The following is a 56,114-nucleotide window of genomic DNA, read 5'->3' on the forward strand; positions in this document are numbered from 1 at the left end:
GGATACTAATCGATCGAGGACTTAACTAAACACATAAGAAAAGCGAAGGCGACTGTTCAGCCACGAAGAAGGCGAAAGGCCTGCGAGGAGGCTGTTGCCGCCACAGCAGGACTGAAGCCATTCGAGGGGCTAGGAGCCGAAGCTAGACATCGCGAAAAGCGGAGAACGGTTCTTGACGTAGTCAAGAAAACATCCGACGGAGCCGAAAGCTTTTGACGAAGACGTGCGTGCACGTCGAACGGAAAAAGCGAGGGCGTAGGAGGATGTTCGTTCGGAGCTAGACATCGCGAAAAGCGAAGGCGACTGTCCAGCCTGTTATCTAGTTTTGAAGGAATCATCCTTCGATATATTGCTCGGTGACGATGGCGGAGAGGTCACACCCGTTCCCATCCCGAACACGGAAGTTAAGCTCTCCAGCGCCGATGGTAGTTGGCGGGACACCGCCTGCGAGAGTAGGACGTTGCCGAGCAAACAAAAAGACCAAGACGAAAAATTGTCTTGGTCTTTTTGTTTTATTGAATAAATGCAATGGGTAAAATATATGAGAAAAAGAAGGGAATCCTTGCATTTTTGCAGAATTCCGTATATATTAAAATTAAAGTCAAATATAGTCAAAGTCAACTGACAGAGGAGGGATTATGTGAGGAATATCTCTGATGTCATTGAGCAATATTTAAAGCAAGTATTAAATATGAGCGGAAAAGATATCGTTGAGATTAAACGAAGCGAAATTGCAGACAAGTTTCAGTGTGTTCCTTCTCAAATTAACTATGTCATTAATACACGCTTTACATTAGAAAGAGGGTACATTGTTGAGAGTAAGCGAGGTGGCGGTGGCTATATCCGCATCATGAAAGTAAAAACCCAAAGTGCCTCTCAGCTTATTGATCATTTATTGTCGCTTGTTCAAGACCGAATTAGCCAAACAAATGGAGAACATATTATTCAACGCTTATTAGATGAAAAGGTAATTTCAAAACGAGAAGCGAATATGATGTTAAACATTATTGATCGCACGGTTCTATCTCTTGACCTTCCTCATCGTGATGAGCTACGTGCGCGCATATTAAAAGCGATGCTGACATCGTTAAAGTATATGTAGAGAGGGTGAATGTTTTGATATGTCAAGAGTGTAATCAACGACCGGCAACGCTTCATTTCACTAAAATTGTTAATGGAGAAAAAACAGAAATTCATCTTTGTGAGCAATGCGCCCACGAAAAAGGTGAAATGTTTATGTTCCCACACCAAGGTGCTTTTTCAATCAATAATTTAATTGCAGGACTATTAAATATGGATGCATCACTAAAAGAACCAAAAGCTCGCCCTTTTCACGATGAACATATATTACAATGCGAGCGTTGCAAAATGACATATGCCCAATTTGTAAAAGTTGGTCGCTTTGGTTGTGCAAGTTGCTATGAAACATTTCGCAACTATTTACCACCTATTTTTCGGAAGTTACATGGAGGACATGTAGCACATGAAGGAAAAATTCCCAAGCGAGTGGGGGGGACATTGTACGTCCGTAAGCAAATCGGTCATTTAAAACAAATGTTACAGGAGCTTATTGCTAAAGAACAATTTGAGAAAGCTGCTGAAGTGCGTGATCAAATTCGAGAACTCGAAGCAAAATTAAATACGGAAGGGGGCGCTTCATTACATGAATGAACATTTGTTTTTCCAACGCGCTCTCAGTCCATGGATGAACGAAGAGGGATCGGATTCTGATATTGTGTTAAGTAGCCGTATCCGTTTAGCGAGAAATATGAAACAATACTCATTTCCGACCGTATTTACAAATGAAGAGGCCATACAAATTGTTCAATTGTTTGAACAGTTGTTTTCACAAAGACGTCTCGGTCATATCGGTCCCTTTTTCTTATTAAAAATGAATGAATTACAATCGATTGAAAAGCGTGTGTTAGTCGAAAAACATTTAATTAGTCCTCATTTAGCTGAAGATTGTACATTTGGTGCATGTTTATTATCGGAACAAGAAGAAGCAAGCATTATGATCAATGAGGAAGATCATATTCGCATTCAATGTTTGTTTGCAGGTTTTCAATTAAAAGAAGCGTTAAAAATGGCTAACACTTTAGATGACTGGATTGAACAACATGTCGACTATGCTTTTGATGAAAAATACGGATATTTAACTAGTTGCCCTACAAATGTCGGAACAGGACTGCGCGCATCTGTTATGATGCATTTGCCGGGTCTTGTGTTAACGCAACAAATGAATCAAATTATTCCTGCAATCAATCAGCTCGGTTTAGTTGTTCGTGGCACGTATGGAGAAGGTAGCGAAGCGTTAGGAAACATTTTTCAAATTTCGAATCAAGTTACATTAGGAAAAAGTGAAGAGGATATTGTTGAAGACTTAACAGGTGTTGTTCGTCAATTAATTGAACAAGAACGAATGGCACGTGAGGCATTAGTCAAAACTTCTAACATACAATTAGAAGATAGGGTATATCGTTCTTACGGTGTGTTAACGAACAGTCGAATCATCGGTTCAAAAGAAGCTGCCCAATGCTTATCTGATGTACGATTAGGCATTGATCTCGGATATATTACGAACGTGCCGAAAACAATTTTAACAGAGTTAATGATTTTGACGCAGCCCGGCTTTTTACAAAAATATGCTGGTGGCGCATTACGCCCGCAAGAACGGGATGTTCGCCGTGCATCGCTCATTCGTGAACGATTATACCAATGGAAGTGAATAAAAGGAGGTTGATGAAAATGATGTTCGGACGTTTTACAGAACGAGCACAAAAGGTGTTAGCATTAGCACAAGAAGAAGCTGTTCGATTAGGACATAACAATATTGGGACAGAGCACATTTTGCTTGGACTTATTCGAGAAGGGGAAGGAATTGCAGCAAAAGCGCTTATGGCGCTCGGATTAGGACCAGATAAAATTCAAAAAGAAGTGGAATCACTCATTGGACGTGGAAACGAAGTAGGACAAACGATTCACTATACGCCACGTGCTAAAAAAGTGATTGAATTGTCAATGGATGAAGCTAGAAAGCTTGGACATTCGTACGTTGGAACAGAGCATATTTTACTTGGACTTATTCGAGAAGGAGAAGGTGTAGCCGCCCGCGTTTTAAATAATTTAGGAGTAAGCTTAAATAAAGCTCGCCAACAAGTACTTCAGTTGCTAGGAAGCAATGAGTCTGCCTCAGGACATCATGGGGGAACAACGCATGCGAACACGCCGACATTAGACAGTTTAGCACGTGATTTAACAGCGATCGCACGTGAAGGGGGTTTAGACCCTGTCATCGGAAGAAGTAAAGAAATCCAACGTGTGATCGAAGTATTAAGCCGTAGAACGAAAAATAACCCTGTTTTAATCGGGGAGCCAGGAGTAGGGAAAACGGCCATTGCCGAGGGACTAGCTCAACAAATTGTTAATAACGAAGTGCCAGAGACGCTTCGCGATAAGCGTGTCATGACGCTTGATATGGGAACAGTCGTTGCAGGTACGAAATATCGTGGCGAATTTGAAGATCGTTTGAAAAAAGTGATGGATGAAATTCGCCAAGCAGGCAACATCATTTTGTTTATTGACGAATTGCACACCCTCATCGGAGCTGGCGGTGCCGAAGGAGCTATTGATGCATCAAATATTTTAAAACCGTCTCTTGCTCGTGGCGAACTACAATGTATTGGGGCAACAACGTTAGATGAATACCGAAAATATATTGAAAAAGATGCTGCGTTAGAAAGACGTTTCCAACCAATTCATGTTGGCGAACCAACGGTTGAGGAATCGATCCAAATTTTAAAAGGACTACGCGATCGTTACGAAGCTCATCATCGCGTTTCTATTTCAGATGAGGCAATTGAGCAAGCTGTGAAGCTTTCAGATCGTTACATCTCGGATCGATTTTTACCAGATAAAGCGATTGATTTAATTGACGAAGCTTGTTCGAAAGTACGTTTACGTTCGTTTACGACACCACCAAATTTAAAAGAGCTCGAACAAAAACTCGAGGAAATTCGAAAAGAAAAAGATGCTGCTGTGCAAAGCCAAGAGTTTGAAAAAGCTGCATCATTACGAGATGCGGAACAAAAATTGCGCGAACAACTTGAAGAAACGAAACGGGCTTGGAAAGAAAAACAAGGTCAAGAAAACTCAGAAGTGACTGTTGAGGATATTGCAGCCGTCGTATCAAGTTGGACGGGGATCCCAGTTTCTAAATTAGCTCAAACTGAAACAGAACGATTATTAAAGTTAGAGGAAATTTTACATTCTCGTGTTATCGGACAAGAAGAAGCGGTGAAGGCGGTCGCAAAAGCAGTTCGTCGCGCCCGTGCAGGATTAAAAGATCCAAAACGCCCAATCGGCTCGTTTATTTTCCTTGGACCAACGGGTGTAGGAAAAACAGAGTTAGCACGAGCGCTTGCTGAAGCGATGTTTGGTGATGAAGATGCGATGATTCGAATCGACATGTCTGAATATATGGAGAAACATTCGACATCACGTCTTGTCGGTTCACCTCCAGGGTACGTCGGCTATGAAGAAGGTGGACAATTAACCGAAAAAGTTCGTCGCAAACCGTATTCTGTCATCTTATTAGATGAGATTGAAAAAGCGCATCCAGATGTGTTTAACATTTTATTGCAAGTGTTAGAGGATGGACGTTTAACGGATTCGAAAGGACGGACAGTTGATTTCCGAAATACGATCATTATTATGACATCAAACGTTGGTGCTGACGCCTTGAAGAGAAATAAATATGTTGGTTTTAATGTGCAAGATGAGAGTCAACAGTATAAAGATATGAAAGGGAAAGTGATGGACGAGTTGAAAAAGGCGTTCCGTCCGGAGTTTTTAAACCGAATTGATGAAATTATTGTTTTCCATTCACTTGAAAAGAAACATTTGAACGAAATTGTTTCATTAATGGTTGAACAATTGAAAAAACGTCTACAAGAACAACAAATCAATTTAGAATTAACGGATGCTGCAATTGAAAAATTAGCAGAAGAAGGTTACGATTTAGAGTACGGGGCGCGTCCATTGCGTCGAGCGATTCAAAAACATGTTGAAGACCGTTTATCTGAAGAACTGTTAAAAGGAACGATTGGAAGCGGACAAAAAGTTGTTATGGACGTAAAAGACGGCCAGTTTGTTGTGTTAACAAAAGAGACAGTAAAATAACGAAAACAAGGTATGCTTACACGCATACCTTGTTTTTCATCATGAAAGGAATGGAGTAATGGTTAAGCGAAAAACGAAATTCGTTTGTCAACATTGTGGATATGAAACTGCGAAATGGATGGGGAAATGTCCAGGTTGTCATTCATGGAACGCAATGGTCGAAGAAACGGAAATAGTAAAACCACATAACCGTGCGCTATTTGTGCATACAGAGGGGATAGCAGCTAAACCTGTACCGATTACGACGGTAGAAACAACACAAGAACCGAGAATCGATACGAAGTTTACAGAGTTTAATCGCGTGTTAGGAGGCGGAATTGTTCGTGGTTCCCTCGTTTTGATCGGTGGTGATCCGGGGATTGGAAAATCGACATTGTTGTTACAAATTTGTGCTCAGCTCGCAAACGATGCTCACCCTGTATTATATATTTCCGGGGAAGAATCAGTAAAACAAACGAAGTTGCGTGCTGAACGGTTACATGTGACAGCTGAACATTTATATGTTTTATCCGAGACAAATTTAGAACATATTATCCAAACGATAGACGAAATGAAGCCCGCTTTTGTTGTCATTGACTCGATTCAGACGATATATCGATCAGAAATTACATCAGCTCCAGGAAGCGTTTCACAAGTCCGTGAATGTACAGCAGAGCTGATGCGAGTAGCTAAAACGAAAGGTATTGCGATTTTTATTGTTGGGCATGTTACGAAGGAAGGGGCGCTTGCTGGACCACGCATTTTAGAACATATGGTTGACACCGTATTATATTTTGAAGGAGAGCGTCATCATACGTATCGCATTTTACGGGCAGTGAAAAATCGATTTGGTTCCACAAATGAAATCGGTATTTTCGAAATGAAAGAAATGGGACTCACAGAAGTCAAAAACCCATCAGAAATTTTTTTAGAAGAGCGTTCGAAAGGTGCCTCAGGGTCAACGGTTGTCGCTTCCGTGGAAGGGACGAGACCTGTGTTAGTGGAAATTCAAGCGTTAGTATCACCGACAAGTTTTGGAACACCCCGTCGAATGGCAACAGGAATAGATCATAATCGTGTGTCTTTACTAATGGCGGTGCTTGAAAAAAGGGTCGGCCTACTTCTTCAAAACCAAGATGCTTATTTAAAAGTGGCCGGTGGGATTAAGTTAGATGAACCTGCGATTGACTTAGCAATTGTGGTAAGCATCGCTTCGAGTTTTCGTGATCAACCAACAAACCATACGGACGTTGTGATCGGAGAAGTCGGATTGACAGGTGAAGTGCGTCGTGTATCCCGCATTGAACAGCGTGTGCAAGAAGCTGCTAAACTCGGCTTTCAGCGCATCATTATTCCGAAAAGCAACATCGGCGGTTGGAACATTCCAAAAGGTGTTGAAGTGATTGGAGTAGCTAATGTAGAAGAAGCGCTATATTGCGCATTAGGGGAAGGGAAAAATCGCCCAATATTTTAACAAAACCATTAAAAAATGATTAAAAATAATGTTCAGATTGGTTTCAAACATTGGAAACTGTTTATAATGTAATAGAGGAGGTGAAAAACGTGTTAAAACGAATTGTGCAAGCATCTTTTTTAATTACTGGGGGAATGTTAGGAATTATTTTCTTTCCTACTTTGTTAAAACTATTGCATCTAAACGATCTTCCTTATGTCGATAGCCCATATGTGGCCGCCCCAGTTGGTGCGATCATCGTATTCCTTCTCACGTTTTGGTTAGTCGATCATGTGGTTGGACTTATTCATTGGATGGAAGAAACGTTAGTCAAAGCACCTGTAACAGATTTGTTATTTGGGAGTCTCGGTTTAATTTTTGGGCTTATTGTTGCCTTTTTAGTCGTCATTCCGTTAAAGTCGATTCAATTTCCGTTTGTTAACACAATGTTACCGATTTTTCTTACACTATTGTTAGGCTACTTAGGATTTCAAGTCGGATTTAAAAAACGCGATGAGCTAATGAATCTATTTTCTTTACCGAATCGAAGTGGAAAGAAAAAAGGTAGCGAGGAAGAAGAAAAAAAAGGGAAATCGCTAAAAATTTTAGATACGAGTGTCATCATTGACGGTCGTATTGCAGATATTTGTCAAACGGGCTTCTTGGAAGGGACGATTGTCATTCCGCGGTTTGTTCTCGAAGAATTGCAACATATCGCTGACTCTTCTGATGCTTTAAAGAGAAATCGCGGACGGAGAGGACTAGATATTTTAAACCGCATTCAAAAAGAACTGGCGATTAACGTTGAAATATATGAGGGCGATTTTGAAGGAATCCAAGAAGTCGACAGCAAGCTTGTAAAATTGGCTCAATTGACATCAGGCGTTGTTGTGACAAATGACTTTAATTTAAATAAAGTGTGTGAATTACAAAATGTTCCGGTACTAAATATTAACGACTTAGCGAACGCAGTGAAACCGATTGTTCTTCCAGGGGAAGAATTGAATGTTCACGTCATTAAAGACGGAAAAGAACAAAATCAAGGTGTTGCTTATTTGGATGATGGGACGATGATCGTTGTAGAGGACGGAAAAGACTACATCGGGAAACGAGTCGATGTACTTGTGACGAGCGTCTTACAAACTTCGGCTGGAAGAATGATTTTTGCCAAATTAAAACTACTTGAAAAAGCATTATGAGCTGTTAGGAGATAGGGAAATGAATTACCATGTCGTTATACCGGCAGCGGGCCAAGGAAAACGAATGAATGCAGGAATAAACAAACAGTTTATTGAGCTTGAAGGAGTACCCGTTATTATTCATACGTTACGTGTATTTGAAAGAGATAATTTATGTCAAGGTATTGTGTTAGTCATTAATGATCAAGAACGTGAACAATTTGTCCATATGCTTCATCGCTTTGAAATAAAAAAAGTAAATGCCCTCGTTTCAGGAGGGGAAGAAAGACAACAGAGCGTCTACAACGGATTAAAAACGGTGAATGATAGTCATATTGTGCTCATCCATGATGGTGCTCGTCCATTTGTAACAATCAACAAAATTCACGAACTTGTTCAGGTAACAAAAGAGACAGGAGCAGCTGTACTTGCTGTTCCTGTCAAGGATACGATGAAACAGGTGATCGATGGCCATATTCAAAAAACGGTCGATCGATCGAGCTTGTGGGCTGTACAAACGCCACAAGCTTTTTCCATGCCATTAATTCTTGATGCTCATGAGCGTGCGAAGAAAGAACAGTTTATTGGAACAGATGATGCAAGTCTTGTTGAGCGGATGGGTCAACGTGTCGTCATTGTAGAAGGCGAATATACGAATATTAAACTAACAACACCAGAAGATTTACTATTTGCAGAGGCTATTTTACGTGCGAGAGGGGATCGATGATGTATCGAATTGGACAAGGGTTTGATGTCCATCAGTTTGTTGAAGGGCGTCCGCTTATTATTGGTGGAATCAATATCCCGTATGAGAAAGGACTGCTTGGACATTCTGATGCGGATGTGCTGTTACATGCGATTGCTGATGCTTGTTTAGGAGCCATTGGCGAAGGAGATATTGGAAAGCATTTCCCTGATACAGATGAAGCATACAAGGATGCTGATTCTGCGCTCCTTCTACAACGCGTATGGAACCTTGTGCAGCAACATGGATATACACTTGTTAATGTTGACTGCACAATTATTGCTCAAAAACCAAAAATGGCTCCATATATCTCAAACATGCAAAAACGAATTGCTGAATTATTAAAAGGAGACGTTTCACAAGTCAACGTAAAGGCGACGACGACAGAAAAGCTCGGCTTTACAGGGAGGGAAGAAGGCATTGCGGCACAAGCTGTTGTTTTGTTACAAAAAAATAATGAATGATGGATTTTGTATGGCGTTTACGGTACAATGAGGTACAGAAATTAGGTAGATGGAGGTCATGACATGTCACAGGAAGTAAGGGTGCGTTATGCGCCGAGTCCGACGGGTCATTTACATATTGGCGGTGCGCGCACAGCGTTATTTAACTACTTGTTTGCTCGTCATCATCATGGAAAATTTATCGTTCGTATTGAAGATACAGATATTGAGCGGAATGTAGAAGGTGGCGAACAGTCACAACTTGAAAATTTAAAATGGCTCGGTATTGAATATGATGAATCTGTCGATAAAGATGGGGGATACGGCCCTTACCGTCAAACGGAGCGTCTGCACATATATCGCCAATATACAAACGAATTGTTAGAAAAAGGCTATGCTTATAAATGTTTTTGCACACCTGAGGAACTAGAACAAGAGCGTGAGGCGCAAAAAGCGGCAGGTATTGCGGCGCCACAATACAGCGGAAAATGCCGTCATTTAACGCCAGAGCAAGTTCAACAGCTCGAAGTAGAAGGAAAGCCTTACACGATTCGTTTAAAAGTGCCTGAAGGAAAAGTATATGAATTTGAGGATATGGTGCGCGGTCATGTATCGTTTGAGTCGAAAGATATTGGTGATTGGGTGATCGTCAAAGCAAACGGCATCCCAACGTATAACTTTGCTGTCGTGATTGATGATCATTTAATGAAAATTACGCACGTGTTCCGCGGCGAAGAGCATTTATCAAACACCCCGAAACAGTTAATGGTGTATGAATATTTTGGTTGGGAGCCACCAAAATACGCGCATTTAACGCTGATTGTAAATGAAAATCGCAAAAAATTATCAAAACGCGATGAGTCCATTATTCAATTCGTTTCCCAATATAAAGAGCTTGGATATTTACCAGAAGCGATGTTTAACTTTTTTGCGCTATTAGGTTGGTCGCCAGAAGGGGAAGAAGAGATTTTTACAAAAGAAGAACTTATTCGCATTTTTGATGTTTCTCGTTTATCAAAATCTCCGTCCATGTTTGATAAACAAAAGTTAACATGGATGAACAACCAGTATATTAAAAAACTTGATTTAGATCGTCTAGTAGAGCTATCGCTTCCTCATTTAATTCGATCAGGGCGCTTGCCAGAACAGATGACCGATGAAGAAAAGCAGTGGGCTCGTGATTTGATTGCACTATATCAAGAGCAAATGAGCTACGGCGCTGAGATTGTTGAACTGTCAGAGTTGTTCTTTAAGCAAGAAATCGAGTATGATGAAGGGGCGAAGGTTGTTTTAGCTGGTGAACAAGTGCCACATGTATTAAAAACATTTTATGAGCAAATTGAACAGCTTGAAACGTTTGATAGTGAGCACATTAAAGCCGCGATTAAAGCAGTACAAAAAGAAACCGGCCAAAAAGGGAAAAACTTATTTATGCCAATTCGCGTAGCGGTTACAGGGCAAACGCATGGTCCAGAACTTCCCGAGGCGATTCGTTTGCTTGGAAAAGAAACGGTTATGTCCCGATTAGCGAAATTGATCGGTTAACATTTCTTTGTCTATATAATAAAATAGGTGTAAGTCATATCGGTGAAAGCGTCGATGAGGAGAAGTAAAAAGAATCAGCATGTCAGAGAGAATCACCTTGGCTGGAAGTGGTTTATGCTCGATTCTTTTGAAATGCACCTCGGAGCCTCCTTTCGAACCAGAGACGTTCTGCAGTAGAATGGAGCGGATTCCCTTCCGTTATAAGGGCAAGAGTGAGCCTTTTGGCTAAACAGAGTGGAACCGCGCTAATGAAGCGTCTCTGTGTCATTGTACACAGAGACGTTTTTTTATTTGAAAGATAACAAAGGGGGGACCAACATGTTTAAAACATTAAAAGAAGACATTGAAGTGATTTTCGAACAAGACCCAGCAGCAAGAAGTTATTTAGAAGTCATTTTAACGTATTCAGGACTGCACGCCATTTGGGCACATCGCATCGCCCATGCACTTTATAAGCGGAAATTTTATTTTTTAGCACGTCTTATTTCACAAATTAGTCGCTTTTTTACGGGCATTGAAATTCATCCAGGGGCAAAAATTGGTCGTCGCTTTTTCATCGATCATGGCATGGGAGTCGTCATCGGGGAAACATGCGAGATCGGTGACAATGTAACGGTATATCAAGGCGTTACACTCGGTGGAACTGGAAAAGAGAAGGGGAAGCGCCATCCGACAATTAAAGATAATTGTTTGATTGCTACCGGTGCAAAGGTGCTTGGTTCGATTACGGTTGGGGAAAATAGTAAAATTGGGGCAGGATCGGTCGTGTTAAAAGATGTGCCGCCTAACTCAACGGTTGTCGGAATTCCCGGTCGCGTCGTTGTGCAAAATGGCGTGCGTGTGAATAAAGATTTAAATCATTGTGATTTGCCGGATCCGATTGCAGATCGCTTTAAAGAGTTAGAAGCAGAAATTGAGCAACTAAAAGCACAATTAGAAGAACTAAAGAAAGGAACGGTGAACCATGAGCATTCAAGTGTATAATACGTTAACGCGAAAAAAGGAACCATTTGTCCCATTAGAACCAAATAAAGTGAAAATGTATGTATGCGGTCCGACAGTATACAACTACATTCACATTGGCAACGCTCGCCCTGCTATTGTGTTTGATACGATTCGACGCTATTTGCAATTTCGTGGATATGAAGTGCAATACGTTTCGAATTTCACAGATGTAGACGATAAACTCATTCGCGCAGCAAAAGAATTAGGAGAAGATGTGCCGACCATTGCAGAACGGTTCATCGAAGCATACTTTGAAGATATTACAGCGCTTGGTTGCAAAAAAGCAGACGTTCATCCACGAGTGACAGAAAACATGGATACGATCATCCAATTTATTGAACAACTCATTGAAAAAGGATATGCGTATGAAGTTGACGGTGATGTATATTATCGAACACGCCGCTTCTCTAATTATGGTAAATTGTCCCATCAATCGATTGATGAACTAAAATCAGGTGCTCGGATTGAAATTGGTGAAAAAAAAGAAGATCCCCTTGACTTTGCGCTATGGAAAGCGGCGAAAGAAGGAGAGATTTATTGGGATAGCCCATGGGGGAGAGGGCGTCCGGGCTGGCATATTGAATGTTCGGCGATGGCGCGCAAATATTTAGGTGATACGATTGACATTCATGCTGGGGGACAAGATTTAACGTTCCCGCATCACGAAAATGAAATTGCTCAGTCTGAAGCACTAACAGGAAAGCCTTTTGCGAAATATTGGTTGCATAACGGTTACATTAATATCGATAATGAAAAAATGTCGAAATCGCTCGGCAACTTTATTTTAGTGCACGACATTATTAAGCAAGTTGATCCGCAGGTGTTACGTTTCTTTATGCTTTCAGTTCATTATCGTCATCCAATTAACTATAGCCAACCATTACTTGAAAGTGCAAAAAGTGGGTTGGAACGCTTAAAGACGGCTTATGCGAACTTAAAACATCGTTTAGAAAGCAGCACGAATTTAACGACGAATGATGAACAATGGCTAGCGAAAATTGAAGGACTAAGAGACGAGTTTATTCGGGAAATGGATGACGATTTTAATACAGCAAACGGGATCGCCGTGCTGTTTGAACTAGCAAAACAAGCGAATGTATACTTAATGGAAAAGCATACATCGCAAATGGTCATTCAGAAGTTTTTACGACAATTCGAACAATTTTTTGATGTGCTAGGTCTTTCTTTACAGCAAGATGAATTACTTGATGAAGAAATTGAAGTGCTTATCCAACAGCGAATGGAAGCGCGGAAAAATCGCGATTTCGCTTTAGCTGACCGCATTCGTGATGAATTAAAGGCAAAAAACATTATTTTAGAAGATACACCACAAGGAACGAGATGGAGAAGAGGATAAGACGATGTTACATTTGTTTAACAAAATTAAGGATTTTGAACAGTTGAACGGTTTAGCGTTGGCTTATATTGGTGATGCCGTATACGAATTATTCGTACGGCATCACCTCCTTACCTTAGGGAAAGTAAAACCAAACGATTTACACAACTTAGCAAAAACATACGTTTGTGCTAAAGCGCAATCACAAGTGTTGCAATGGTTGCTCAATCATAACCAGCTTTCTGAACAGGAAGTAGCTATTGTTCGAAGAGGTCGTAATGCAAAATCGGGGAGTACACCGAAAAATACAGATGTACAAACGTATCGTCAAAGCACAGGATTTGAAGCGTTAGTTGGTTACCACTTTTTAAGCGGAAATGAAGAACGGCTCTATCAATTAATGCAGTGGGCATTGAATGTACATCGCAATGATGAAGAAAGGAGGATGGAATGATGGATCTCATTATTGGTAAAAATCCCGTGCTAGAAGCGTTAAAATCCGGGCGAGAAATGAATAAAATATGGATTGCTGAAGGCTCGCAACGTGGTCAAATGCAGTCGATCATTCAGCTCGCAAAAGAGATGGGTATTACAGTACAATATGTTCCTAAAAAAAAGATGGATCAATTAAGTGAAGGCAATCATCAGGGAGTCATTGCACAAGTTGCTGCATATCGATACTATGATATAGACGATTTATTTAAAAAGGCAGAAGAACAAGGGGAAGCACCATTTTTTATTATTCTAGATGAACTTGAAGATCCGCACAATTTAGGTTCGATTATGCGAACAGCTGATGCGGTAGGTGCTCATGGCATTATTATTCCGAAGCGGCGCTCGGTCGCTTTAACCGCAACGGTGGCGAAAGCGTCAACGGGTGCGATTGAATATGTGCCTGTTGCGCGTGTAACGAATTTAGCGCGAACGGTAGATGAATTAAAAGAGAGAGGAGTTTGGGTTTTTGGAACAGATGCAAAAGGAAACCAAGATTATCGTCAACTTGATGGGGTTATTCCGTTAGCCTTAGTTATTGGTAGTGAAGGGAAAGGAATAAGCCGTTTATTACGAGATAAATGCGATGTGCTCATTCGCTTGCCGATGATTGGGCATGTCACATCGTTAAATGCTTCTGTTGCGGCGAGCTTGTTAATGTATGAGGTGTACCGAAAGCGTCATCCATTAGGTGAGTAAAATGGACATTTTAATCGTTGATGGCTACAACATCATCGGTGCCTGGCCAGAACTGCGCGAGTTGCGCGATACAGATTTATCGTTAGCTCGTGACAGACTTGTCGAGAAAATGGCGGAATATCAAGCATTTACTGGTTGTAAAGTCATTATTGTTTTTGACGCACACCTTGTACAAGGAGCAACAAAAAAATATGTCGATCATCAAGTAGAGGTCATTTTCACGAAGGAAAACGAAACGGCTGATGAACATATCGAGAAATTGGCGAAATCGCTCCAGCAAGTTCGGACAAAAGTATATGTTGCTACGTCAGACTATACGGAACAGTGGGCGATTTTCGGTCAAGGAGCGCTACGTAAATCAGCTCGGGAGCTACTCATTGAAGTGGATGCGGTGCAACGAAATATTTTAACGAACGTTAAGCATATTCAACAAAAGAAGCCGATATCAAAAATTCCTCTGACAGATGAAGTCGCAAAAATTTTCGAAAAATGGCGAAGAGGGGAAAAATGAACGATTGACCCTGTAAAAAAATGTACTGTATAATACTTTTATCCATGTACAGGGCGGGGGGATCGGGCGTGAGCGCAAATACAAACGAAAAGCAACAAAGCCGTTACGAACAACTAGACGATGAAATGATTGTAGAACTCGTACATCAAGGTGATAGTGAGGCGCTTGATTACTTAATTCATAAGTATAAAAATTTTGTCCGAGCGAAAGCACGTTCGTATTTTTTAGTCGGTGCAGATCGCGAAGATATTGTGCAAGAAGGAATGATTGGGTTATATAAAGCAATCCGAGATTTCAAGGAAGATAAGCAGTCTTCATTTAAGGCTTTTGCGGAGTTATGTATCACTCGGCAAATGATTACAGCTATTAAAATGGCTACGCGACAAAAACACATTCCGCTCAATTGTTACGTTTCATTGGACAAGCCGATTTACGAAGATGATTCTGCCCGTACATTGATGGACGTTCTTTCGGGAACGAAAATAACAAATCCTGAAGAGCTAATTATTAATAGGGAAGAGTTCGATCATATTGAAGAGAAGATGACCGAACTACTTAGCGATTTAGAAAGGAAAGTGCTCCTTCTTTATTTAGAAGGTCGATCATATCAAGAAATTTCGGAAGAGCTCAATCGTCACGTGAAATCCATTGACAACGCATTGCAACGCGTGAAACGCAAATTAGAAAAGTATGTAGAAATTCAAGGAATTCGTTTATAATAATTGACATAGAAAAATATTGTATGATACAGTTTTTAAGACGTAGTATATCGGAGGAAAACGTATGCGCAAAAAAGTGGTTTTAGCGTGTAGCCAATGTTTAAGACGAAATTATTCAACGATGAAAAATGTTGCTCATCACGATGAGCGGCTGGAGATGAAAAAGTTTTGTAAAACATGCCATACGCATACGATTCACCGTGAAACGAAGTAGTTGATGATCCCGAGATGTTGGAGGGTTTCTTATGCAACGAGTAACGAAATTTTTTCGCGAAGTTGTTCGCGAGATGAAAAAAGTCAGCTGGCCAAAACGAAAAGAACTAGTAAACTATACAATCACCGTTTTAGCGACAGTAGCATTTTTTACTGTATTTTTTGCTGTTATTGATTTAGGAATTTCAGAGTTAGTTCGTTTTATACTTGAATAGTAATAGTATATCCATGGTATAATGAAAGATAACAAACAAGAAATAAAGCCCGGTAACGGGTTTTTATTTTGCCTAAAAAAGATTTGTTTAGGGAGGGAAGGACGATATCGTCCCAGCGAATGGAAAAGAATTGGTATGTTATTCATACGTACTCGGGTTATGAAAATAAAGTAAAAACGAACTTAGAAAAGCGCGTTGAGTCGATGGGGATGCAAGATAAGATTTTTCGCGTCGTTGTGCCTGAGGAGGAAGAAACAGACACAAAAGGTGGCAAAAAGAAAGTTGTCAAAAAGAAAGTATTCCCAGGTTACGTGCTCGTCGAAATGATTATGACAGATGACTCTTGGTATGTTGTTCGCAACACACCAGGAGTAACAGGGTTTGTCGGTTCAGCTGGTGCCGGATCCAAACCAACGCCACTTCTGGAAGAAGAAGTTTCCGTGATTTTAAAACGAATGGGCGTTGATTTGATCGAGTTAGACCTTGATTTCGAATTAAGTGAAGCCGTTCGGATTAAAGAAGGTCCATTTGCGAATTTTGTTGGAACGATCCAAGAAATTGAAATGGATAAGCGAAAAGTAACTGTGCTTGTTGACATGTTTGGACGTGAAACACCAGTAGAGCTTGACTTTTCGCAAATTGAAAAAATATAATGGCAAACAACTTGCAAATGGGTAAGAAAAGTGATAATATTTTAAGGTCAGTATGTCTCAATCATTGAGACGAATGCGATGATTGTTTTCATATATGGAGTGGGAGGGAGTATCCCTAATACCACATCACGGACTTAAGGAGGTGTGTCTCGTGGCTAAAAAAGTAATTAAAGTTGTCAAATTGCAAATTCCTGCAGGGAAAGCGAATCCAGCACCACCAGTCGGTCCAGCATTAGGTCAAGCTGGTGTTAACATTATGGGATTCTGTAAAGAATTCAACGCTCGTACAGCTGATCAAGCAGGTTTAATTATTCCTGTTGAAATTACGGTATACGAAGACCGTTCATTTACATTTATTACGAAAACTCCACCTGCTGCTGTATTACTTAAGAAAGCGGCTGGTATCGAGTCTGGTTCTGGTGAGCCAAACCGTAATAAAGTGGCAACAGTAAAGCGCGACAAAGTGCGCGAGATTGCTGAAACAAAAATGCCAGACTTAAACGCGGCGAGCATTGAAGCAGCTATGCGTATGATCGAAGGAACAGCGCGCAGCATGGGTATCGTCATCGAAGACTAATGAAGATCTGGCTGGAAAAGGTTGCGGAAGCGAACTATATGGTTTTCGCAACCTTTATTCGTGGGAGGTCTTTCCGTTAAAACCACAAAAGGAGGAAATAAAAATGCCGAAAAGAGGAAAACGTTACTTAGAGGCAGCGAAGTTAATTGATCGCTCTAAAGCATACGACGTAAAAGAAGCGATCGAATTAGTGAAAAAGACAAACGTCGCAAAATTTGATGCAACAGTAGAAGTTGCTTTCCGTTTAGGAGTTGATCCGAAGAAAGCAGATCAACAAATTCGCGGTGCGGTTGTATTGCCGCACGGAACAGGTAAAGTACGTCGTGTATTAGTGCTTGCAAAAGGTGAAAAAGCGAAAGAAGCAGAAGCGGCAGGTGCAGATTACGTAGGTGATACAGATTACATCAACAAAATTCAACAAGGTTGGTTTGAGTTTGATGTTATCGTTGCAACTCCTGATATGATGGGTGAAGTTGGTAAAATCGGTCGTATTTTAGGACCAAAAGGTTTAATGCCAAACCCTAAAACAGGAACAGTTACATTTGACGTTGCAAAAGCAGTCAATGAAATTAAAGCTGGTAAAGTAGAATACCGCGTTGACAAAGCAGGAAACATCCACGTACCAATCGGTAAAGTATCGTTTGATACTGAAAAATTAGTAGAAAACTTCGCGACAATTTATGAGACAATCTTAAAAGTGAAGCCAGCAGCGGCGAAGGGCACATACGTGAAAAACGTAACAGTTGCTTCAACAATGGGTCCTGGCGTAAAAGTAGATCCTTCTACTGTTGCTGTTGCTCGCTAATTATAGATATTGACTTTTTAGAAACGCTTTAGTATACTATCTATTGTTTGAAAAACGAATATCATTTGTACCGTAGACAGTAGGTGCCTCATATAGGCTTAATTTCCTACCGAGGTGTTGAGACTCATAAATAAGTGCATCTTGCACTTTTCGAGCGCCTCCATGTCTGCGTTGACATGGAGGTTTTTTATTGGACGGTATAAGTGGTGTCGAAACTCAACTTCTACAGGAGGTGTTGACATGAGCAGCGTACTTGAACAAAAGCAGCAGCTAGTAGCGGAGATTGCTGAAAAGCTTCGCGCGAGCAAATCAACGATCATCGTTGATTACCGTGGTTTAAATGTCGCTCAAGTTACAGAACTTCGTAAGCAACTTCGTGAAGCAGGCATCGAGTTCAAAGTGTATAAAAACACATTAACTCGTCGTGCTGTTGCTGAGTTAGGCTTAGAAGGTTTAGACGAAACGTTAACAGGTCCGAATGCGATTGCATTCAGCAATGAGGATGTCATTGCTCCTGCGAAAATTTTAAACGAATTCGCGAAAAAGAACGATGCGTTAAAAATTAAAGCAGGTATCATCGAAGGTAACGTAGCAACGTTCGAAGAGGTAAAGGCGCTTGCAGAGCTTCCATCTCGCGAAGGCTTGCTCTCTATGTTGCTTAGCGTTCTTCAAGCACCAATTCGCAACTTTGCTCTTGTTACAAAAGCAGTTGCTGAGAAAAAAGAAGAACAAGGTGCTTAATTTACAAATCGCCTAAAATTAAAACATTAAGGAGGAAGATCGATCATGACTAAAGAACAAATCATTGAAGCGGTTAAAAATATGACTGTTTTAGAATTAAACGACTTAGTAAAAGCAATTGAAGAAGAGTTTGGTGTAACTGCTGCTGCTCCTGTAGTAGTTGCTGGCGGTGCTGCTGCTGGTGCTGCTGCTGAAGAAAAAACTGAATTCGACGTTATCCTTGCAGATGGCGGCGCGCAAAAAATCAAAGTTATCAAAGTTGTACGTGAACTTACTGGTCTTGGCTTAAAGGAAGCAAAAGACTTAGTAGACAACACTCCAAAGCCAGTTAAAGAAGGCGTTTCTAAAGAAGAAGCTGAAGAAATTAAAGCGAAGCTTGAAGAAGCTGGCGCGAAAGTTGAAATTAAGTAATGATGCAAAGAAGCTCGCTCGAAGTGGCGAGCTTCTTTGTGTTTTTATGTGCGTTCGTTTACAATGAAGGAAAGAGAGGTGAGAATGATGGGCGATCACTACTATACGGAGAGACCTACGGTAGAAAGTAAGCCGTTTCAATGGACGTATACGTTGCGGGGTCATCAGTTTTTATTTACAGTCGATCAAGGTGTATTTTCGAAAAAAGAAATCGACTTTGGTTCGCGACTACTAATTGAAACATTTATGGAGCCAGATGTGTGTGGAAATATTCTCGATGTAGGTTGTGGATATGGACCGATCGGTTTAGCGTTAGCGAAAGATTTTCCGCATCGAACTGTGCATATGATCGATGTAAATGAGCGAGCAATTGAACTAGCGAAGAAAAACAAACAGCAAAACGGTATTGAAAATGCACGAATTTACATAAGTAATTTATTTCAGCGAGTAGAAGGAATGTTTGCTGCAATTGTGACAAACCCACCGATTCGTGCTGGAAAAGCAGTCGTCCATTCGATTTTTGAACAAAGTGCAAACTACTTGCTCTCTGGCGGACAGTTATGGGTTGTCATTCAAAAGAAGCAAGGGGCTCCATCTGCATTAGAAAAGTTAAAAACGATTTTTGATGAAGTTGATGTTGTGGAAAAGAAAAAAGGTTACTTTATTATTCGAGCACAAAAAGCTTGACGCTCAATTTTGTGTATGGTACCATTATAAAATGCTAAATGTGTATTTTTTTTAGTTTACGTATGCTGTGTATGTATGTATAATTTTAGTTTTAAAGGAAAAACTTATAAAATATATAATAGGTCAAACATGTGGTTTTCTTATAAGAAACCATTTCTTTTTTGTCTGATGACAAGTTATTAATGTTTGATTTGAGGGGTGAATCAGTTGACAGGTCAACTAGTTCAATACGGACGACACCGCCAACGAAGAAGTTATGCGCGCATTAGTGAAGTGTTGGAACTACCAAATTTAATTGAAATTCAAACTTCTTCTTATCAGTGGTTTCTCGATGAAGGATTGCGTGAAATGTTCCAAGATATTTCGCCGATCGAAGATTTTACAGGAAATTTGTCACTAGAATTTATTGATTACAGCTTAGGAGAACCGAAGTACTCTGTCGAAGAGTCAAAAGAACGCGATGTTACATACGCAGCGCCGCTTCGGGTCAAAGTGCGCCTAATCAATAAAGAAACAGGTGAAGTAAAAGAACAAGATGTATTCATGGGAGACTTCCCGTTAATGACAGAAACGGGCACATTCATTATTAATGGTGCTGAACGTGTTATCGTTTCTCAGCTTGTTCGTTCACCGAGCGTATATTATAGCGGAAAAGTAGATAAAAACGGGAAACGTGGCTTTACAGCTACCGTCATTCCAAACCGCGGTGCATGGCTCGAATACGAAACAGACGCAAAAGACGTTGTGTACGTTCGTATTGATCGTACGCGCAAGTTGCCTGTAACCGTGTTATTGCGGGCGTTAGGTTTTGGCTCAGACCAAGAGATTGTCGATTTACTTGGTGATAACGAGTATATTCGTAATACGTTAGAAAAAGACAATACAGAAAGTACAGAAAAAGCGTTGCTTGAAATTTATGAACGGTTACGTCCAGGGGAGCCGCCTACCGTTGAAAACGCAAAAAGCTTGCTCATCTCTCGTTTCTTTGATCCAAAACGATACGATTTAGCAAGTGTTGGTCGTTATAAAATTAACAAAAAGCTCCATATTAAAAACCGTTTATTTGGTCAACGTTTAGCAGAAACACTCGTTCATCCAGAAACGGGTGAAGTGATTGCTGAAAAAGGAACAGTTCTCGATCGTAGAACGCTCGACCGTATTTTACCTGAGCTTGAAAAAGGGATTGGTATACGTAAATACCAACCGCTTGGGGGCGTTGTTGAAGATGAGTTTGCTTTGCAGGCAATCAAAATTTATGCTCCAAACGATCCAGATGGCGAAAAAGTCATCACGGTCATTAGTAACGGGTATATTCCAGAAACGGTAAAACATATTACACCTGCAGATATTATTGCATCTATTAGCTACTTCTTTAACTTATTGCATGGAGTCGGTGATACAGACGATATCGACCATTTAGGAAATCGTCGACTTCGTTCTGTTGGAGAGTTGCTACAAAATCAGTTCCGAATTGGTCTTTCGCGCATGGAGCGCGTTGTTCGTGAACGGATGTCCATTCAAGATACAAACACAATTACACCACAGCAACTCATTAACATTCGTCCGGTCATTGCGGCTATTAAAGAGTTTTTCGGAAGCTCACAATTATCACAATTCATGGACCAAACAAACCCGCTCGCAGAATTGACACATAAACGCCGTCTTTCTGCGCTTGGTCCGGGCGGTTTAACGCGTGAACGTGCTGGCTTTGAAGTGCGTGACGTTCACTATTCACACTATGGTCGCATGTGTCCGATCGAAACGCCAGAAGGCCCGAACATCGGATTAATTAACTCGCTTTCGACATACGCGAAAGTAAATAAATTTGGGTTTATTGAAACCCCTTATCGTCGTGTTGATCCTGAGACAGGAAAAGTAACGAATCAAATTGACTATTTAACAGCGGATGAGGAAGATAACTACGTTGTTGCCCAAGCAAACGTTCCGATTGCGGAAGATGGAACGTTTTTAGAAGAAAACGTTGTTGCCCGTTTCCGTGGTGAAAACATTGTCGTTAAACGCGATCGTGTGGACTATGTAGACGTTTCACCAAAACAAGTCGTGTCCGTAGCGACAGCTTGCATCCCATTCTTAGAAAACGATGACTCAAACCGTGCACTTATGGGTGCGAACATGCAACGTCAAGCTGTTCCACTTATGCAACCAGAAGCTCCAATCGTTGGTACAGGAATGGAGTATGTGGCAGCGAAAGATTCTGGCGCTGCAGTCATTTGCAAGCATCGTGGAATTGTTGAGCGAGTCGAAGCGAAAGAAATTTGGGTGCGTCGTTTAATCGAAGTCGATGGAAAAGAAGTAAAAGGCGATTTAGATAAATATCGCTTACTAAAGTTTGTTCGTTCAAACCAAGGAACGTGCTACAATCAACGTCCAATTGTCAAAACTGGCGACATCGTTGAAAAGGGCGAAATTTTAGCTGACGGTCCATCAATGGAAAAAGGGGAGTTAGCTCTTGGTCGCAACGTGCTTGTTGCGTTTATGACATGGGATGGATATAACTACGAAGACGCGATTATTATGAGTGAGCGTCTCGTTAAAGACGATGTGTATACATCTATTCATATCGAGGAATATGAATCCGAAGCGCGTGACACGAAGCTCGGTCCAGAAGAAATTACGCGCGATATTCCAAACGTCGGTGAAGATGCGCTTCGCAACCTAGATGAACGTGGCATTGTGCGCATTGGTGCAGAAGTGAAAGATGGGGATCTGCTTGTCGGTAAAGTCACCCCAAAAGGTGTCACGGAGTTAACTGCAGAAGAGCGCTTATTGCACGCTATCTTTGGTGAGAAAGCGCGCGAAGTTCGAGACACTTCTTTACGTGTACCGCACGGCGGAGGTGGAATCGTTCTCGATGTGAAAGTGTTTACTCGTGAAGATGGCGATGAGTTGCCGCCAGGCGTGAACCAGCTCGTTCGTGTGTACATTGTACAAAAACGGAAAATTTCCGAAGGTGACAAGATGGCAGGTCGCCACGGAAATAAAGGGGTTATTTCGCGCATTTTACCTGAAGAAGATATGCCATTTTTACCAGATGGTACACCGGTTGACATTATGTTAAATCCATTAGGCGTACCTTCGCGTATGAACATCGGGCAAGTGCTCGAGTTGCATCTTGGAATGGCGGCGAGAAAGTTAGGTCTTCATGTTGCTTCGCCTGTATTTGACGGCGCTCGTGAAGAAGACGTATGGGCGACGTTGGAAGAAGCAGGAATGGCGCGCGATGCAAAAACGGTTCTATACGATGGGCGTACTGGAGAGCCATTTGATAATCGTGTTTCTGTCGGTATTATGTACATGATTAAGCTTGCGCACATGGTTGATGATAAGTTACATGCTCGCTCGACAGGTCCGTACTCGCTTGTTACGCAACAGCCACTTGGTGGAAAAGCCCAATTTGGTGGTCAGCGTTTCGGTGAGATGGAAGTATGGGCGCTTGAAGCATACGGCGCAGCTTATACGTTACAAGAAATTTTAACTGTTAAATCAGACGATGTGGTTGGTCGTGTGAAAACATATGAGGCGATCGTAAAAGGTGAAAATGTTCCAGAACCGGGCGTTCCTGAATCGTTCAAAGTATTAATTAAAGAGCTACAAAGCTTAGGTATGGACGTAACAGTTTTATCAAGTGATGAAAAAGAAATTAGCATGGAAAACTTCGGGGAAGATGATGATGTGCAACCAGTTGACATCATCCCACCTACAGATGAGTCAGCCAAAGAAGATGAAGGCGTTGTTGTAAAAGAATAGTGTGTTGACATAAGGGTAAAACCTGGATATTAAAAGGGAGGTAGGCCCCTTGTTAGATGTGAATAAGTTTGAATATATGAAGATCGGACTCGCTTCACCCGAGAAAATTCGTTCTTGGTCGTATGGTGAAGTTAAAAAACCAGAAACGATTAACTATCGAACATTAAAACCAGAAAAAGATGGTTTGTTTTGCGAACGCATTTTTGGTCCGACAAAAGACTGGGAATGTCATTGCGGAAAGTATAAGCGCGTTCGTTATAAAGGTGTCGTTTGTGACCGATGCGGTGTAGAAGTTACACGTGCAAAAGTGCGCCGAGAGCGCATGGGTCATATTGAACTAGCAGCCCCTGTTTCACATATTTGGTACTTTAAAGGAATTCCTAGCCGCATGGGACTTGTCTTAGACATGTCCCCCCGCGCGCTAGAGGAAGTCATTTACTTTGCATCTTATGTTGTGACGGATCCAGGCGATACGCCGTTAGAAAAGAAACAATTGCTTTCTGAAAAAGAATATCGCGCGTATCGTGAGAAGTACGGAAACTCGTTCCAAGCTTCAATGGGTGCGGAAGCGATTAAAAAGTTGTTACAAGACATCGACCTTGAAAAAGAAGTAGAAACGTTAAAAGAGGAATTGAAAACGGCACAAGGACAGCGTCGTGCCCGTACAATTAAGCGTCTTGAAGTGCTTGAAGCGTTCCGTAACTCTGGCAACGATCCATCTTGGATGATTTTGGATGTACTACCTGTTATTCCGCCGGAATTGCGTCCGATGGTACAGTTAGACGGTGGACGTTTTGCGACATCTGACTTAAACGATTTATATCGTCGCGTCATTAATCGGAACAACCGTTTAAAACGTTTATTAGACCTTGGTGCACCGAACATTATTGTGCAAAATGAAAAGCGGATGCTTCAAGAAGCTGTTGATGCGTTAATTGATAACGGTCGTCGAGGTCGTCCTGTCACAGGACCAGGAAATCGTCCGCTGAAGTCGCTTTCCCATATGTTAAAAGGAAAGCAAGGGCGTTTTCGTCAAAACTTGCTCGGTAAGCGCGTTGACTATTCTGGTCGTTCTGTTATCGTTGTCGGTCCGAATTTGAAAATGTATCAATGCGGCTTACCAAAAGAAATGGCGCTTGAATTGTTTAAGCCGTTTGTTATGAAAGAATTAGTAGAACGTGGCTTAGCACATAACATTAAAAGCGCGAAGCGGAAAATTGAGCGCGTTCACCCAGAAGTTTGGGATGTTTTAGAGTCTGTCATTAAAGAGCATCCTGTGCTATTAAACCGAGCGCCAACGCTTCACCGTCTTGGCATTCAAGCGTTTGAGCCGACGCTTGTAGAAGGTCGTGCGATCCGCTTGCATCCGCTTGTATGTACGGCATACAACGCGGACTTCGACGGTGACCAAATGGCTGTGCACGTACCGCTTTCAGCAGAAGCGCAAGCAGAAGCACGTCTACTTATGCTTGCAGCACAAAATATTTTGAACCCGAAAGACGGAAAGCCAGTCGTTACGCCTTCACAAGACATGGTTTTAGGAAACTACTATTTAACGATGGAACGTGAAGGTGCAGTCGGTGAAGGGATGGTATTTAAAGATACGGACGAGGCGTTGCTAGCTTACCATAACGGTTATGTTCATTTGCATACACGCATCGCTGTTTATGCTGGTTCGTTGAAAAACGAAACGTTTACAGAAGAACAAAATAATAAATTGCTTATCACAACAGTTGGAAAGTTAATCTTCAATGAGATCTTGCCGAAGTCATTCCCGTATATTAATGAACCGACGCAAGAAAACATTGAAGAACGAACACCAGATAAGTATTTCTTAAATAAAGGTGTGAACGTGAAAGAAGAAATCCGTAAGCGTCCACTCGTTCCACCGTTTAAGAAAAAAATTCTCGGTAACATCATTGCAGAAGTATTTAAACGTTTCAAAATTACCGAAACGTCTAAAATGCTTGACCGCATGAAAGATCTCGGCTTTAAGTACTCAACAAAAGCCGGTATTACAATTGGTGTAGCGGATATCGTTGTCTTGCCTGAAAAACAAGAAATTTTAGAAGAAGCACAAGCAAAAGTTGATACGGTATTAAAACAATTTAGACGCGGTTTAATTACTGATGAAGAACGTTATGAGCGCGTTATCTCGATTTGGAGTGCGGCGAAAGACAAAATTCAAGGTCGCTTAATGGAGTCGCTTGATAAGCGAAATCCAATTTTTATGATGAGTGACTCTGGAGCCCGCGGTAACGCATCGAACTTTACGCAACTTGCAGGTATGCGTGGATTAATGGCGAACCCAGCTGGACGTATTATCGAGCTCCCGATTAAATCTTCGTTCCGTGAAGGTTTAACAGTACTTGAGTACTTCATTTCAACGCACGGGGCACGTAAAGGTCTTGCGGATACAGCGTTAAAAACAGCGGACTCTGGTTATTTAACGCGTCGACTCGTTGATGTTGCACAAGACGTCATTATTCGTGAAGATGACTGTGGTACAGATCGCGGTACGTTAATTCGTGCGTTAAAAGATGGCACAGAAGTGATTGTGAAACTTGAAGAGCGTCTTGTTGGACGTTATGCGCGCAAAACGGTGAAACATCCGGAAACGGGTGAAGTGCTTGTACGTGAAAATGAAATGATTACAGAAGACATCGCGAACGCGATTGTTAAAGCAGGTATTGAAGAAGTATGGATTCGTTCTGCATTTACATGTAACACGCGTCATGGTGTATGTAAAAAATGTTACGGACGTAACTTGGCAACCGGTGCGGAAGTTGAAGTTGGTGAAGCGGTTGGTATTATCGCAGCTCAATCGATCGGTGAGCCGGGTACGCAGCTTACGATGCGTACGTTCCACACAGGTGGGGTAGCAGGGGATGATATCACACAAGGTTTACCACGCGTACAAGAGTTATTTGAAGCGCGTAATCCAAAAGGGCAAGCCGTCATTTCAGAAATTGATGGTGTTGTTGTGGCGATTAACGAAACGCGTGACCGTCAACGTGAAATTGTCATCCAAGGCGAAGTCGAGACACGTACGTATACAGCCCCTTATAGTGCGCGCCTGAAAGTGCAAGAAGGGCAGAAAGTTGAGCGTGGTCAAGAGCTAACAGAAGGCTCAATCGACCCGAAAGAGTTGTTGAGAGTTAAAGATATGAACGCTGTACAAGAATACTTGTTGCGCGAAGTACAAAAAGTATACCGCATGCAAGGGGTAGAAATTAGCGATAAACATATCGAAGTGATGGTTCGTCAAATGCTTCGTAAAGTGCGTGTCATTGATGCAGGCGATACAGACTTATTGCCTGGTACATTACTTGATATCCATCAATTTACGGATGCGAACGCGAAAGTGTTGATGGCAGGCAAGCGACCAGCGACGGCTCGTCCGGTATTACTTGGAATTACGAAAGCATCGCTTGAAACAGACTCATTCTTGTCTGCGGCTTCGTTCCAAGAAACGACGCGCGTCTTAACGGATGCAGCGATCAAAGGAAAACGCGATGAATTACTTGGATTAAAAGAAAACGTTATTATCGGTAAACTTGTTCCAGCAGGAACAGGAATGGCTCGCTATCGCAAAGTAAAGCCGGTAATTAAAACAACAAAAGACGAAGATGCAGTTACAACGAAATAATTCATGAACCTATTGCTAGCACCGCTCGCTAGCAATAGGTTAAAAAATAATAGTTGACACAGAACTCAGAAAGTGATAGCATAATAAAGGTGTTCCGAAAACCTGTCACTTTGGAGGATATGTTACATGTCTTATGAAAAAGTCGCACAGGCAAAACAAATTGTTGTAGGAACGAAACAAACAGTGCGAGCTCTGAAAGATGGGAAGGTACATGGGATCGTCATTGCTGAAGATGCGGATGCAACAATTATCGATAAAGTGCTGGAAGCAGCAAGAGAGGCGAATGTACCTGTTTGTAAAGTGGACTCGATGAAAAAGCTCGGGAAAGCATGTAAAATCGACGTAGGGGCGGCTGTTGTTGCGATCATTCGTTAAAAACTGTTTTTGTGGGTTTACTACAAAAACTTTGTTTTTGCATAAAAATGAGCCACCTGGATGTGTGGGCTTGAATTTGATTGTGAAGGGAGGAAATTTACCATGCCTACAATTAACCAGCTTGTACGTAAAGGTCGTACAAAAAAGGTAGTGAAATCTAAATCACCTGCGTTAAATAAAGGGTATAACAGCTTCAAAAAAGTCCAAACAACTGTTTACTCTCCGCAAAAACGTGGAGTATGTACACGTGTAGGTACAATGACACCAAAGAAGCCAAACTCTGCGCTTCGTAAATATGCCCGTGTACGTCTATCTAACGGTATTGAGGTAACTGCTTATATCCCAGGTATCGGTCATAACTTACAAGAACACAGCGTTGTATTAATTCGCGGTGGACGTGTAAAAGACTTACCAGGGGTACGTTACCACATCGTTCGCGGTGCTTTAGATACAGCAGGTGTAGCGAACCGTATGCAAGGTCGTTCGAAATATGGTGCGAAAAAACCAAAAGCAGCTAAGAAATAACATTGAGCATTTCTCGCTGATTTTCACTGAAAGGAGGAAAAACTATGCCACGTAAAGGTCCGGTTCCTAAACGAGATGTGTTACCAGATCCAATTTACAATTCAAAGCTAGTTACACGTTTAATCAATAAAATTATGATTGACGGCAAAAAAGGTAAAGCGCAAAAAATTCTTTACACAGCTTTCGATATTATTCGTGAGCGCACAGGTAAAGATCCAATGGAAGTGTTTGAGCAAGCGTTGAAAAACGTTATGCCAGTTCTTGAAGTTCGCGCACGCCGTGTTGGTGGTGCAAACTATCAAGTTCCTGTTGAGGTGCGTCAAGAGCGCCGCACAACATTAGGTCTCCGCTGGCTTGTGAACTATGCTCGTCTTCGTGGAGAAAAAACGATGGAAGAGCGTTTAGCAAACGAGATCATGGATGCAGCAAACAACACAGGTGCAGCTGTGAAAAAACGCGAAGATACACACAAAATGGCAGAAGCAAACAAAGCGTTTGCACACTATCGTTGGTAATTTTTTCGTTCAATTAAGAATAGGTGAGAGCGATGCGGTTGAAACTAAAAAAGCATGCCCATCGCTCATTCGCCTATATTCTATATGTAAATTAAATTAAGATACTTCATTTAAGGAAGGAGAAAGAATCCATATGGCAAGACAGTTCTCCTTGGAAAACACTCGCAATATTGGAATCATGGCTCATATTGACGCCGGTAAAACAACTACAACAGAGCGTATTCTTTTCTACACAGGACGCGTTCATAAAATCGGTGAAGTTCATGAGGGCGCAGCGACGATGGACTGGATGGAGCAAGAACAAGAGCGCGGAATTACGATTACATCCGCAGCGACAACTGCTCAATGGAAAGGTCATCGTATTAACATCATCGACACACCTGGACACGTCGACTTTACAGTAGAGGTTGAGCGCTCATTGCGTGTATTAGACGGTGCAGTAGCTGTATTAGACGCACAATCAGGTGTAGAACCGCAAACAGAAACAGTATGGCGCCAAGCGACTACATACGGTGTTCCACGTATCGTTTTCGTAAATAAAATGGACAAGATTGGCGCAGACTTCTTATACTCTGTAAAAACGCTTCATGAACGTTTACAAGCAAATGCGCACCCTGTCCAATTGCCAATTGGTGCAGAAGATCAATTCACAGGCATTATTGATCTTGTTGAAATGTGCGCATACCACTATCACGATGAATTAGGAAAAAATATCGAGCGCATCGAGATTCCTGAAGACTATCGTGATATGGCAGAAGAATATCGCGGTAAATTAATTGAAGCAGTTGCAGAGCTTGATGAAGAATTAATGGTGAAATATTTAGAAGGGGAAGAAATTACGAAAGAAGAATTAAAAGCTGCAATTCGTAAAGCAACTGTTTCTGTTCAATTCTTCCCTGTATTCTGTGGTTCTGCATTCAAAAACAAAGGTGTTCAATTAATGCTTGACGGAGTTGTTGACTACTTACCATCACCAGTCGACATTCCTGCGATCAAAGGAACTGTTCCTGATACAGAGGAAGAAACAGTTCGCGAAGCGCGTGACGATGCTCCTTTTTCAGCGTTAGCGTTTAAAATTATGACAGACCCTTACGTTGGTAAGTTGACGTTCTTCCGCGTATACTCTGGTACATTAAACTCTGGTTCTTACGTGTTGAACTCAACAAAACGTAAGCGTGAACGTATCGGTCGTATTTTACAAATGCACGCAAACCACCGCGAAGAAATTGCACAAGTTTACGCTGGTGACATTGCGGCAGCTGTAGGTTTAAAAGATACAACAACTGGCGATACGCTGTGTGATGAAAAAGACCCAGTAATTTTAGAGTCTATGCAATTCCCAGAGCCAGTTATTCAAATCGCGATCGAACCGAAGTCAAAGGCTGACCAAGATAAAATGAGTACAGCATTGCAAAAACTTCAAGAAGAAGACCCAACATTCCGTGCATGGACAGACCAAGAAACAGGTCAAACGATTATCGCGGGTATGGGTGAGCTTCACCTTGACATCATCGTTGACCGTATGCGTCGCGAGTTTAAGGTAGAAGCAAACGTTGGTGCTCCACAAGTTGCATACCGTGAAACATTCCGCAAATCTGCACAAGTTGAAGGTAAATTTGTGCGTCAGTCTGGTGGTCGCGGTCAATACGGTCACGTTTGGATCGAGTTCTCACCAAACGAGGAAGGAAAAGGCTTTGAATTCGAAAACGCGATCGTCGGTGGGGTTGTTCCGAGAGAATACATTCCTGCAATTCAAGCGGGTCTTGAAGATGCAATGCAAAATGGTGTTCTTGCTGGATACCCAGTTGTTGACATTAAAGCGAAGTTATTTGATGGTTCTTACCACGATGTTGACTCAAGCGAAATGGCGTTCAAAATTGCTGCTTCTATGGCGTTGAAAAACGCAGCAGCAAAATGTGACCCAGTGTTACTTGAGCCGATCATGAAAGTAGAAGTTATCGTCCCTGAAGAATATTTAGGTGACATCATGGGTGACATTACTTCTCGTCGCGGTCGCGTCGAAGGTATGGAAGCTCGTGGTAACGCACAAGTTGTTCGTGCGATGGTTCCACTTTCTGAAATGTTTGGATACGCAACTTCATTGCGTTCAAATACACAAGGTCGCGGAACATTCACAATGGTATTTGACCATTATGAAGAAGTTCCGAAAAGCATTGCTGAGGAAATCATCAAAAAAAATAAAGGTGAATAATTGATTTTCTAGCATTGTTCAAGTATAAATACTTATGTAAGACTTGGAAGTGGACGTGCCTGTGCACTTTCACTTCCGAGCATTCTATACTTAATAAAAAAACACTAAGGAGGATATTATAATGGCTAAAGCGAAATTCGAACGCACGAAACCACACGTCAACATTGGTACAATTGGCCACGTTGACCACGGTAAAACAACTTTAACAGCTGCAATCACAACAGTTCTTGCGAAACAAGGTAAAGCAGAAGCACGCGCATATGATCAAATCGACGCTGCTCCAGAAGAGCGTGAGCGCGGAATTACAATCTCAACTGCACACGTTGAGTACGAAACTGACAACCGTCACTATGCACACGTTGACTGCCCAGGTCACGCAGACTACGTGAAAAACATGATCACAGGTGCTGCGCAAATGGACGGCGCGATTCTTGTTGTGTCTGCTGCTGACGGTCCAATGCCACAAACTCGTGAGCACATTCTTCTTTCTCGCCAAGTAGGCGTACCTTACATCGTTGTATTCTTAAACAAATGCGACATGGTAGACGACGAAGAGCTTTTAGAGCTTGTTGAAATGGAAGTTCGTGACTTGTTATCTGAATACGACTTCCCTGGAGACGAAGTTCCTGTTATTAAAGGTTCTGCGTTAAAAGCGCTTGAAGGAGATCCAGCTTGGGAAGGAAAAATCATCGAGCTTATGAACGCTGTTGATGAGTACATCCCAACTCCACAACGCGAAGTTGACAAACCATTCATGATGCCAGTTGAGGACGTATTTTCAATCACTGGTCGTGGTACAGTTGCTACTGGTCGTGTTGAGCGCGGTATCTTAAAAGTTGGTGACCAAGTAGAAATCATTGGTCTTTCTGAAGAGCCAAAAACAACAACTGTTACAGGTGTTGAAATGTTCCGTAAGCTTCTTGATCAAGCAGAAGCTGGTGACAACATCGGTGCACTTCTTCGCGGTGTTTCTCGTGACGAAGTACAACGCGGTCAAGTATTAGCAAAACCAGGAACAATCACTCCACACACAAAATTTAAAGCGCAAGTTTACGTATTAACAAAAGAAGAGGGTGGACGTCATACTCCATTCTTCTCTAACTACCGTCCACAATTCTACTTCCGTACAACGGACGTAACAGGTATCATTCAACTTCCGGAAGGTGTTGAGATGGTAATGCCTGGTGACAATATCGAAATGACAGTAGAATTAATCGCACCAATCGCGATCGAAGAAGGTACAAAATTCTCGATCCGCGAAGGTGGACGTACAGTAGGTGCAGGTTCTGTATCTGAAATCATCGAGTAATCGATTGGGGTGGTCTAGCGGTCAGCTAGACCACTTGTTTTTTTGCTCCATTGAAAATACATGACGAAATATGTATAATAGGAAAGGCAGTTTGCAAAGAAAAGAAATAAAAAACTTGCATTGAATATAAAAATTATATATAATAATAAACGTTGGTCTTTGACTGCGATGAAGTGGAAGGTTGCTGACACACCCGGCCGCTTTGCCATGGCGAGTGTGAAGGAAATTTCCATGGAGAATGTCTATTTTAAAAATAGGCGAAGAAGGAGGGAAAATAATGGCAAAAGAAAAAATTCGTATTCGTTTGAAAGCATATGATCATCGAATTCTTGATCAATCTGCTGAGAAAATTGTGGAAACTGCAAAGCGTTCAGGCGCAACTGTATCTGGACCGATTCCGTTACCAACTGAAAAAACGGTGTACACGATCTTACGTGCGGTTCATAAATACAAAGATTCTCGTGAACAATTCGAAATGCGCACACATAAACGCTTAATTGATATCGTTAATCCGACTCCACAAACAGTAGATTCTTTAATGCGTCTAGACTTACCGTCTGGTGTCGATATTGAAATCAAGTTGTAATTGCGATATAGGAGGTGTGAAAGATGAAAGGAATCTTAGGAAGAAAAATCGGCATGACTCAAGTGTTCGCTGAAAACGGGGATCTTATTCCTGTAACGGTTATTCAAGCGACTCCAAACGTAGTTCTTCAAAAGAAAACGATTGAAAACGACGGTTATGAAGCGATTCAATTAGGTTTTGAAGATTTGCGTGAGAAGTTGGCGAACAAGCCCCAAAAAGGTCATGCTGCGAAGGCAAACACCACACCTAAGCGCTTCGTTCGTGAAATTCGTGGTGTGAATCTTGCAGAATATGAAGTAGGTCAAGAAGTAAAAGTGGACGTTTTCAACGAAGGTGAAATCGTTGATGTCACAGGTACGTCAAAAGGTAAAGGTTTCCAAGGTGTAATCAAACGCCACGGACAATCTCGTGGACCAATGGCTCACGGTTCTCGTTACCATCGTCGTCCTGGTTCAATGGGTCCGATCGCTCCAAACCGTGTATTTAAATCAAAAGAGCTTCCAGGTCGCATGGGTGGCGAGCGTGTAACAGTACAAAACTTAAAAGTTGTTAAAGTGGATCCAGAACGCAACTTAATTTTAATTAAAGGAAATGTACCAGGTCCAAACAAAGGACTTGTGATCATTAAAAGCGCGGTTAAAGCGAAATAATTTCTTTAAGAAAGGAGGAAACACCCAATGCCAAAAGTAGCATTGTACAACCAAAACGGAGAAAACATCGGTGAAATCGAATTAAACGATGCCGTATTTGGTATTGAACCGAACAAACATGTGTTATTTGAAGCGGTAATTATGCAACGTGCTTCCTTGCGTCAAGGAACTCATAAAACAAAAAATCGTGCAGAAGTGAGCGGCGGTGGCCGTAAACCATGGCGTCAAAAAGGTACTGGACGCGCTCGCCAAGGATCGATCCGTTCCCCACAATGGCGTGGCGGTGGTATTGTATTTGGTCCAGTTCCACGCAGCTACAGCTACAAACTTCCGAAAAAAGTTCGTCGCTTAGCAATTAAATCAGCTTTATCTTCAAAAGTGCTTGAAAACAGCATCGTTGTATTAGACAATTTAACGCTTGAAGCACCGAAAACAAAAGAAATGGTTAAAATTTTAAACAATCTTTCTGTTGATCGCAAAGCGTTAATTGTAACAGTAGATGCAAATGAGAATGTTATTCTTTCAGCTCGCAACATTCCAGGGGTCACAGTTGTGACAGCAAGCGGAATTAACGTTCTTGATGTACTCAACCACGACAAGCTTATCATTACGAAAGCTGCTGTGGAAAAAGTAGAGGAGGTGCTTGCATAATGAAAGATCCTCGCGATATTATTAAGCGCCCCGTCATTACTGAACGTTCAACAGAGTTAATGACTGAGAAAAAATATACGTTCGAAGTTGATGTGAAAGCGAACAAAACAGAGGTAAAAGACGCGATCGAAGCGATTTTCGGCGTGAAAGTAGCGAAAGTTAATATTATGAACTATAAAGGGAAGTTCAAACGTGTTGGTCGCTATAGTGGCTTAACAAATCGTCGTCGCAAAGCGATTGTTACGTTAACGCCAGACAGCAAAGAGATCGAACTATTTGAAGTATAAGTTTAAAAGTGAAGGAGGGAAACGGACATGGCGATTAAAAAATATAAGCCAACGTCTAACGGTCGTCGTGGTATGACGGTTTTAGACTTCTCTGAGCTTACAACAGATAAGCCGGAAAAATCGTTGCTTGCGCCTTTAAAGAAAAAGGGCGGTCGTAACAACCAAGGTAAATTAACAGTTCGTCACCAAGGTGGCGGTCATAAGCGTCAATATCGTATTATTGACTTTAAACGCGATAAAGATGGCATTCCAGGACGCGTTGCTACAATCGAATACGATCCAAACCGTTCTGCGAACATCGCGTTAATTCATTACGCTGATGGTGAAAAGCGTTACATCATCGCACCGAAAAACTTAGAAGTTGGCATGGAAATCATGTCAGGTCCAGATGCGGATATTAAAGTAGGTAACGCATTACCTTTAGCAAACATTCCAGTCGGTACAGTTATTCACAACATCGAATTAAAACCTGGTAAAGGCGGACAGTTAGTGCGCGCTGCAGGTACATCTGCACAAGTGCTTGGTAAAGAAGGCAAGTACGTACTCGTTCGTTTATCTTCAGGTGAAGTTCGTATGATTTTAGCAACTTGCCGTGCAACAGTCGGTCAAGTTGGCAACGAACAACATGAGCTTGTGAACATCGGTAAAGCTGGACGCGCTCGTTGGTTAGGCATTCGTCCAACTGTTCGTGGTTCTGTTATGAACCCAGTAGATCACCCACATGGTGGTGGTGAAGGTAAAGCACCAATCGGACGTAAGTCTCCAATGACTCCATGGGGTAAACCAACGCTTGGATTTAAAACGCGTAAGAAGAAAAATAAATCTGATAAATTTATCGTACGTCGTCGTAAAAAATAACGGGGTTGGGCTACGGTTCACAAGAACCGTAGAGCAATCACGAAAGGAGGTTCACTTATGGGTCGCAGCTTGAAAAAAGGTCCTTTTTGTGATGATCATTTAATGAAAAAAATCGAGAAGTTGAATGAAACTGGACAAAAACAAGTGATCAAAACATGGTCTCGTCGTTCGACAATTTTCCCACAATTCATTGGTCACACAATCGCTGTTTACGATGGTCGTAAACACGTTCCAGTCTACATCACAGAGGACATGGTCGGTCATAAGCTCGGTGAGTTCGCGCCAACGCGCACGTATAAAGGTCACGCTGCTGATGACAAGAAAACAAAACGTTAATATGAGAGGAGGCTTCATTTATGCAAGCTAAAGCTGTTGCTAGAACGGTTCGAATTGCTCCTCGTAAAGCTCGTTTAGTGATTGATTTAATTCGAGGAAAGCAAGTGAGTGAAGCAGTTGCGATTCTTCGCCATACGCCAAAAGCTGCTTCTCCGATTATCGAGAAAGTATTAAAATCTGCAGTGGCAAACGCAGAACATAACTATGACATGGACGTGAACAAACTTGTTGTTACAGAAGCTTATGTGAACGAGGGACCAACATTGAAACGTTTCCGTCCTCGTGCACAAGGTCGTGCGAGCGCAATTAACAAACGCACAAGCCATATCACGATCGTTGTTTCAGAAAAGAAGGAGGGATAATCAGTGGGTCAAAAGGTAAATCCAATCGGTCTTCGCATTGGTATTATCCGTGATTGGGAATCAAGATGGTACGCTGAAAAAGATTACGCGAACCTTTTACACGAAGATCTTAAAATTCGTGAGTACCTCACAAAGCGCTTAAGCGATGCAGCTGTTTCTCGCATTGAAATCGAGCGCGCAGCAAACCGTGTAAATATTACAATCCATACAGCGAAACCAGGTATGGTAATCGGTAAAGGTGGATCTGAAGTTGAAGCGCTTCGTAAAGCGTTGAACGAATTAACTGGCAAACGTGTTCATATCAACATCGTTGAAATTAAAAAGCCGGACTTAGAAGCAAAACTTGTTGCGGAAAATATCGCGCGTCAAATTGAAAACCGCGTATCATTCCGTCGTGCGCAAAAACAAGCCATTCAACGCACAATGCGCGCAGGTGCTAAAGGGATTAAAACGATGGTATCTGGTCGTTTAGGTGGAGCAGATATCGCTCGCTCAGAACATTACAGCGAAGGAACAGTTCCACTTCATACTCTTCGCGCTGACATTGATTATGCAACAGCAGAAGCGGACACAACATACGGAAAAATCGGCGTGAAAGTATGGATTTATCGTGGAGAGGTCCTTCCTACGAAAAAGAAAACTGAGGAAGGAGGAAATTAATCATGTTAATGCCAAAACGCGTAAAATATCGTCGTGAACATCGCGGTCGCATGAAAGGTCGCGCAAAAGGCGGTACGGAAGTACATTTTGGTGAGTACGGCTTACAAGCGTTAGAGCCAGCATGGATTACAAACCGTCAAATCGAGGCTGCTCGTCGTGCGATGACTCGTTACATGAGACGTGGCGGTAAAGTATGGATTAAAATTTTCCCTTCAAAACCATATACAGCAAAACCACTTGAAGTGCGCATGGGTTCCGGTAAAGGTGCTCCTGAAGGTTGGGTAGCTGTAGTTAAACCTGGTAAAGTGATGTTTGAAATCGCGGGAGTTTCTGAAGAAGTAGCTCGCGAGGCGTTACGTCTTGCTTCTCATAAACTTCCAATCAAATGTAAATTCGTAAAACGTGAAGAAATTGGTGGTGAATCAAATGAAAGCTAAAGAAATTCGTGAACTTACCACTGCCGAGATTGAACAAAAAATTAAAGCGTTGAAAGAAGAGTTATTCAACCTTCGCTTCCAATTGGCAACAGGTCAATTAGAGAATACTGCTCGTATTCGTGAAGTACGCAAAGCGATTGCGCGTATGAAAACTGTTATTCGCGAAAGAGAGATCGCTGCTAATAAATAATTGATATCGAGAGGAGGTTCGCACAATGAGTGAACGCAACAATCGTAAAGTTCTCGTCGGCCGTGTTGTTTCCGATAAAATGGATAAAACAATTACGGTTCTTGTAGAAACTTATAAAAAGCATCCTCTTTACGGCAAACGCGTAAAGTATTCGAAAAAATATAAGGCACATGACGAAAACAATGTAGCAAAAGTGGGCGATATCGTAAAAATCATGGAAACACGTCCTCTTTCTGCGACAAAACGTTTCCGTCTTGTTGAAGTAGTCGAAAAAGCTGTTATTGTTTAATGAATATGTTCGGAATGATGGATACAAATCCGAAAGGAGGTTTCGTCAATGATTCAACAAGAAACTCGTATGAAAGTTGCTGATAACTCTGGTGCACGTGAAGTGCTTGTCATTAAAGTGCTAGGTGGTTCTGGTCGTCGCTATGCAAACGTTGGCGACATTGTTGTGGCGACAGTTAAAGATGCAACACCAGGTGGCGTTGTTAAAAAAGGTCAAGTTGTTAAAGCGGTTGTTGTTCGTACGAAACGTGGCGTGCGCCGTACAGACGGTTCTTACATCCGTTTTGATGAAAATGCTTGCGTAATCATTCGTGATGACAAGAGCCCACGTGGTACACGTATTTTCGGGCCAGTTGCTCGTGAATTGCGTGAAAAAGACTTTATGAAAATCGTTTCTTTAGCTCCAGAAGTGATTTAATGAAAAGGAAAAGCCTTTTAAGGAGGTGCGATTCAGATGCATGTAAAAAAAGGTGATAAAGTACAAGTAATCTCTGGTAAAGATAAAGGCAAACAAGGCATTATTCTCGCTGCGTTTCCAAAGAAAAACCGAGTGCTTGTTGAAGGTGTAAATATCGTGAAAAAACACGTAAAACCTTCCCAAGCAAATCCACAAGGCGGCATCATCAGCCAAGAGGCGCCAATCCACGTATCAAACGTAATGCCTCTTGATCCAAAAACAGGATTACCAACTCGTGTTGGATACAAAGTAGTTGACGGTAAAAAAGTTCGCTATGCGAAACGTTCTGGTGAAATTTTAGACAAATAATGAAGTGATCGAGGAAGGGAGGTACTCAAATGAACCGCCTTAAAGAAAAGTATGTGAAAGAAGTTGTTCCTGCTCTGATGAGCAAGTTTAACTATAAATCTGTGATGCAAGTTCCAAAAATCGAGAAAATTGTCATCAACATGGGTGTTGGTGATGCGGTACAAAACGCAAAAGCGTTAGATAACGCAGTGGAAGAACTCGCATTAATTTCTGGTCAAAAACCAGTTGTTACACGCGCGAAAAAATCAATCGCTGGTTTCCGTCTTCGTGAAGGAATGCCAATCGGTGCGAAAGTAACGCTTCGCGGTGAGCGTATGTACGAGTTTTTCGATAAGCTCGTGTCTGTTTCTTTACCGCGCGTTCGCGACTTCCGTGGTGTTTCTAAAAAATCTTTCGACGGACGCGGCAACTACACATTAGGTGTAAAAGAGCAATTAATTTTCCCTGAAATTGACTACGACAAAGTAAACAAAGTTCGCGGTATGGACATCGTCATCGTTACAACTGCGAAAACAGACGAGGAAGCTCGTGAATTACTTACGTTGCTCGGTATGCCATTCCAAAAATAATCATTCCCATTCGTAAAAAGAGGGAGGCGAAAACGTGGCTAAAAAATCAATGATCGCGAAACAAAAACGCACACCAAAGTTTAAAGTGCAAGCGTACACTCGTTGTGAGCGTTGTGGACGTCCACACTCTGTATATCGCAAATTTAAACTTTGCCGTATTTGTTTCCGTGAATTAGCGTATAAAGGTCAAATTCCTGGTGTGAAAAAAGCAAGCTGGTAATAAACCCATGAGTTGGGAAGGAGGTAAAACATAATGGTGATGACAGATCCAATTGCAGATATGCTTACTCGCATTCGTAATGCGAACATGGTGCGTCACGAAAAACTTGAAGTTCCTGCTTCAAAAATTAAAAGAGAAATCGCTGAAATTTTAAAGCGTGAAGGTTTCATTCGTGATGTCGAATACATTGAAGATAACAAACAAGGTATTCTTCGAATTTTCTTAAAGTACGGTCCAAATAACGAGCGCGTAATTACAGGTCTTAAACGCATTAGCAAACCTGGTTTGCGCGTATATGCGAAAGCTGATGAAGTGCCACGCGTATTGAACGGTTTAGGAATCGCAATTCTTTCAACATCTCAAGGTATTTTAACTGACAAAGAGGCACGTCAAAAACGTACTGGCGGCGAAGTGTTAGCATACATTTGGTAATTAGTTTTTTCAAGAATGGAGGTGTCAAGTATGTCACGTGTTGGTAAAAAACCAATTGAAATTCCGGCTGGTGTCACAGTCACAATCAACGGCAACACAGTTACAGTAAAAGGACCGAAAGGCGAATTGACTCGCACTTTCCATCCGGACATGACGATTACGTTAGAAGGTAACACTTTAACGGTTACTCGCCCAAGCGATGAAAAAGCGCATCGTACACTTCACGGTACGACTCGCAGCTTGCTTGCAAACATGGTGGAAGGTGTTTCGAAAGGATATGAGAGAGGGCTTGAATTAGTAGGGGTCGGTTATCGTGCGACAAAACAAGGCAAAAAGCTTGTTTTAAGCGTAGGATACTCTCATCCTGTTGAAATCGAGCCAGAAGAAGGACTCGAAATCGAAGTTCCTTCACAAACAAAAATCATCGTTAAAGGTGCGGACAAACAACGTGTTGGTGAATTAGCAGCAAACATTCGTGCCGTTCGTTCACCAGAGCCTTATAAAGGAAAAGGGATTCGCTACGAAGGCGAAGTTGTACGTCGTAAAGAAGGTAAAACAGGTAAGAAATAATGCTGCTTAGGTAAATGAAAGGAGTGACACGAATGATCACTAAGCTTGATAAAAATGCAGTTCGCAAAAAAAGACACGCTCGTGTTCGTCGTAAAGTAGTAGGAACTGCGGAACGTCCACGCTTAAATGTGTTCCGTTCAAACAAACACATTTACGCGCAAATTATTGACGATATGAAAGCTGTGACGCTCGTTAGCGCGTCAACATTAGATAAAGAATTCGACTTAGAATCAACAGGTAATGTTGAAGCAGCTCAAAAAGTGGGCGAATTAATTGCTAAACGTGCGCTTGAAAAAGGCATTACATCGGTTGTATTTGACCGTGGCGGATATTTATATCATGGACGTGTTAAAGCACTTGCAGACGCTGCTCGTGAAGCTGGATTACAATTCTAATTAAGAAGGAGGGACAGAGATGCGTCGCATTGATCCAAATAAACTTGAACTAGAAGAACGCGTTGTTGCCGTTAACCGCGTAGCTAAAGTTGTAAAAGGTGGACGTCGTTTCCGTTTCGCTGCGTTAGTCGTTGTTGGTGACAAAAACGGTCATGTCGGCTTTGGAACAGGAAAAGCTCAAGAAGTTCCAGATGCTATTCGTAAAGCGATTGAAGACGCGAAGAAAAACTTGATTACTGTACCGATCGTTGGTACAACAATTCCACATGAAGTGATCGGGCATTTCGGTGCAGGTGAAATCATTTTAAAACCAGCATCTGAAGGTACTGGGGTTATCGCTGGAGGTCCTGCGCGTGCGGTATTAGAGTTAGCAGGTGTTAGCGATATTTTATCGAAGTCAATCGGTTCCAACACGCCAATCAACATGGTACGCGCAACAATCGACGGTTTGAAGCAATTGAAACGCGCTGAAGAAGTAGCAAAATTGCGCGGTAAAACAGTTGAGGAACTGTTAGGATAAGGGAGGGAAAAATGATGGCAAAAAAATTAGCAATTACCCTCACTCGCAGCGTAATTGGTCGTCCGCAGGACCAACGCGTGACGGTTAAAACATTAGGTTTACGAAAATTACATCAAACAGTTGTTCATAACGACAATCCGGCCATTCGTGGAATGATTAATAAAGTTTCTCACCTTGTAACAGTAAAAGAATTAGAAGAATAAGGAGGTGCCTAGACATGAAGCTACATGAATTACAACCAGCACCGGGTTCCCGTAAAGAACGCAACCGTGTTGGTCGTGGTATCGGTTCTGGTAACGGAAAAACTTCTGGTAAAGGACACAAAGGGCAAAACGCTCGCTCTGGTGGCGGCGTACGCATAGGCTTTGAAGGCGGTCAAACACCTTTATTCCGTCGTTTACCAAAACGCGGTTTTACAAACATTCATCGTAAAGAATATGCGATCGTTAACCTCGAAGCGTTAAATCGCTTTGAAGACGGTACGGAAGTAACACCAGAATTGTTGCTTGAAACAGGAGTAGTAAGCAAGTTAAAAGCAGGCATCAAAGTTCTTGGAAACGGTGAGCTTACGAAAAAGTTAACAGTAAAAGCTCATAAATTCTCTACCTCTGCAAAAGAAGCGATCGAAGCTGCTGGCGGTACAACTGAGGTGATTTAATGTTTCGAACAATCTCCAATTTTATGCGCGTGGGTGATATAAGAAGAAAAATTATGTTCACCCTTCTTATGCTCATTGTATTTCGCATCGGTACGTTTATTCCTGTGCCGGGTGTCAATGCAGATGTATTAAAAATGCAAGATCAGTTCAACGCTTTCGGTGTATTGAACACTTTCGGTGGTGGCGCCTTACAAAACTTTTCTATTTTTGCTATGGGCGTCATGCCATACATTACGGCATCCATCATTGTACAACTATTGCAGATGGATGTTGTTCCTAAATTTACGGAATGGTCGAAACAAGGAGAAGTAGGCCGCCGTAAACTCGCTCAGTTTACTCGCTATTTCACGATTGTGCTTGGTTTTATCCAAGCGTTCGCTATGTCATACGGGTTTCATAATATGTCTGGTGGTGTACTCATTAAAAACCCAGGCATTCCGACATATTTGCTTATTGCGCTCGTTTTAACAGCAGGCACAGCTTTTTTAATGTGGCTCGGTGAGCAAATTACAGCCAAAGGTGTTGGGAACGGTATTTCTGTTTTGATTTTTGCAGGGATTGTTTCAGGTATCCCAACAACGCTCAATCAAATTTACGTGCAGCAGTTTGAAAATGCTGGCGATCAGCTGTTTTTACGCATCGTCACAGTACTATTAGTCGCTTTAGCAGTTGTTGCAGTCATCGTTGGTGTCATTTATATGCAACAAGCTTTTCGGAAAATCCCAATTCAGTATGCGAAGCGATTAGAAGGACGTAGTCCAGTAGGTGGTCATTCGACACACATTCCGTTGAAAGTCAATCCGGCAGGCGTTATTCCGGTTATTTTTGCAGTGTCGTTTATTATTACTCCACCGACGATTGCATCGTTTTTCGGCTCGAATGATGTAACATTGTGGATTAAAAAAGTTTTTGACTACACACAACCAGTTGGGATGATCATATACATCGCTTTAATTGTTGCCTTTACGTATTTTTATGCGTTTGTTCAAGTTAATCCGGAACAAATGGCTGACAATTTGAAAAAGCAAGGTGGTTATATTCCAGGCATTCGTCCAGGAAAGAACACGCAAGAATTTATTACACGCGTTTTATATCGATTAACTTTCGTCGGAGCTCTATTTTTAGCAGCAATCGCTGTTCTTCCTGTCTTCTTTATCGAGTTCGCTAAACTACCGCCTTCTGCTCAAATTGGAGGAACGAGCTTGCTGATCGTCGTCGGTGTTGCTTTAGAGACGATGAAGCAGCTAGAAAGCCAATTAGTGAAGCGCCATTATAAAGGCTTTATTAAATAAAAAGAGGTGTTGGGAATTTTATTCCCTCTACCTCACATAGAGCTGAGGGGGAGAAATTGATGAATTTAGTATTAATGGGGCTGCCGGGCGCTGGAAAAGGCACGCAGGCAGAAAAAATTGTTGAGAAATACAAAATTCCTCACATTTCTACTGGGGATATGTTTCGAGCAGCGATCAAAGAAGGAACAGAGCTCGGTTTACAGGCGAAGTCATATATGGATCGCGGTGATCTTGTTCCAGACGAAGTGACTATTGGCATTGTTCGTGAACGATTAAGTAAGGGCGATTGCCAAAACGGATTTTTGCTTGACGGTTTCCCGCGAACAGTCGCTCAAGCAGAAGCGTTAGAAACACTTCTTCAACAATTGAACCGTTCCATTGATTATGTCATTAACATCGAAGTAGATAAGAGCATTTTAATGGAGCGTTTAACAGGCAGACGCATTTGCAAAGAATGTGGCGCAACGTACCATCTCGTATTTAATCCACCAGCCCAAGCAGGTGTTTGCGATAAGTGTGGTGGAGAGTTGTATCAACGTGCAGATGATAACGAAGCGACCGTAGCAAATCGTCTTGAAGTCAATATGAAGCAAGCGCAACCGTTGCTGGATTTTTATGCAGCAAAAGGGTACTTGCGCAACATTAACGGACAACAACATATTGATCAAGTGTTTGCTGACATTTGTGAATTACTTGGGGGCTTACAATAATGATCATTTGCAAAACCCCACGCGAAATTGAAATTATGCGTGAAGCTGGTCGAATTGTTGCCTTAACTCATCAAGAATTACAAAAATATATCGAACCAGGCATAACGACAAGAGAACTCGATCATATTGCTGAAACGTTTATTCGTAAACATGATGCAATTCCTTCGTTTAAAGGATATAATGGATTCCAAGGGAGCATTTGTACGTCCGTAAATGAAGAGCTCGTTCACGGCGTTCCGGGAGACCTTGTGCTTCGCGAAGGAGATATTATTAGCATCGATATTGGCGCAAAATATAATGGATATCACGGCGATTCGGCTTGGACATATCCGGTCGGGGTCATATCCGAAGAGGCAAAAAAACTGTTAGAAGTAACAGAACAGTCATTGTATCGCGGATTGGAAGAAGCGAAACCTGGCGCACGGTTAACGAACATTTCCCATGCGATCCAAACGTACGTTGAGGCACGTAACTTTTCCGTTGTGCGTGAGTATGTTGGACATGGAATTGGTCAAGACTTACATGAAGATCCGCAAATCCCACATTACGGTCCGCCAAATAAAGGGCCGCGGTTAAAGCCAGGCATGGTTCTGTGCATTGAACCGATGGTGAATGCAGGAACCCGTTATGTTCGCACGTTAGAAGATAATTGGACAGTCGTCACAGTGGATGGTAAACTTTGTGCTCATTTTGAGCATACGATTGCTATTACTGAGACGGGATATGAAATTTTAACAACACTTTGAACGCTTTAACCTTCTTTGCGGATGCGCATCGTAAGCTTTAAACTGGTCGTGTTAGTTGAACATGTTACTCATTTCAAAAAAGAAGGGAGAGCCGTTCAATGGCGAAAGACGATGTAATTGAAGTAGAAGGTACAGTCGTTGAAACGTTACCTAATGCGATGTTCCGAGTAGAGCTTGAAAACGGTCATACTGTTTTAGCTCACGTTTCAGGTAAAATTCGTATGCATTTTATTCGAATTTTACCGGGTGATAAAGTGACGGTGGAACTATCACCTTACGATTTAACACGTGGAAGAATTACGTATCGATATAAATAACACTCCGCACGAACAAGGAGGTAAGTTCACATGAAGGTTAGACCATCTGTAAAACCAATTTGCGAAAAATGCAAAGTCATTCGCAGACGCGGAAAAGTTATGGTTATTTGTGAAAATCCAAAGCATAAGCAAAAACAAGGATAAAACTTGAGGAGGTGTACAAATCATGGCACGTATTGCAGGTGTAGATATTCCTCGTGACAAACGTGTAGTCATTTCATTAACATACATTTATGGAATCGGTAAAGCAACTGCACAAAAAATCTTAGCAGAAGCTGGCGTATCTGAAGACACTCGTGTTCGCGATTTAACAGAAGAAGAATTAGGAAAAATTCGCGAAATCGTAGATCGCTTAAAAGTAGAAGGGGATCTCCGTCGTGAAGTATCTTTAAACATTAAACGTTTAATGGAGATCGGTTGCTACCGTGGTCTTCGTCATCGTCGCGGATTGCCAGTTCGTGGCCAAAATACGAAAAACAACGCTCGTACACGTAAAGGTCCACGTCGTACAGTAGCCAATAAGAAAAAATAATTAAGTAAAGGAGGTTCGTGAACGAATGGCACGTAAAACGAATACGCGTAAACGTCGTGTAAAAAAGAATATTGAATCTGGTATCGCTCATATCCGTTCGACTTTTAACAACACAATCGTCACAATTACAGACGTTCATGGAAATGCAATTTCTTGGTCAAGTGCAGGTGCATTAGGCTTCAAAGGTTCTCGTAAGTCTACTCCGTTTGCTGCACAAATGGCTGCAGAAGCTGCTGCAAAAGCGTCAATAGAGCATGGCATGAAAACTGTTGAAGTAAACGTAAAAGGTCCGGGTGCTGGTCGTGAAGCAGCAATTCGTGCACTTCAAGCGGCTGGATTAGAAATTACAGCAATTAAAGATGTTACACCGGTTCCACATAACGGATGCCGTCCGCCAAAACGTCGTCGTGTTTAATTTCTCTGTATAGAATTTGCGTATGTGTCAATAATGGGATATAGTCATTGTTACAGGGAAATAAAAAACAGTTGTTGTGCACATTCGGGAACTTATTCATGGGGGAATTTCGATTGAGCTGTCATCGGTTTAATCGGGGTTTCGACGTTTTGAAGGAGGGTTAAAGGAATGCTGGAAATCGAAAAGCCGAAAATCGAAACGGTTGAAATCAGCGAGGATGCCAAATATGGCAAATTCGTCGTTGAACCACTTGAGCGTGGATATGGTACAACTTTGGGTAACTCCTTACGTCGTATCCTGTTATCCTCACTCCCTGGTGCCGCTGTAACATCTGTTCAAATAGATGGTGTATTGCACGAGTTTTCAACAATTGATGGCGTCGTGGAAGATGTAACAACGATTATTTTAAACATTAAAAAGCTAGCGCTAAAAATTTATTCGGACGAAGAAAAGACGCTTGAGATTGATGTACAGGGTGAAGGAGTCGTTACAGCTGCCGATATTACTCACGATAGCGATGTAGAAATTCTCAATCCAGACCTTCATATCGCTACGTTAGCAAAAGACGGTCGCTTACGGATGAGAATGACAGCAAAACGCGGACGTGGGTATACACCAGCTGACGCTAACAAGCGCGAGGATCAACCGATAGGTGTTATCCCGATCGATTCCATTTATACGCCGGTATCGCGCGTATCTTACCAAGTCGAGAATACGCGCGTCGGTCAAATGACAAATTACGACAAGTTAACGATCGACGTGTGGACAGATGGTAGCATCGGCCCGAAAGAAGCAATCTCACTGGGGGCAAAAATTTTAACAGAGCACTTGAATATTTTTGTGAACTTAACAGATGAAGCGCAACACGCTGAAATCATGATCGAAAAAGAAGAAGATCAAAAAGAAAAAGTGCTCGAGATGACAATTGAAGAGCTTGATCTTTCTGTTCGTTCGTACAACTGCTTAAAGCGTGCTGGCATTAACACAGTACAAGAGCTTGCGCAAAAAACAGAAGAAGATATGATGAAAGTGCGCAACTTAGGCCGCAAGTCGCTTGAAGAAGTAAAGGCGAAGTTAGAAGAGCTAGGATTAAGCTTACGTAAAGATGACTAGTTAAGCGTTTGGTTAACTAGGCATTTTCATGTTAAAAGTGAAATAAAGGAGGGACATCACATGTCTTACAGAAAATTAGGACGCACAAGCTCTCAACGTAAAGCGTTGCTTCGTGACTTAGTGACAGACTTAATCATTAATGAGCGAATTGAAACAACAGAAGCTCGTGCAAAAGAGTTGCGTTCTGTTGTAGAAAAAATGATTACATTAGGAAAGCGTGGCGATTTGCATGCACGTCGCCAAGCTGCTGCATTCGTACGCAAAGAAGTCGCAAACACAGAAACAGGTCAGGATGCAATTCAAAAATTGTTTAGCGACATCGCACCGCGTTACCAAGACCGTCAAGGTGGTTACACACGCATTATGAAACTTGGACCACGCCGCGGTGACGGTGCGCCAATGGTCATTATTGAACTAGTTTAATACGTTTTTACAAGGGCGAGACAGTTTTTGAACTGGATCTATGCCCTTTTTTTGTTTCTTTTTTTGTAGTAGAGTAGAGAGTAAGAAAATTCAGAAGAGATGAGGAGAGAGTTGTGGAAGTTGCATTACGTGTGGAACATGTAAGTTTTCAATATGCAAACGAAAAAACATATGCTTTACAAAACGTTTCGTTTCAAGTGTATAAGGGTGAATGGGTAACAATTGTTGGTCATAACGGATCGGGAAAGTCAACCCTTGCTAAGCTATTAATCGGTTTATTGCCACCGACAAGTGGAGCGATTCACGTATGTGGCATCCCGTTAAATGAAGAAACAGTATGGGATGTTCGAGAGCAATTAGGCATCGTTTTTCAAAACCCGGATAACCAGTTTGTTGGAACGACGGTTCAAGATGACGTCGCCTTTGGTCTTGAAAATCGTGGCGTACAAAAAAATGAAATGGTAAAGCGCATAAACGAAGCGCTAAAAAAAGTAGAAATGGAAAATTTTATTAATGAAGAACCACATCGTCTGTCAGGTGGACAAAAACAACGTGTGGCGATCGCGAGCGCCATCGCTCTTGAACCGAATATTATCATTTTAGACGAAGCGACATCGATGCTTGATCCGAGAGGAAAAAAAGAAGTGCTTCAAGTGATGCAATCGCTTCGTCGTGAACGCGATATGACTGTTATTTCAATTACTCATGATTTAAATGAAGTGGCAAAAGCTGATCGAGTGATTGTCATGAATAAAGGAAAGATTGCATTAGAAGGAACGCCTAAACATATTTTTGCGTATGGGTCGAAGTTGGAAGAGATAGGGTTAGACTTACCATTTTCGCTCCAACTAAGTCGGCGGTTGAAGGAAAGTTACATTCCAATTACAACCGATCATTTGACAATAGAGGGGTTGGTGAGTGAATTATGGACATTGTATTCCGCGATGTCGAACATCGCTACCAAATAAATACCCCTTTCGAAAAGCGGGCGCTGTACGATATTCATATGGATATTCCTAACGGTTCATACGTAGCTGTTGTTGGTCATACAGGATCGGGAAAGTCAACCCTTTTGCAACATTTAAATGGTTTACTTCAACCGACAAAAGGGACGATCCATCTTGGCAATTACACAATTACAGCAGGAAAAAAAGAAAAACATTTAAAGCCTTTACGAAAAAAAGTAGGTATCGTTTTTCAATTTCCTGAACATCAGCTATTTGAAGAAACGGTAGAAAAAGATATTTGTTTTGGACCAATAAATTTTGGTATGAACGCGGAAGAAGCGAAAGCTCGTGTGGGAGAATGGTTAGCACTTGTCGGATTGCCAGAAGAAGTGCGACATAAATCTCCATTTGCTTTAAGTGGTGGGCAAATGCGACGTGTGGCTATTGCCGGTGTGTTAGCAATGGACCCAGAAGTGCTCGTGTTAGATGAACCTACTGCGGGATTAGATCCTCGTGGGCGAAAAGAAATGATGGACATGTTTGCAAAACTTCAACGGCAAAAACATATGACGATTGTACTTGTTACACATAGTATGGAAGAGGCAGCACGTTATGCGGATGACATCATCGTGATGCATCAAGGAACAATTGTGCGAAGAGGAGCACCAGAACATATTTTCCGTCATGTCGATGATTTAATAAGCCTTGGACTAGATGTCCCTGAACCAGTTTTGTTGCAACGGGCAATCGAACAAAAATTTGGCGTCCAGTTTCATGCCCCTTGGTTGACGATGGAAGACGTCATTAAAAACTTACAAACGTTATTTACTAGGGTGAAGAGCATATGATGAATAGTATGATTATCGGAAAGTATGTTCCTGGAGGTTCTCTCATTCATCGTCTTGATCCACGCACAAAACTGTTGCTTATGTTTATATATGTATTCATTGTGTTTCTTGCTAATAATGAATGGACGTATGGAGTGTTGACTTTTTTTACATGTGCGTTGTTGTTTTTATCGCGCATACCGTTTTCGTTCATAATTAAAGGATTAAAACCAGTTTTATGGGTCATTGTGTTTACATTTCTTCTTCACGTACTGCTAACAAAAGAAGGGGATGTCGTTTTTCAATGGCTTGGGATCGAAGTGTACGACAAAGCGATCCAGCAAGGGGCGTTTATTTCTTTACGCTTTTTGCTTCTTATCGTTGTTACAACGCTAGTGACGTTAACAACGACGCCGATTGAAGTGACCGATGGGATGGAATCATTACTTTCACCATTAAAAAAGTGGAATATACCTGTTCATGAGCTAGCGTTAATGATGTCGATTTCTCTTCGTTTTATTCCAACATTGATGGAAGAAACTGAGAAGATTATGAAAGCTCAAATGGCTCGCGGTGTCGATTTTTCAAGCGGACCGCTGTCAGAACGAATGAAGGCGATGACGGCGTTGCTTGTTCCGCTATTCATTAGCGCATTTAAACGGGCAGAAGAGCTAGCTGTTGCCATGGAAGTGCGCGGATACCGTGGCGGGAACGGTCGAACGAAATGGCGCGAGTTGACGTGGAGACGCATAGATACGGCTTTTATGCTTTTACTTGGCTTATTGGCTGTTTTGTTATGGTTACTTCGTTCATAAAAAGGAGCGAACATCATGAGAAGAATCAAATGCATCATTGCGTATGATGGTACGCATTTTGCAGGATACCAAATTCAACAACAAAAGCGAACTGTACAAGGAGAGCTTGAGCGTGCGCTCTCGACCATCCATAAAGGACAATTTGTTCGCGTATATGCGTCAGGACGAACGGATGCCACCGTTCATGCATATGGACAAGTTATTCATTTTGATACACCGCTTGCGATTCCTGATGAAAGATGGTCCAAAGCGTTAAATGTACTTCTTCCTGATGACATCATTGTCAAAGAGGCAAGTGAAGTATCGCCTTCCTTTCATGCGCGATTTAGCGTGAAAAAGAAAGAATATCGTTACCGCGTCTGGACGGGAGAGAAAAACGTGTTTTTGCGTCATTATGTATATCACTATCCGTATCAACTTAATGTAACGAACATGAACGAAGCACTTCATTATTTAATCGGAACGCATGATTTCACGAGTTTTTGTTCAGCAAAAACGGAAATAGAAGATAAAGTTCGCACAATTTATGAGGCGGAAGTCATTCCACAAGACAAAGAATTGATCTTTCGTTTTGTTGGCAACGGTTTTTTGTACAATATGGTTCGTATTATCGTTGGGACGGTGTTAGAAGTCGGACGTGGGAAACGGCGTGCTGAAGAGATAAAGGCGATTTTGGAACAAAAAAATCGCAATGCTGCAGGAAAGACTGCACCGGGTCATGGTCTTTATTTATGGCACGTTTCGTATGACAACTAATCCAGGTGTAACATTTTCTTGACATTGGGTTATAGAAGAGATATTATATCATATGGTATGTATTTTAAACCCACGATTAGCCCCGGAAATTAATCGTGTTGAAATAAATATCGCTTGTTCATTTTTTATTTTAGGAGGGAAAACAAATGCGTACGTATATGGCGAAGCCAAATGAAGTAGAACGTAAATGGTACGTTGTTGATGCAGAAGGCAAAACGTTAGGACGTCTTGCTAGCGAAGTTGCTGCAATTTTGCGCGGTAAACATAAACCAACTTACACACCGCATGTTGACACAGGTGATCATGTGATCATCATCAACGCAGAAAAAGTTGAATTAACAGGTAAGAAATTAACAAACAAATTATACTACCGTCACAGCTTACATCCAGGCGGATTAAAAGTAAGAACAGCTCTTGAAATGCGCGCAAATTACCCAGAGCAAATGCTTGAAAAAGCCATTCGCGGCATGCTTCCAAAAGGTAGCCTTGGTCGTCAAATGTTCAAAAAATTGCACGTTTATCGCGGAAGTGAACATCCGCATCAAGCACAAAAACCAGAAGTTTATGAACTTCGCGGATAATTGATCAAAGGAGGGCATTATTTTGGCACAGGTACAATACTACGGCACAGGCCGTCGCAAAAGTTCAGTTGCGCGTGTGCGTCTCGTTCCAGGTGAAGGACGCATTATCGTAAATGGTCGTGATATTCGTGATTATGTTCCATATGAATCTTTAGTTGAAGTTGTCAAACAACCGCTCGTTTTAACAGAAACATTCGGTAGCTATGATGTATTAGTAAACGTAAGCGGCGGTGGATTTACAGGTCAAGCAGGCGCAATCCGTCATGGTATCGCTCGTGCGTTGTTACAAGTTGACCCTGAATACCGTCAAACATTAAAACGTGCAGGATTATTAACGCGCGACTCTCGTGTGAAAGAGCGTAAAAAATACGGTCTTAAAGGCGCTCGTCGTGCACCACAATTCTCAAAACGTTAATCATCTCAACAAATCTCGGCAACTATTTGCCGAGATTTTTTTTTGTATGTCCCTCTTGTTCATGCGAACAATATGTATGAGGAGGGACAGCTAAGTGGGAGTACTTACATCGTTTACAATAAAAAAGTTAGAAAAACAGCTTGCTTATGAGCGAAATGTATTGCGGGATCTTTCTTATCGTGAATTATGTAGACTTGTGCGCACGTATTGGCAACAATACATCATTGTTTCTGAGGTCATGGAAACGATATGTATCGATGTGGCGATTGAAGCGTATTTGATCGGAGCGCATTATAGCCGCTTTATACATTATGGTGAGTCAAAGGAAACGGTCAGAAGACGTTGTATCGATGAATATATGCAACTCATTGATGAATTGTATGACCGTATGAAAGAATACGGAGATGACATGTACGATGCATGTGCCCGTTACATCGATGGATGGTGGAAAGAAGGAATCGAAAAAGGGCTTCGTCGTCAACGCCTTCGTTTAAAATGACGGTTCTAAATTCTTCCCTTGTCCCATATAACATAAATAGTGGGGAGGAGAAGGGATGAAAATACGTATTGTTGTTTTTTTTGTTTTTTTTGTCCTTTTTTTACAGTTTTACGTACTTCATGATCACTCTTGGAAAGCGTGGAGTTTACCGTTATCAGGAAAAATTATCATTCTTGATCCAGGGCATGGGGGACCTGACGGGGGAGCAGTTGGAGGGGATGTTCTTGAGAAAGAAATCGCGCTACATGTAGCGTTAAAATTACGAGATTATTTGCAGCAGCAAGGTGCGCTCGTTCAAATGACGAGAGAAGGGGACTACGATTTAGCGAATGAACAAACGAGGGGATATAGCCGACGAAAAATAGAAGACTTACAACAGCGAGTCCAGTTTGTGAATGAGTCAGAGGCAAATTTCTTTATTAGTATTCATTTAAACGCCATCCCTTCATCAAAATGGCGAGGTGCACAAGTGTTTTATTATCCTTCATTAGAGGAAAATGTACGATTAGCGAAGTTTATTCAACAAGAGCTTCGCGTCAACTTGGAAAATACACATCGCTTAGCGAAGCCTATTCAAACCGTGTACTTATTAAAAATGGCGAAAAAGCCAGGGGCTTTAGTTGAGATTGGTTTTTTATCAAATGAGGAAGAACGAAAACTGCTAGCGTCTTCATCGTATCAAGAAAAGCTTGCCGCTTCGATTTACAAAGGCATTTTACGTTACGTGTCAAACGAACGGGATCCTTCTGAATGAGAAGGATTCATTTTTTTATTACAGAAAATTATGTTATATTGAAAGTGTGAAACCGAATACATAAGGATTGGTGAGGCGCGATGTTGACAGAAAAACAAGTTGTGGAGCTGCTCGAAACGATTTACGACCCTTTTTTGAAAAAAACGTTTAAAGAAACAGGAGCAATTCAAGAAGTCAAAATAAACAAAGAAAAGGGGTTAGTGAGCGTAAAAATTGCTTTAGCTAAAACAGGAACGGGAGAACAACTTCAAGTACAACAAACTGTTGTAGAACGTTTAAAAGACGCAGGAGCATCTTCTGTTGGGCTCCGTTTTGCTCAATTGCCGTTAGAAGAACGTGCAACAAATGAACCTATTTACTTAGCAATTGCAAGTGGAAAAGGTGGAGTAGGAAAGTCGACTGTATCAGTTAATTTAGCCGTTTCACTTGCTCGACTTGGGAAAAAAGTCGGGTTAATTGACGCTGACATTTATGGATTTAGTGTACCAGACATGATGGGTATTACAGAACGTCCAGTTGTTCGTGGAGAGAAAATTATTCCGGTTGAACGGTTTGGTGTGAAAGTTATTTCGATGGGCTTTTTTGTAGAAGATAACTCACCGATTATTTGGCGTGGGCCGATGCTTGGCAAAATGCTAAAAAACTTTTTTGATGAGGTGGAATGGGGCGAATTAGATTATTTATTATTAGACTTACCTCCAGGAACGGGTGATGTAGCATTAGATGTCCATACAATGCTTCCAACATCGAAAGAAATCATCGTGACAACCCCTCATCCAACCGCTGCGTTTGTTGCGGCGAGAGCGGGAGCGATGGCGGTTCGGACAAATCACGAGGTTGTTGGTGTCATCGAAAATATGTCGTATTTTGAAAGTAAAACAACAGGTGAAAAGGAATATATTTTTGGAAAAGGCGGTGGACAAAAATTAGCACAAGAATTACAGACGGATTTACTTGGGCAATTACCGCTTGGACAACCGAATTGGAACGATGATGATTTTGCTCCTTCTGTATATGGAGAAGATCATCCAATTGGAAAAGTGTATATGGATATTGCTAAAAAAATTATCGCAAAGTTACAATGAAGTGGCGTCTTTCTTTGATGATGGATTGTGCATATGTATTTACAAAGGGTGTCCCAGTAATCGAAGGACACCCTTATGCTGTTTGATCCTCGCTCGACCCCTCTTGATCAGGCTTTTTCTTGCCGCCTTGCATTTCTTCTGCTGCTTTCATAAGAATATCTTCAATTTTTGCTTTAAATAGCGGGCTGCTAAATGTCTCTGTAATCACTTTTTGCAAATGGGCGCGAAAATCCTTGTTTTTCATCTCTGTTTGTATTAATTTTTTCATTTCTGGGTTTTGCATAATTTCAACGACCATTGCTTGATATTCAGGGTCTTTCATTAGCGCTTTCAATAATTTTTCATGTTCTTCTTTCATGCTTTTCGCGAAATTTTGAGCGAACTTTGGGTCTTCAAATGCTTTTTTCCAAAACGCTTTTCCTTTGTCTGAAGTTAACGTTTCCTCAATCGTTTTTTTTACAACTTCTTGGTCCATGACGAGCTGCTGTTTTACTTTTTCATCACCCATCACTTCTTGAATCGCTTTTTTCCCTTCATCCGTTTTTAAAATATCAACGACCATTTTTTTCGTTTGATCGTAATCAGGTTGTGCAGGGGTTTTTTCTTGTTGAGCGCACCCTGTGAGCGCTAATACAAAACTAAATGCGAGGAGCAAAAATGTCCGATTCATAATTAAGAGCCCCTTTCAACAAGTTTCCTTACTGTTAATATTCAATGTTCTTTGCAAAAATATTCGCTAGCATTTTTCTGATTTCGTTGATAGAATTTTGAGAGGGATATTGAGAAGTGGAGGGTGCATAAGTGAACAGTCGAAAGTGGGTTCAATTGTTTTTTTCTACATTGTTTGTTGGCGGAATAAGTACGGGGATTGTTGGGTTCGCTGTGAAATGGAATGAATACGCACATCTTTTCATATCGTTTGAGATAAAAGAAATTTTATCTGTTCTCGTTTGGTTGATTGGTGTTGGTTTCATTTTTAGCGTCATTAGTCAAATGGGTTTTTTTGCATATTTAACAATTCATCGTTTTGGTCTCGGAATTTTTCGTTCGGTTGGATTATGGAATGCTGTACAAATCGTTCTCATTGCTTTCGTTTTATTTGATCTCGTTTATTTCCGTTATCAACTGTTTGCTAAGGAGGGAGAATCGCTTGTTAGCTATGTGCTAGTTGCTTTATTTATTTTTCTGTTTGGACTCATTGTTGCATACGTAAAAATGCGTGAAACAAATAAAGAAGCGTTTGTTCCTGCATTATTTTTTATGGTTGTTGTGACGGTCATTGAGTGGTTTCCAGTATTACGAATTAACGAAGAAAATTGGTTGTATTTAATGCTGTTCCCTTTATTAATTTGTAATGCGTATCAATTGCTTATTTTGCATAAGCTTTTACGTAAATAAAATGAGGCTGCAAGCCTCATTTTATTTCTTTGCTTTTTATATCAGCGTTGTTCACAAGGTCAGATATTCGCACGCTTTTATACCCTTCTTTTTTCATCCATGTAATGATTTGTTCTAATGCTTGAGCGGTTTGTTTTGCTGAATCTGAGGCATGAAGCAATACAATATCTCCGCCTTTTGTATTTTGTGTGACATTTTCGACAATTGTGTTCACCCCAGGATTGAGCCAATCTCTTGAATCAATACTCCAATGAACGACAGTATGACCGAAAGAATGAACAACTTTTAAGACATCTTTATTAAAATTTCCTGTCGGTACACGCAGAAAGGGAACGTGCTTAATGCCTAACGTGTCAAATACTTTTTTAGCTTGTGCTAAGTCGCGAATAATTTTCCCACGCTCTAGTTCAGTATAATTTTTGTATTCATAGCCCATACTCCCGATCTCGTGTCCATCGTCCATGATTTTTTTTACGATGCGCGGGTGGCGTTCAGCCCAAGAAGCAGATAGAAAAAATGTAGCTTTTATCCCGTGTTTTTTTAATACGCTCAAAATAGGTATGGCATTTGTTTCTCCCCAACTAATGTCAAACGTCAAGGCGAGTTCATTTTTTTTATTTTCGACTTTGTAGATGGCTTTCGGCCCAGGATCAGTCGAAAATACAGATTCATTTGCGAGCTGCTGAATGTACAAAATAGAGGCTGTGACAAAGGCGATTGATATAATGAGAAGCCATTTTTTAATTTTTTTTCCGTCGAGTATATAAAAAAACTTCAATATTCGTCCCCCCTTGTCCTTTTTATGACCATCTTATGCAAGAAATAACACGATATGAACAATGAATAAACGAGAACATTTTTTTGAAAAATATTGTTGACAATAAAATAAAACGTATGTTAAATTAATAAACGTCGTCAGCGACGAAAAAACGACTGACGATAGAAAAAATTGATTGACAATAAAAAAAAGAAATGTTAAAATAACCAAGCCATCGTTTGACGAAGATGTTCCTTGAAAACTGAACGAAGCGAAAAGCGTATGAAAGCTAAGGATAACTTTTCTATGGAGAGTTTGATCCTGGCTCAGGACGAACGCTGGCGGCGTGCCTAATA

72 protein-coding genes, 1 rRNA gene and 2 other annotated features are annotated in these 56,114 nt (G+C 41.5%); of the genes, 71 read left to right on the plus strand and 2 right to left on the minus strand.

From position 1 onward, the window contains the following. Positions 1-352 precede the first annotated feature (352 nt). From rrf to ACYQY7_RS06610, 70 genes are all read left to right on the plus strand, one after another. Positions 353-469: ribosomal RNA gene (gene rrf / locus ACYQY7_RS06265) — 5S ribosomal RNA — on the plus strand. A 222-nt stretch (positions 470-691) separates the two neighbouring features. Then, complete coding sequence (locus ACYQY7_RS06270; protein WP_461201289.1) at positions 692-1,102, plus strand: CtsR family transcriptional regulator; 411 nt, start codon at positions 692-694, stop codon at positions 1,100-1,102. A gap of 14 nt (positions 1,103-1,116) precedes the next feature. Then, the gene (locus tag ACYQY7_RS06275; RefSeq protein ID WP_461201247.1) at positions 1,117-1,671 is read left to right on the plus strand and encodes a UvrB/UvrC motif-containing protein; all 555 of its coding nucleotides are present in this window, start codon (positions 1,117-1,119) and stop codon (positions 1,669-1,671) included. Continuing rightward, positions 1,664-2,728, plus strand: a complete 1,065-nt coding sequence (locus ACYQY7_RS06280; RefSeq protein WP_461201248.1) for a protein arginine kinase — start codon at positions 1,664-1,666, stop codon at positions 2,726-2,728. The genes ACYQY7_RS06275 and ACYQY7_RS06280 overlap by 8 nt, the downstream gene beginning before the upstream one ends. A gap of 20 nt (positions 2,729-2,748) precedes the next feature. Next, positions 2,749-5,181: an ATP-dependent protease ATP-binding subunit ClpC gene (clpC, locus tag ACYQY7_RS06285; RefSeq protein ID WP_461201249.1), complete on the plus strand. Its 2,433-nt coding sequence runs from the start codon at positions 2,749-2,751 to the stop codon at positions 5,179-5,181. A 58-nt stretch (positions 5,182-5,239) separates the two neighbouring features. Next, complete coding sequence (gene radA, locus ACYQY7_RS06290; RefSeq protein WP_461201250.1) at positions 5,240-6,634, plus strand: DNA repair protein RadA; 1,395 nt, start codon at positions 5,240-5,242, stop codon at positions 6,632-6,634. An 89-nt stretch (positions 6,635-6,723) separates the two neighbouring features. After that, entirely contained in the window at positions 6,724-7,812 is a 1,089-nt protein-coding gene (locus ACYQY7_RS06295) for a PIN domain-containing protein (protein ID WP_183244247.1), read from the plus strand. Between the two features lie 19 nt (positions 7,813-7,831). Further along, positions 7,832-8,518 (plus strand): 2-C-methyl-D-erythritol 4-phosphate cytidylyltransferase, encoded by a 687-nt coding sequence (gene ispD / locus ACYQY7_RS06300; protein ID WP_461201251.1) that lies wholly within the window; start codon positions 7,832-7,834, stop codon positions 8,516-8,518. Then, positions 8,518-9,000, plus strand: a complete 483-nt coding sequence (gene ispF / locus ACYQY7_RS06305; RefSeq protein WP_461201252.1) for a 2-C-methyl-D-erythritol 2,4-cyclodiphosphate synthase — start codon at positions 8,518-8,520, stop codon at positions 8,998-9,000. Before ispD ends, ispF begins: the two co-directional genes overlap by 1 nt. A 63-nt stretch (positions 9,001-9,063) precedes the next feature. Continuing rightward, positions 9,064-10,524 (plus strand): glutamate--tRNA ligase, encoded by a 1,461-nt coding sequence (gene gltX, locus ACYQY7_RS06310; RefSeq protein WP_461201253.1) that lies wholly within the window; start codon positions 9,064-9,066, stop codon positions 10,522-10,524. Positions 10,525-10,566: 42 nt separating this feature from the next. Beyond that, positions 10,567-10,788, plus strand: a binding site (T-box leader). A 54-nt stretch (positions 10,789-10,842) separates the two neighbouring features. Beyond that, on the plus strand, positions 10,843-11,508 hold the full coding sequence (gene cysE, locus ACYQY7_RS06315) for a serine O-acetyltransferase (protein WP_183250242.1): 666 nt from the start codon (positions 10,843-10,845) through the stop codon (positions 11,506-11,508). Beyond that, entirely contained in the window at positions 11,489-12,886 is a 1,398-nt protein-coding gene (cysS, locus tag ACYQY7_RS06320) for a cysteine--tRNA ligase (protein WP_461201254.1), read from the plus strand. The genes cysE and cysS overlap by 20 nt, the downstream gene beginning before the upstream one ends. A gap of 4 nt (positions 12,887-12,890) precedes the next feature. Beyond that, positions 12,891-13,319: a Mini-ribonuclease 3 gene (locus tag ACYQY7_RS06325; protein WP_461201255.1), complete on the plus strand. Its 429-nt coding sequence runs from the start codon at positions 12,891-12,893 to the stop codon at positions 13,317-13,319. Further along, positions 13,319-14,056 carry a 23S rRNA (guanosine(2251)-2'-O)-methyltransferase RlmB gene (gene rlmB / locus ACYQY7_RS06330; protein ID WP_461201256.1) on the plus strand — a complete coding sequence of 246 codons (738 nt, stop codon included), beginning with the start codon at positions 13,319-13,321 and terminating at the stop codon, positions 14,054-14,056. Before ACYQY7_RS06325 ends, rlmB begins: the two co-directional genes overlap by 1 nt. A 1-nt stretch (position 14,057) precedes the next feature. Beyond that, the gene (locus tag ACYQY7_RS06335) at positions 14,058-14,567 is read left to right on the plus strand and encodes an NYN domain-containing protein (RefSeq protein WP_461201257.1); all 510 of its coding nucleotides are present in this window, start codon (positions 14,058-14,060) and stop codon (positions 14,565-14,567) included. A 44-nt stretch (positions 14,568-14,611) separates the two neighbouring features. Further along, positions 14,612-15,286, plus strand: a complete 675-nt coding sequence (gene sigH / locus ACYQY7_RS06340; protein WP_461201258.1) for an RNA polymerase sporulation sigma factor SigH — start codon at positions 14,612-14,614, stop codon at positions 15,284-15,286. Between the two features lie 64 nt (positions 15,287-15,350). After that, positions 15,351-15,500: a 50S ribosomal protein L33 gene (gene rpmG / locus ACYQY7_RS06345; RefSeq protein WP_461201259.1), complete on the plus strand. Its 150-nt coding sequence runs from the start codon at positions 15,351-15,353 to the stop codon at positions 15,498-15,500. A gap of 31 nt (positions 15,501-15,531) precedes the next feature. Further along, positions 15,532-15,714 carry a preprotein translocase subunit SecE gene (gene secE / locus ACYQY7_RS06350; RefSeq protein WP_032101432.1) on the plus strand — a complete coding sequence of 61 codons (183 nt, stop codon included), beginning with the start codon at positions 15,532-15,534 and terminating at the stop codon, positions 15,712-15,714. A 119-nt stretch (positions 15,715-15,833) separates the two neighbouring features. Then, positions 15,834-16,367 carry a transcription termination/antitermination protein NusG gene (gene nusG, locus ACYQY7_RS06355; protein WP_461201260.1) on the plus strand — a complete coding sequence of 178 codons (534 nt, stop codon included), beginning with the start codon at positions 15,834-15,836 and terminating at the stop codon, positions 16,365-16,367. Positions 16,368-16,518: 151 nt separating this feature from the next. Then, positions 16,519-16,944, plus strand: a complete 426-nt coding sequence (gene rplK / locus ACYQY7_RS06360) for a 50S ribosomal protein L11 (protein ID WP_003397643.1) — start codon at positions 16,519-16,521, stop codon at positions 16,942-16,944. 103 nt (positions 16,945-17,047) lie between these two features. Further along, the gene (gene rplA / locus ACYQY7_RS06365; RefSeq protein ID WP_055441981.1) at positions 17,048-17,749 is read left to right on the plus strand and encodes a 50S ribosomal protein L1; all 702 of its coding nucleotides are present in this window, start codon (positions 17,048-17,050) and stop codon (positions 17,747-17,749) included. Positions 17,750-17,801: 52 nt separating this feature from the next. Continuing rightward, positions 17,802-17,947 (plus strand) — a sequence feature (ribosomal protein L10 leader region). Between the two features lie 42 nt (positions 17,948-17,989). Further along, on the plus strand, positions 17,990-18,490 hold the full coding sequence (gene rplJ, locus ACYQY7_RS06370; RefSeq protein WP_461201261.1) for a 50S ribosomal protein L10: 501 nt from the start codon (positions 17,990-17,992) through the stop codon (positions 18,488-18,490). Positions 18,491-18,535: 45 nt separating this feature from the next. Further along, positions 18,536-18,901 (plus strand): 50S ribosomal protein L7/L12, encoded by a 366-nt coding sequence (rplL, locus tag ACYQY7_RS06375; protein ID WP_003397647.1) that lies wholly within the window; start codon positions 18,536-18,538, stop codon positions 18,899-18,901. 87 nt (positions 18,902-18,988) lie between these two features. Next, the gene (locus ACYQY7_RS06380) at positions 18,989-19,588 is read left to right on the plus strand and encodes a class I SAM-dependent methyltransferase (protein ID WP_461201262.1); all 600 of its coding nucleotides are present in this window, start codon (positions 18,989-18,991) and stop codon (positions 19,586-19,588) included. A 207-nt stretch (positions 19,589-19,795) separates the two neighbouring features. Then, on the plus strand, positions 19,796-23,356 hold the full coding sequence (rpoB, locus tag ACYQY7_RS06385) for a DNA-directed RNA polymerase subunit beta (protein WP_461201263.1): 3,561 nt from the start codon (positions 19,796-19,798) through the stop codon (positions 23,354-23,356). A 49-nt stretch (positions 23,357-23,405) separates the two neighbouring features. Next, positions 23,406-27,005, plus strand: coding sequence for a DNA-directed RNA polymerase subunit beta' (gene rpoC, locus ACYQY7_RS06390; RefSeq protein ID WP_461201264.1), 3,600 nt, complete (start codon positions 23,406-23,408; stop codon positions 27,003-27,005). Between the two features lie 126 nt (positions 27,006-27,131). Beyond that, complete coding sequence (locus ACYQY7_RS06395; RefSeq protein ID WP_461201265.1) at positions 27,132-27,380, plus strand: 50S ribosomal protein L7ae-like protein; 249 nt, start codon at positions 27,132-27,134, stop codon at positions 27,378-27,380. 102 nt (positions 27,381-27,482) lie between these two features. Then, positions 27,483-27,905, plus strand: coding sequence for a 30S ribosomal protein S12 (gene rpsL, locus ACYQY7_RS06400; RefSeq protein WP_003397652.1), 423 nt, complete (start codon positions 27,483-27,485; stop codon positions 27,903-27,905). A 44-nt stretch (positions 27,906-27,949) separates the two neighbouring features. Further along, entirely contained in the window at positions 27,950-28,420 is a 471-nt protein-coding gene (rpsG, locus tag ACYQY7_RS06405; RefSeq protein ID WP_461201266.1) for a 30S ribosomal protein S7, read from the plus strand. Positions 28,421-28,553: 133 nt separating this feature from the next. Further along, on the plus strand, positions 28,554-30,632 hold the full coding sequence (gene fusA, locus ACYQY7_RS06410) for an elongation factor G (protein WP_461201267.1): 2,079 nt from the start codon (positions 28,554-28,556) through the stop codon (positions 30,630-30,632). Between the two features lie 121 nt (positions 30,633-30,753). Continuing rightward, positions 30,754-31,941 (plus strand): elongation factor Tu, encoded by a 1,188-nt coding sequence (tuf, locus tag ACYQY7_RS06415; protein ID WP_461201268.1) that lies wholly within the window; start codon positions 30,754-30,756, stop codon positions 31,939-31,941. 277 nt (positions 31,942-32,218) lie between these two features. Continuing rightward, positions 32,219-32,527 carry a 30S ribosomal protein S10 gene (rpsJ, locus tag ACYQY7_RS06420; RefSeq protein WP_021095335.1) on the plus strand — a complete coding sequence of 103 codons (309 nt, stop codon included), beginning with the start codon at positions 32,219-32,221 and terminating at the stop codon, positions 32,525-32,527. 23 nt (positions 32,528-32,550) lie between these two features. Next, positions 32,551-33,177: a 50S ribosomal protein L3 gene (gene rplC, locus ACYQY7_RS06425; protein WP_461201269.1), complete on the plus strand. Its 627-nt coding sequence runs from the start codon at positions 32,551-32,553 to the stop codon at positions 33,175-33,177. 27 nt (positions 33,178-33,204) lie between these two features. Beyond that, on the plus strand, positions 33,205-33,828 hold the full coding sequence (gene rplD, locus ACYQY7_RS06430; protein WP_461201270.1) for a 50S ribosomal protein L4: 624 nt from the start codon (positions 33,205-33,207) through the stop codon (positions 33,826-33,828). Beyond that, on the plus strand, positions 33,828-34,115 hold the full coding sequence (gene rplW, locus ACYQY7_RS06435; RefSeq protein WP_003397660.1) for a 50S ribosomal protein L23: 288 nt from the start codon (positions 33,828-33,830) through the stop codon (positions 34,113-34,115). Before rplD ends, rplW begins: the two co-directional genes overlap by 1 nt. Before the next feature lie 27 nt (positions 34,116-34,142). Further along, positions 34,143-34,973, plus strand: a complete 831-nt coding sequence (rplB, locus tag ACYQY7_RS06440; RefSeq protein ID WP_003397662.1) for a 50S ribosomal protein L2 — start codon at positions 34,143-34,145, stop codon at positions 34,971-34,973. A gap of 57 nt (positions 34,974-35,030) precedes the next feature. After that, entirely contained in the window at positions 35,031-35,309 is a 279-nt protein-coding gene (rpsS, locus tag ACYQY7_RS06445; protein WP_004888674.1) for a 30S ribosomal protein S19, read from the plus strand. 20 nt (positions 35,310-35,329) lie between these two features. After that, positions 35,330-35,671 carry a 50S ribosomal protein L22 gene (gene rplV / locus ACYQY7_RS06450; protein ID WP_006322652.1) on the plus strand — a complete coding sequence of 114 codons (342 nt, stop codon included), beginning with the start codon at positions 35,330-35,332 and terminating at the stop codon, positions 35,669-35,671. Positions 35,672-35,674: 3 nt separating this feature from the next. After that, positions 35,675-36,331, plus strand: a complete 657-nt coding sequence (gene rpsC, locus ACYQY7_RS06455; RefSeq protein ID WP_461201271.1) for a 30S ribosomal protein S3 — start codon at positions 35,675-35,677, stop codon at positions 36,329-36,331. A 2-nt stretch (positions 36,332-36,333) separates the two neighbouring features. Then, positions 36,334-36,768 (plus strand): 50S ribosomal protein L16, encoded by a 435-nt coding sequence (gene rplP / locus ACYQY7_RS06460; protein ID WP_003397670.1) that lies wholly within the window; start codon positions 36,334-36,336, stop codon positions 36,766-36,768. Continuing rightward, positions 36,758-36,958 (plus strand): 50S ribosomal protein L29, encoded by a 201-nt coding sequence (gene rpmC / locus ACYQY7_RS06465; RefSeq protein ID WP_003397671.1) that lies wholly within the window; start codon positions 36,758-36,760, stop codon positions 36,956-36,958. Before rplP ends, rpmC begins: the two co-directional genes overlap by 11 nt. A 25-nt stretch (positions 36,959-36,983) precedes the next feature. Beyond that, entirely contained in the window at positions 36,984-37,247 is a 264-nt protein-coding gene (gene rpsQ, locus ACYQY7_RS06470; RefSeq protein WP_003397674.1) for a 30S ribosomal protein S17, read from the plus strand. 48 nt (positions 37,248-37,295) lie between these two features. Beyond that, positions 37,296-37,664: a 50S ribosomal protein L14 gene (rplN, locus tag ACYQY7_RS06475; RefSeq protein ID WP_003397675.1), complete on the plus strand. Its 369-nt coding sequence runs from the start codon at positions 37,296-37,298 to the stop codon at positions 37,662-37,664. 36 nt (positions 37,665-37,700) lie between these two features. After that, entirely contained in the window at positions 37,701-38,012 is a 312-nt protein-coding gene (rplX, locus tag ACYQY7_RS06480; protein WP_461201272.1) for a 50S ribosomal protein L24, read from the plus strand. 29 nt (positions 38,013-38,041) lie between these two features. After that, on the plus strand, positions 38,042-38,581 hold the full coding sequence (gene rplE / locus ACYQY7_RS06485) for a 50S ribosomal protein L5 (protein ID WP_032101421.1): 540 nt from the start codon (positions 38,042-38,044) through the stop codon (positions 38,579-38,581). A gap of 34 nt (positions 38,582-38,615) precedes the next feature. Beyond that, entirely contained in the window at positions 38,616-38,801 is a 186-nt protein-coding gene (rpsN, locus tag ACYQY7_RS06490) for a 30S ribosomal protein S14 (protein ID WP_003397678.1), read from the plus strand. Between the two features lie 33 nt (positions 38,802-38,834). After that, positions 38,835-39,233 carry a 30S ribosomal protein S8 gene (gene rpsH / locus ACYQY7_RS06495; protein WP_003397680.1) on the plus strand — a complete coding sequence of 133 codons (399 nt, stop codon included), beginning with the start codon at positions 38,835-38,837 and terminating at the stop codon, positions 39,231-39,233. A gap of 30 nt (positions 39,234-39,263) precedes the next feature. Next, positions 39,264-39,803 (plus strand): 50S ribosomal protein L6, encoded by a 540-nt coding sequence (gene rplF, locus ACYQY7_RS06500; RefSeq protein ID WP_461201273.1) that lies wholly within the window; start codon positions 39,264-39,266, stop codon positions 39,801-39,803. A gap of 32 nt (positions 39,804-39,835) precedes the next feature. Next, a complete protein-coding gene (rplR, locus tag ACYQY7_RS06505) occupies positions 39,836-40,198 on the plus strand; it encodes a 50S ribosomal protein L18 (protein ID WP_009361496.1) in 363 nt (120 codons plus the stop codon). Positions 40,199-40,217: 19 nt separating this feature from the next. Next, entirely contained in the window at positions 40,218-40,718 is a 501-nt protein-coding gene (gene rpsE / locus ACYQY7_RS06510; RefSeq protein ID WP_055442040.1) for a 30S ribosomal protein S5, read from the plus strand. A 14-nt stretch (positions 40,719-40,732) separates the two neighbouring features. After that, a complete protein-coding gene (gene rpmD / locus ACYQY7_RS06515) occupies positions 40,733-40,921 on the plus strand; it encodes a 50S ribosomal protein L30 (RefSeq protein ID WP_003397685.1) in 189 nt (62 codons plus the stop codon). A gap of 14 nt (positions 40,922-40,935) precedes the next feature. Then, positions 40,936-41,376 (plus strand): 50S ribosomal protein L15, encoded by a 441-nt coding sequence (gene rplO, locus ACYQY7_RS06520; protein ID WP_461201274.1) that lies wholly within the window; start codon positions 40,936-40,938, stop codon positions 41,374-41,376. Further along, positions 41,376-42,668, plus strand: a complete 1,293-nt coding sequence (secY, locus tag ACYQY7_RS06525) for a preprotein translocase subunit SecY (RefSeq protein WP_461201275.1) — start codon at positions 41,376-41,378, stop codon at positions 42,666-42,668. The genes rplO and secY overlap by 1 nt, the downstream gene beginning before the upstream one ends. A gap of 59 nt (positions 42,669-42,727) precedes the next feature. Continuing rightward, entirely contained in the window at positions 42,728-43,378 is a 651-nt protein-coding gene (locus ACYQY7_RS06530) for an adenylate kinase (RefSeq protein ID WP_461201276.1), read from the plus strand. Further along, the gene (gene map, locus ACYQY7_RS06535) at positions 43,378-44,124 is read left to right on the plus strand and encodes a type I methionyl aminopeptidase (protein ID WP_461201277.1); all 747 of its coding nucleotides are present in this window, start codon (positions 43,378-43,380) and stop codon (positions 44,122-44,124) included. Before ACYQY7_RS06530 ends, map begins: the two co-directional genes overlap by 1 nt. Positions 44,125-44,222: 98 nt before the next feature. Next, entirely contained in the window at positions 44,223-44,441 is a 219-nt protein-coding gene (infA, locus tag ACYQY7_RS06540; protein ID WP_003247618.1) for a translation initiation factor IF-1, read from the plus strand. A gap of 30 nt (positions 44,442-44,471) precedes the next feature. Continuing rightward, positions 44,472-44,585 carry a 50S ribosomal protein L36 gene (rpmJ, locus tag ACYQY7_RS06545; protein ID WP_000868344.1) on the plus strand — a complete coding sequence of 38 codons (114 nt, stop codon included), beginning with the start codon at positions 44,472-44,474 and terminating at the stop codon, positions 44,583-44,585. A 22-nt stretch (positions 44,586-44,607) separates the two neighbouring features. Continuing rightward, on the plus strand, positions 44,608-44,973 hold the full coding sequence (gene rpsM / locus ACYQY7_RS06550; protein ID WP_003397691.1) for a 30S ribosomal protein S13: 366 nt from the start codon (positions 44,608-44,610) through the stop codon (positions 44,971-44,973). Between the two features lie 25 nt (positions 44,974-44,998). Then, positions 44,999-45,388 (plus strand): 30S ribosomal protein S11, encoded by a 390-nt coding sequence (gene rpsK / locus ACYQY7_RS06555; RefSeq protein ID WP_055442044.1) that lies wholly within the window; start codon positions 44,999-45,001, stop codon positions 45,386-45,388. Positions 45,389-45,556: 168 nt separating this feature from the next. Further along, entirely contained in the window at positions 45,557-46,501 is a 945-nt protein-coding gene (locus ACYQY7_RS06560) for a DNA-directed RNA polymerase subunit alpha (protein WP_004888705.1), read from the plus strand. Positions 46,502-46,561: 60 nt separating this feature from the next. After that, positions 46,562-46,924 (plus strand): 50S ribosomal protein L17, encoded by a 363-nt coding sequence (rplQ, locus tag ACYQY7_RS06565; protein ID WP_003397694.1) that lies wholly within the window; start codon positions 46,562-46,564, stop codon positions 46,922-46,924. Between the two features lie 113 nt (positions 46,925-47,037). Further along, a complete protein-coding gene (locus ACYQY7_RS06570; protein ID WP_461201278.1) occupies positions 47,038-47,892 on the plus strand; it encodes an energy-coupling factor ABC transporter ATP-binding protein in 855 nt (284 codons plus the stop codon). Then, complete coding sequence (locus ACYQY7_RS06575) at positions 47,850-48,719, plus strand: energy-coupling factor ABC transporter ATP-binding protein (RefSeq protein ID WP_461201279.1); 870 nt, start codon at positions 47,850-47,852, stop codon at positions 48,717-48,719. Before ACYQY7_RS06570 ends, ACYQY7_RS06575 begins: the two co-directional genes overlap by 43 nt. After that, a complete protein-coding gene (locus ACYQY7_RS06580; protein ID WP_461201280.1) occupies positions 48,716-49,513 on the plus strand; it encodes an energy-coupling factor transporter transmembrane component T family protein in 798 nt (265 codons plus the stop codon). Before ACYQY7_RS06575 ends, ACYQY7_RS06580 begins: the two co-directional genes overlap by 4 nt. A gap of 15 nt (positions 49,514-49,528) precedes the next feature. Next, positions 49,529-50,269: a tRNA pseudouridine(38-40) synthase TruA gene (gene truA / locus ACYQY7_RS06585; protein ID WP_461201281.1), complete on the plus strand. Its 741-nt coding sequence runs from the start codon at positions 49,529-49,531 to the stop codon at positions 50,267-50,269. A 146-nt stretch (positions 50,270-50,415) separates the two neighbouring features. Continuing rightward, complete coding sequence (rplM, locus tag ACYQY7_RS06590) at positions 50,416-50,850, plus strand: 50S ribosomal protein L13 (RefSeq protein ID WP_461201282.1); 435 nt, start codon at positions 50,416-50,418, stop codon at positions 50,848-50,850. Between the two features lie 22 nt (positions 50,851-50,872). Beyond that, positions 50,873-51,265, plus strand: coding sequence for a 30S ribosomal protein S9 (gene rpsI / locus ACYQY7_RS06595; RefSeq protein ID WP_003397701.1), 393 nt, complete (start codon positions 50,873-50,875; stop codon positions 51,263-51,265). A 94-nt stretch (positions 51,266-51,359) separates the two neighbouring features. Further along, positions 51,360-51,764, plus strand: a complete 405-nt coding sequence (locus tag ACYQY7_RS06600) for a DUF2521 family protein (RefSeq protein ID WP_461201283.1) — start codon at positions 51,360-51,362, stop codon at positions 51,762-51,764. Between the two features lie 55 nt (positions 51,765-51,819). Then, the gene (gene cwlD, locus ACYQY7_RS06605; protein WP_461201284.1) at positions 51,820-52,518 is read left to right on the plus strand and encodes an N-acetylmuramoyl-L-alanine amidase CwlD; all 699 of its coding nucleotides are present in this window, start codon (positions 51,820-51,822) and stop codon (positions 52,516-52,518) included. An 80-nt stretch (positions 52,519-52,598) separates the two neighbouring features. Then, positions 52,599-53,603, plus strand: coding sequence for an Mrp/NBP35 family ATP-binding protein (locus tag ACYQY7_RS06610; protein ID WP_461201285.1), 1,005 nt, complete (start codon positions 52,599-52,601; stop codon positions 53,601-53,603). A gap of 73 nt (positions 53,604-53,676) precedes the next feature. Here ACYQY7_RS06610 and gerD read toward each other — a convergent pair whose 3' ends face one another. Continuing rightward, positions 53,677-54,273, minus strand: a complete 597-nt coding sequence (gene gerD / locus ACYQY7_RS06615) for a spore germination lipoprotein GerD (protein ID WP_461201286.1) — start codon at positions 54,271-54,273, stop codon at positions 53,677-53,679. Between the two features lie 131 nt (positions 54,274-54,404). On the opposite strand from gerD, the gene ACYQY7_RS06620 reads away from it, so the two are divergent. Further along, a complete protein-coding gene (locus tag ACYQY7_RS06620; RefSeq protein ID WP_461201287.1) occupies positions 54,405-55,001 on the plus strand; it encodes a KinB-signaling pathway activation protein in 597 nt (198 codons plus the stop codon). A 16-nt stretch (positions 55,002-55,017) separates the two neighbouring features. Here the strand turns inward: ACYQY7_RS06620 and pdaB are convergent, their stop codons facing one another. Then, entirely contained in the window at positions 55,018-55,779 is a 762-nt protein-coding gene (gene pdaB, locus ACYQY7_RS06625; RefSeq protein WP_461201288.1) for a polysaccharide deacetylase family sporulation protein PdaB, read from the minus strand. Between the last annotated feature and the right edge of the window lie 335 nt (positions 55,780-56,114).

Source organism: Anoxybacillus sp. TBDG-1 (genome assembly GCF_054815885.1).

Bases quoted from the DNA above. Each gene is read 5' to 3' on its own strand.
- ACYQY7_RS06270 (WP_461201289.1), top strand. From the start codon at position 692: ATGAGCGGAAAAGATATCGTTGAGATTAAACGAAGCGAAATTGCAGAC.
- ACYQY7_RS06280 (WP_461201248.1), top strand. From the start codon at position 1,664: ATGAATGAACATTTGTTTTTCCAACGCGCTCTCAGTCCATGGATGAAC.
- clpC (WP_461201249.1), top strand. From the start codon at position 2,749: ATGATGTTCGGACGTTTTACAGAACGAGCACAAAAGGTGTTAGCATTA.
- radA (WP_461201250.1), top strand. From the start codon at position 5,240: ATGGTTAAGCGAAAAACGAAATTCGTTTGTCAACATTGTGGATATGAA.
- ispD (WP_461201251.1), top strand. From the start codon at position 7,832: ATGAATTACCATGTCGTTATACCGGCAGCGGGCCAAGGAAAACGAATG.
- ispF (WP_461201252.1), top strand. From the start codon at position 8,518: ATGTATCGAATTGGACAAGGGTTTGATGTCCATCAGTTTGTTGAAGGG.
- gltX (WP_461201253.1), top strand. From the start codon at position 9,064: ATGTCACAGGAAGTAAGGGTGCGTTATGCGCCGAGTCCGACGGGTCAT.
- cysE (WP_183250242.1), top strand. From the start codon at position 10,843: ATGTTTAAAACATTAAAAGAAGACATTGAAGTGATTTTCGAACAAGAC.
- cysS (WP_461201254.1), top strand. From the start codon at position 11,489: ATGAGCATTCAAGTGTATAATACGTTAACGCGAAAAAAGGAACCATTT.
- ACYQY7_RS06325 (WP_461201255.1), top strand. From the start codon at position 12,891: ATGTTACATTTGTTTAACAAAATTAAGGATTTTGAACAGTTGAACGGT.
- rlmB (WP_461201256.1), top strand. From the start codon at position 13,319: ATGGATCTCATTATTGGTAAAAATCCCGTGCTAGAAGCGTTAAAATCC.
- ACYQY7_RS06335 (WP_461201257.1), top strand. From the start codon at position 14,058: ATGGACATTTTAATCGTTGATGGCTACAACATCATCGGTGCCTGGCCA.
- sigH (WP_461201258.1), top strand. From the start codon at position 14,612: ATGTACAGGGCGGGGGGATCGGGCGTGAGCGCAAATACAAACGAAAAG.
- rpmG (WP_461201259.1), top strand. From the start codon at position 15,351: ATGCGCAAAAAAGTGGTTTTAGCGTGTAGCCAATGTTTAAGACGAAAT.
- secE (WP_032101432.1), top strand. From the start codon at position 15,532: ATGCAACGAGTAACGAAATTTTTTCGCGAAGTTGTTCGCGAGATGAAA.
- nusG (WP_461201260.1), top strand. From the start codon at position 15,834: ATGGAAAAGAATTGGTATGTTATTCATACGTACTCGGGTTATGAAAAT.
- rplA (WP_055441981.1), top strand. From the start codon at position 17,048: ATGCCGAAAAGAGGAAAACGTTACTTAGAGGCAGCGAAGTTAATTGAT.
- rplJ (WP_461201261.1), top strand. From the start codon at position 17,990: ATGAGCAGCGTACTTGAACAAAAGCAGCAGCTAGTAGCGGAGATTGCT.
- rplL (WP_003397647.1), top strand. From the start codon at position 18,536: ATGACTAAAGAACAAATCATTGAAGCGGTTAAAAATATGACTGTTTTA.
- ACYQY7_RS06380 (WP_461201262.1), top strand. From the start codon at position 18,989: ATGGGCGATCACTACTATACGGAGAGACCTACGGTAGAAAGTAAGCCG.
- ACYQY7_RS06395 (WP_461201265.1), top strand. From the start codon at position 27,132: ATGTCTTATGAAAAAGTCGCACAGGCAAAACAAATTGTTGTAGGAACG.
- rpsL (WP_003397652.1), top strand. From the start codon at position 27,483: ATGCCTACAATTAACCAGCTTGTACGTAAAGGTCGTACAAAAAAGGTA.
- rpsG (WP_461201266.1), top strand. From the start codon at position 27,950: ATGCCACGTAAAGGTCCGGTTCCTAAACGAGATGTGTTACCAGATCCA.
- fusA (WP_461201267.1), top strand. From the start codon at position 28,554: ATGGCAAGACAGTTCTCCTTGGAAAACACTCGCAATATTGGAATCATG.
- tuf (WP_461201268.1), top strand. From the start codon at position 30,754: ATGGCTAAAGCGAAATTCGAACGCACGAAACCACACGTCAACATTGGT.
- rpsJ (WP_021095335.1), top strand. From the start codon at position 32,219: ATGGCAAAAGAAAAAATTCGTATTCGTTTGAAAGCATATGATCATCGA.
- rplC (WP_461201269.1), top strand. From the start codon at position 32,551: ATGAAAGGAATCTTAGGAAGAAAAATCGGCATGACTCAAGTGTTCGCT.
- rplD (WP_461201270.1), top strand. From the start codon at position 33,205: ATGCCAAAAGTAGCATTGTACAACCAAAACGGAGAAAACATCGGTGAA.
- rplW (WP_003397660.1), top strand. From the start codon at position 33,828: ATGAAAGATCCTCGCGATATTATTAAGCGCCCCGTCATTACTGAACGT.
- rplB (WP_003397662.1), top strand. From the start codon at position 34,143: ATGGCGATTAAAAAATATAAGCCAACGTCTAACGGTCGTCGTGGTATG.
- rpsS (WP_004888674.1), top strand. From the start codon at position 35,031: ATGGGTCGCAGCTTGAAAAAAGGTCCTTTTTGTGATGATCATTTAATG.
- rplV (WP_006322652.1), top strand. From the start codon at position 35,330: ATGCAAGCTAAAGCTGTTGCTAGAACGGTTCGAATTGCTCCTCGTAAA.
- rplP (WP_003397670.1), top strand. From the start codon at position 36,334: ATGTTAATGCCAAAACGCGTAAAATATCGTCGTGAACATCGCGGTCGC.
- rpmC (WP_003397671.1), top strand. From the start codon at position 36,758: ATGAAAGCTAAAGAAATTCGTGAACTTACCACTGCCGAGATTGAACAA.
- rpsQ (WP_003397674.1), top strand. From the start codon at position 36,984: ATGAGTGAACGCAACAATCGTAAAGTTCTCGTCGGCCGTGTTGTTTCC.
- rplN (WP_003397675.1), top strand. From the start codon at position 37,296: ATGATTCAACAAGAAACTCGTATGAAAGTTGCTGATAACTCTGGTGCA.
- rplX (WP_461201272.1), top strand. From the start codon at position 37,701: ATGCATGTAAAAAAAGGTGATAAAGTACAAGTAATCTCTGGTAAAGAT.
- rplE (WP_032101421.1), top strand. From the start codon at position 38,042: ATGAACCGCCTTAAAGAAAAGTATGTGAAAGAAGTTGTTCCTGCTCTG.
- rpsH (WP_003397680.1), top strand. From the start codon at position 38,835: ATGGTGATGACAGATCCAATTGCAGATATGCTTACTCGCATTCGTAAT.
- rplF (WP_461201273.1), top strand. From the start codon at position 39,264: ATGTCACGTGTTGGTAAAAAACCAATTGAAATTCCGGCTGGTGTCACA.
- rplR (WP_009361496.1), top strand. From the start codon at position 39,836: ATGATCACTAAGCTTGATAAAAATGCAGTTCGCAAAAAAAGACACGCT.
- rpsE (WP_055442040.1), top strand. From the start codon at position 40,218: ATGCGTCGCATTGATCCAAATAAACTTGAACTAGAAGAACGCGTTGTT.
- rpmD (WP_003397685.1), top strand. From the start codon at position 40,733: ATGGCAAAAAAATTAGCAATTACCCTCACTCGCAGCGTAATTGGTCGT.
- rplO (WP_461201274.1), top strand. From the start codon at position 40,936: ATGAAGCTACATGAATTACAACCAGCACCGGGTTCCCGTAAAGAACGC.
- secY (WP_461201275.1), top strand. From the start codon at position 41,376: ATGTTTCGAACAATCTCCAATTTTATGCGCGTGGGTGATATAAGAAGA.
- ACYQY7_RS06530 (WP_461201276.1), top strand. From the start codon at position 42,728: ATGAATTTAGTATTAATGGGGCTGCCGGGCGCTGGAAAAGGCACGCAG.
- map (WP_461201277.1), top strand. From the start codon at position 43,378: ATGATCATTTGCAAAACCCCACGCGAAATTGAAATTATGCGTGAAGCT.
- infA (WP_003247618.1), top strand. From the start codon at position 44,223: ATGGCGAAAGACGATGTAATTGAAGTAGAAGGTACAGTCGTTGAAACG.
- rpmJ (WP_000868344.1), top strand. From the start codon at position 44,472: ATGAAGGTTAGACCATCTGTAAAACCAATTTGCGAAAAATGCAAAGTC.
- rpsM (WP_003397691.1), top strand. From the start codon at position 44,608: ATGGCACGTATTGCAGGTGTAGATATTCCTCGTGACAAACGTGTAGTC.
- rpsK (WP_055442044.1), top strand. From the start codon at position 44,999: ATGGCACGTAAAACGAATACGCGTAAACGTCGTGTAAAAAAGAATATT.
- ACYQY7_RS06560 (WP_004888705.1), top strand. From the start codon at position 45,557: ATGCTGGAAATCGAAAAGCCGAAAATCGAAACGGTTGAAATCAGCGAG.
- rplQ (WP_003397694.1), top strand. From the start codon at position 46,562: ATGTCTTACAGAAAATTAGGACGCACAAGCTCTCAACGTAAAGCGTTG.
- ACYQY7_RS06575 (WP_461201279.1), top strand. From the start codon at position 47,850: ATGGACATTGTATTCCGCGATGTCGAACATCGCTACCAAATAAATACC.
- ACYQY7_RS06580 (WP_461201280.1), top strand. From the start codon at position 48,716: ATGATGAATAGTATGATTATCGGAAAGTATGTTCCTGGAGGTTCTCTC.
- truA (WP_461201281.1), top strand. From the start codon at position 49,529: ATGAGAAGAATCAAATGCATCATTGCGTATGATGGTACGCATTTTGCA.
- rplM (WP_461201282.1), top strand. From the start codon at position 50,416: ATGCGTACGTATATGGCGAAGCCAAATGAAGTAGAACGTAAATGGTAC.
- cwlD (WP_461201284.1), top strand. From the start codon at position 51,820: ATGAAAATACGTATTGTTGTTTTTTTTGTTTTTTTTGTCCTTTTTTTA.
- ACYQY7_RS06610 (WP_461201285.1), top strand. From the start codon at position 52,599: ATGTTGACAGAAAAACAAGTTGTGGAGCTGCTCGAAACGATTTACGAC.
- gerD (WP_461201286.1), bottom strand. From the start codon at position 54,273: ATGAATCGGACATTTTTGCTCCTCGCATTTAGTTTTGTATTAGCGCTC.